This window comes from Methanosarcina sp. DH2 (genome assembly GCF_020804225.1).
Taxonomy (GTDB): domain Archaea; phylum Halobacteriota; class Methanosarcinia; order Methanosarcinales; family Methanosarcinaceae; genus Methanosarcina.
In genome coordinates, this window is sequence record NZ_WJBI01000014.1 from 112,900 (window position 1) to 170,570 (window position 57,671).

General features: G+C 40.2%; 42 protein-coding genes (2 of these 42 only partly in view). 20 read left to right on the top strand and 22 right to left on the bottom strand.

The features are described 5' to 3' along the window. Positions 1 to 488, bottom strand: the start of a protein-coding gene (gene rpl3p / locus FXV91_RS14435; RefSeq protein ID WP_229391384.1) for a 50S ribosomal protein L3. Its footprint begins 526 nt before the window's first position; the window shows 488 of its 1,014 coding nt (coding positions 1-488); it begins with the start codon at positions 486 to 488; its stop codon lies off the left edge, out of view. A gap of 57 nt (positions 489 to 545) precedes the next feature. On the opposite strand from rpl3p, the gene FXV91_RS14440 reads away from it, so the two are divergent. Beyond that, positions 546 to 731 carry a hypothetical protein gene (locus tag FXV91_RS14440; RefSeq protein ID WP_229391385.1) on the top strand — a complete coding sequence of 62 codons (186 nt, stop codon included), beginning with the start codon at positions 546 to 548 and terminating at the stop codon, positions 729 to 731. 698 nt (positions 732 to 1,429) lie between these two features. Here the strand turns inward: FXV91_RS14440 and FXV91_RS14445 are convergent. From FXV91_RS14445 to FXV91_RS14470, 6 genes are all read right to left on the bottom strand, one after another. Next, positions 1,430 to 1,693 (bottom strand): hypothetical protein, encoded by a 264-nt coding sequence (locus tag FXV91_RS14445; protein WP_229391386.1) that lies wholly within the window; start codon positions 1,691 to 1,693, stop codon positions 1,430 to 1,432. A gap of 15 nt (positions 1,694 to 1,708) precedes the next feature. Then, positions 1,709 to 3,547, bottom strand: coding sequence for a PASTA domain-containing protein (locus tag FXV91_RS14450; RefSeq protein ID WP_229391387.1), 1,839 nt, complete (start codon positions 3,545 to 3,547; stop codon positions 1,709 to 1,711). A gap of 37 nt (positions 3,548 to 3,584) precedes the next feature. After that, entirely contained in the window at positions 3,585 to 3,989 is a 405-nt protein-coding gene (locus tag FXV91_RS14455) for a hypothetical protein (protein ID WP_229391388.1), read from the bottom strand. A gap of 264 nt (positions 3,990 to 4,253) precedes the next feature. Next, positions 4,254 to 4,520 carry a hypothetical protein gene (locus tag FXV91_RS14460; protein ID WP_229391389.1) on the bottom strand — a complete coding sequence of 89 codons (267 nt, stop codon included), beginning with the start codon at positions 4,518 to 4,520 and terminating at the stop codon, positions 4,254 to 4,256. Positions 4,521 to 4,562: 42 nt separating this feature from the next. After that, positions 4,563 to 5,732, bottom strand: coding sequence for an RNA-guided endonuclease TnpB family protein (locus FXV91_RS14465; RefSeq protein ID WP_048038466.1), 1,170 nt, complete (start codon positions 5,730 to 5,732; stop codon positions 4,563 to 4,565). A gap of 329 nt (positions 5,733 to 6,061) precedes the next feature. Then, positions 6,062 to 6,217, bottom strand: a complete 156-nt coding sequence (locus tag FXV91_RS14470) for a hypothetical protein (RefSeq protein WP_164477250.1) — start codon at positions 6,215 to 6,217, stop codon at positions 6,062 to 6,064. A 1,292-nt stretch (positions 6,218 to 7,509) separates the two neighbouring features. Here FXV91_RS14470 and FXV91_RS14475 point away from each other — a divergent pair. Beyond that, entirely contained in the window at positions 7,510 to 7,740 is a 231-nt protein-coding gene (locus FXV91_RS14475; protein ID WP_229391390.1) for a hypothetical protein, read from the top strand. A 12-nt stretch (positions 7,741 to 7,752) separates the two neighbouring features. On the opposite strand, the gene FXV91_RS14480 is transcribed toward FXV91_RS14475, so the two are convergent. Both FXV91_RS14480 and FXV91_RS14485 read right to left on the bottom strand, forming a co-directional pair. Further along, positions 7,753 to 8,403 (bottom strand): hypothetical protein, encoded by a 651-nt coding sequence (locus tag FXV91_RS14480; RefSeq protein ID WP_229391391.1) that lies wholly within the window; start codon positions 8,401 to 8,403, stop codon positions 7,753 to 7,755. Then, entirely contained in the window at positions 8,400 to 8,597 is a 198-nt protein-coding gene (locus tag FXV91_RS14485) for a hypothetical protein (protein ID WP_229391392.1), read from the bottom strand. The genes FXV91_RS14480 and FXV91_RS14485 overlap by 4 nt, the downstream gene beginning before the upstream one ends. 99 nt (positions 8,598 to 8,696) lie before the next feature. On the opposite strand from FXV91_RS14485, the gene FXV91_RS14490 reads away from it, so the two are divergent. From FXV91_RS14490 to FXV91_RS14505, 4 genes are all read left to right on the top strand, one after another. Further along, on the top strand, positions 8,697 to 8,957 hold the full coding sequence (locus FXV91_RS14490; RefSeq protein ID WP_229391393.1) for a hypothetical protein: 261 nt from the start codon (positions 8,697 to 8,699) through the stop codon (positions 8,955 to 8,957). 15 nt (positions 8,958 to 8,972) lie between these two features. Then, complete coding sequence (locus FXV91_RS14495; protein ID WP_229391394.1) at positions 8,973 to 9,497, top strand: hypothetical protein; 525 nt, start codon at positions 8,973 to 8,975, stop codon at positions 9,495 to 9,497. Between the two features lie 867 nt (positions 9,498 to 10,364). Beyond that, positions 10,365 to 11,096 (top strand): hypothetical protein, encoded by a 732-nt coding sequence (locus tag FXV91_RS14500; RefSeq protein WP_229391395.1) that lies wholly within the window; start codon positions 10,365 to 10,367, stop codon positions 11,094 to 11,096. A gap of 146 nt (positions 11,097 to 11,242) precedes the next feature. Then, positions 11,243 to 12,048 (top strand): IS5 family transposase gene (locus FXV91_RS14505; protein ID WP_229391396.1). Its coding sequence is split into 2 segments (ribosomal slippage): positions 11,243 to 12,020 and positions 12,020 to 12,048, totalling 807 coding nucleotides; the frame shifts between segments, so codons are not numbered across the junction. A 78-nt stretch (positions 12,049 to 12,126) separates the two neighbouring features. On the opposite strand, the gene FXV91_RS14510 is transcribed toward FXV91_RS14505, so the two are convergent. Continuing rightward, positions 12,127 to 12,612 carry a hypothetical protein gene (locus FXV91_RS14510; protein ID WP_229391397.1) on the bottom strand — a complete coding sequence of 162 codons (486 nt, stop codon included), beginning with the start codon at positions 12,610 to 12,612 and terminating at the stop codon, positions 12,127 to 12,129. 688 nt (positions 12,613 to 13,300) lie between these two features. Between FXV91_RS14510 and FXV91_RS14515 the strand changes: the two genes are divergently transcribed. Then, positions 13,301 to 14,114 (top strand): IS5 family transposase gene (locus tag FXV91_RS14515; RefSeq protein ID WP_229391398.1). Its coding sequence is split into 2 segments (ribosomal slippage): positions 13,301 to 13,530 and positions 13,529 to 14,114, totalling 816 coding nucleotides; the frame shifts between segments, so codons are not numbered across the junction. Between the two features lie 245 nt (positions 14,115 to 14,359). Here FXV91_RS14515 and FXV91_RS14520 read toward each other — a convergent pair. Next, positions 14,360 to 15,109: a restriction endonuclease gene (locus FXV91_RS14520; RefSeq protein WP_229391399.1), complete on the bottom strand. Its 750-nt coding sequence runs from the start codon at positions 15,107 to 15,109 to the stop codon at positions 14,360 to 14,362. Between the two features lie 368 nt (positions 15,110 to 15,477). On the opposite strand from FXV91_RS14520, the gene FXV91_RS14525 reads away from it, so the two are divergent. Further along, on the top strand, positions 15,478 to 15,690 hold the full coding sequence (locus FXV91_RS14525) for a hypothetical protein (protein WP_229391400.1): 213 nt from the start codon (positions 15,478 to 15,480) through the stop codon (positions 15,688 to 15,690). Positions 15,691 to 15,717: 27 nt separating this feature from the next. On the opposite strand, the gene FXV91_RS14530 is transcribed toward FXV91_RS14525, so the two are convergent. Together FXV91_RS14530 and FXV91_RS14535 are read right to left on the bottom strand one after the other, a co-directional pair. After that, entirely contained in the window at positions 15,718 to 16,317 is a 600-nt protein-coding gene (locus FXV91_RS14530; protein ID WP_229391401.1) for an RloB family protein, read from the bottom strand. Between the two features lie 27 nt (positions 16,318 to 16,344). Then, the gene (locus FXV91_RS14535) at positions 16,345 to 17,565 is read right to left on the bottom strand and encodes an ATP-binding protein (protein WP_229391402.1); all 1,221 of its coding nucleotides are present in this window, start codon (positions 17,563 to 17,565) and stop codon (positions 16,345 to 16,347) included. Between the two features lie 544 nt (positions 17,566 to 18,109). On the opposite strand from FXV91_RS14535, the gene FXV91_RS14540 reads away from it, so the two are divergent. From FXV91_RS14540 to FXV91_RS14570, 7 genes are all read left to right on the top strand, one after another. Continuing rightward, the gene (locus FXV91_RS14540; RefSeq protein WP_229391403.1) at positions 18,110 to 18,721 is read left to right on the top strand and encodes a site-specific integrase; all 612 of its coding nucleotides are present in this window, start codon (positions 18,110 to 18,112) and stop codon (positions 18,719 to 18,721) included. Positions 18,722 to 19,370: 649 nt separating this feature from the next. Continuing rightward, positions 19,371 to 22,679 (top strand): ATP-dependent helicase, encoded by a 3,309-nt coding sequence (locus FXV91_RS14545; protein ID WP_229391404.1) that lies wholly within the window; start codon positions 19,371 to 19,373, stop codon positions 22,677 to 22,679. Positions 22,680 to 22,796: 117 nt separating this feature from the next. Further along, on the top strand, positions 22,797 to 26,252 hold the full coding sequence (locus FXV91_RS14550) for a hypothetical protein (RefSeq protein WP_229391405.1): 3,456 nt from the start codon (positions 22,797 to 22,799) through the stop codon (positions 26,250 to 26,252). Further along, positions 26,242 to 28,341: a hypothetical protein gene (locus FXV91_RS14555; RefSeq protein ID WP_229391406.1), complete on the top strand. Its 2,100-nt coding sequence runs from the start codon at positions 26,242 to 26,244 to the stop codon at positions 28,339 to 28,341. The genes FXV91_RS14550 and FXV91_RS14555 overlap by 11 nt, the downstream gene beginning before the upstream one ends. A gap of 20 nt (positions 28,342 to 28,361) precedes the next feature. Continuing rightward, on the top strand, positions 28,362 to 28,778 hold the full coding sequence (locus FXV91_RS14560; RefSeq protein WP_229391407.1) for a hypothetical protein: 417 nt from the start codon (positions 28,362 to 28,364) through the stop codon (positions 28,776 to 28,778). A gap of 123 nt (positions 28,779 to 28,901) precedes the next feature. Next, on the top strand, positions 28,902 to 29,843 hold the full coding sequence (locus tag FXV91_RS14565) for a hypothetical protein (RefSeq protein ID WP_229391408.1): 942 nt from the start codon (positions 28,902 to 28,904) through the stop codon (positions 29,841 to 29,843). After that, positions 29,840 to 30,472, top strand: a complete 633-nt coding sequence (locus FXV91_RS14570; protein ID WP_229391409.1) for a hypothetical protein — start codon at positions 29,840 to 29,842, stop codon at positions 30,470 to 30,472. Before FXV91_RS14565 ends, FXV91_RS14570 begins: the two co-directional genes overlap by 4 nt. A 171-nt stretch (positions 30,473 to 30,643) precedes the next feature. On the opposite strand, the gene FXV91_RS14575 is transcribed toward FXV91_RS14570, so the two are convergent. After that, positions 30,644 to 34,510 (bottom strand): AAA family ATPase, encoded by a 3,867-nt coding sequence (locus FXV91_RS14575; RefSeq protein WP_229391410.1) that lies wholly within the window; start codon positions 34,508 to 34,510, stop codon positions 30,644 to 30,646. Next, positions 34,500 to 35,813 (bottom strand): exonuclease SbcCD subunit D, encoded by a 1,314-nt coding sequence (locus FXV91_RS14580; RefSeq protein ID WP_229391411.1) that lies wholly within the window; start codon positions 35,811 to 35,813, stop codon positions 34,500 to 34,502. The genes FXV91_RS14575 and FXV91_RS14580 overlap by 11 nt, the downstream gene beginning before the upstream one ends. 669 nt (positions 35,814 to 36,482) lie before the next feature. Between FXV91_RS14580 and FXV91_RS14585 the strand changes: the two genes are divergently transcribed. From FXV91_RS14585 to FXV91_RS14600, 4 genes are read left to right on the top strand one after another with little or no spacing between them, the layout of a single operon-like run. Further along, positions 36,483 to 38,654 carry a TerB N-terminal domain-containing protein gene (locus FXV91_RS14585; protein WP_229391412.1) on the top strand — a complete coding sequence of 724 codons (2,172 nt, stop codon included), beginning with the start codon at positions 36,483 to 36,485 and terminating at the stop codon, positions 38,652 to 38,654. A 13-nt stretch (positions 38,655 to 38,667) separates the two neighbouring features. Then, entirely contained in the window at positions 38,668 to 40,005 is a 1,338-nt protein-coding gene (locus tag FXV91_RS14590) for an ATP-binding protein (RefSeq protein WP_229391413.1), read from the top strand. Beyond that, positions 40,002 to 42,170, top strand: coding sequence for a DEAD/DEAH box helicase (locus tag FXV91_RS14595; RefSeq protein ID WP_229391414.1), 2,169 nt, complete (start codon positions 40,002 to 40,004; stop codon positions 42,168 to 42,170). The genes FXV91_RS14590 and FXV91_RS14595 overlap by 4 nt, the downstream gene beginning before the upstream one ends. Before the next feature lie 27 nt (positions 42,171 to 42,197). Beyond that, positions 42,198 to 42,386 carry a CRISPR-associated endonuclease Cas1 gene (locus FXV91_RS14600; RefSeq protein WP_345945528.1) on the top strand — a complete coding sequence of 63 codons (189 nt, stop codon included), beginning with the start codon at positions 42,198 to 42,200 and terminating at the stop codon, positions 42,384 to 42,386. 353 nt (positions 42,387 to 42,739) lie between these two features. On the opposite strand, the gene brxL is transcribed toward FXV91_RS14600, so the two are convergent. Further along, positions 42,740 to 44,788: a protease Lon-related BREX system protein BrxL gene (gene brxL, locus FXV91_RS14605; RefSeq protein ID WP_229391415.1), complete on the bottom strand. Its 2,049-nt coding sequence runs from the start codon at positions 44,786 to 44,788 to the stop codon at positions 42,740 to 42,742. A 63-nt stretch (positions 44,789 to 44,851) separates the two neighbouring features. Continuing rightward, entirely contained in the window at positions 44,852 to 47,596 is a 2,745-nt protein-coding gene (pglZ, locus tag FXV91_RS14610; protein ID WP_229391416.1) for a BREX-1 system phosphatase PglZ type A, read from the bottom strand. Positions 47,597 to 47,752: 156 nt separating this feature from the next. Between pglZ and FXV91_RS14615 the strand changes: the two genes are divergently transcribed. Beyond that, positions 47,753 to 49,198: a tetratricopeptide repeat protein gene (locus tag FXV91_RS14615; protein ID WP_229391417.1), complete on the top strand. Its 1,446-nt coding sequence runs from the start codon at positions 47,753 to 47,755 to the stop codon at positions 49,196 to 49,198. Between the two features lie 158 nt (positions 49,199 to 49,356). Here the strand turns inward: FXV91_RS14615 and FXV91_RS14620 are convergent, their stop codons facing one another. The 5 genes from FXV91_RS14620 to brxC form a co-directional block, all read right to left on the bottom strand. Next, complete coding sequence (locus FXV91_RS14620; RefSeq protein ID WP_229391418.1) at positions 49,357 to 49,584, bottom strand: Fic family protein; 228 nt, start codon at positions 49,582 to 49,584, stop codon at positions 49,357 to 49,359. A 362-nt stretch (positions 49,585 to 49,946) separates the two neighbouring features. Next, entirely contained in the window at positions 49,947 to 51,323 is a 1,377-nt protein-coding gene (locus FXV91_RS14625) for a helix-turn-helix domain-containing protein (protein WP_229391419.1), read from the bottom strand. A 9-nt stretch (positions 51,324 to 51,332) separates the two neighbouring features. Then, the gene (locus tag FXV91_RS14630) at positions 51,333 to 52,178 is read right to left on the bottom strand and encodes a TIR domain-containing protein (RefSeq protein ID WP_229391420.1); all 846 of its coding nucleotides are present in this window, start codon (positions 52,176 to 52,178) and stop codon (positions 51,333 to 51,335) included. Beyond that, positions 52,178 to 55,714: a BREX-1 system adenine-specific DNA-methyltransferase PglX gene (gene pglX / locus FXV91_RS14635; protein WP_229391421.1), complete on the bottom strand. Its 3,537-nt coding sequence runs from the start codon at positions 55,712 to 55,714 to the stop codon at positions 52,178 to 52,180. Before pglX ends, FXV91_RS14630 begins: the two co-directional genes overlap by 1 nt. 16 nt (positions 55,715 to 55,730) lie before the next feature. Then, on the bottom strand, positions 55,731 to 57,671 hold the 3' portion of the coding sequence (gene brxC, locus FXV91_RS14640) for a BREX system P-loop protein BrxC (RefSeq protein ID WP_229391422.1). 1,665 nt of this gene lie beyond the right edge of the window; only the last 1,941 of its 3,606 coding nucleotides appear in the window; its start codon lies beyond the right edge, outside the window; its stop codon occupies positions 55,731 to 55,733.

Below are 57,671 nucleotides of genomic sequence, written 5' to 3' on the forward strand. Positions count from 1 at the left end.
ATGATATCCGGCACCTTTTTGGGGACACCGGTAAGGCTCTTTGGAAGAGTATAGACAACTGCCTTGACATCGCTTATTCTGCCTTCTTCGATCAGCTTTCCGATAGCTTCAAGAGCTTCAGCCTGGTTTTCTGCTGCAGGGATGGGGATCCTGCGTTTGAGTTCAGGATCAAGGTCTGATGCCCATACCTCGGCGATTGCCTTTTCCCCGGTGCTGTCTTCGGTGTAAGCCCGGATAGCTGCGACCCTTATTGCAGGAGTTTCGATTACAGTCACAGGTACGGAGATCTCCATACCCTGGGTAAGGCTGTTCTTTACGTCATCAACCATAATCACGTGGGTCATACCCACCTTATAACCTGCAAAACTTTGCAGCTTTGGCTCGCCCGTAGCTTCCGGCCAGGCCCTGAACCTTGGAATGTGGCTCTTGGCCCTCTTGCGCGGACTGAATGCGAGGGAACCTCGTTTTGGTCGGTGTATGCTTGCCATATTTCTACTCCGTAAACTTCAATTGAAATACCAGCCCCTCCGGTCGGAGCAATATGGGTGACAAAAGAGAAATGCGCTGGATTCCCCGAACGCTACCAGGTGGGGGAGGGATGTCGTTCAGACCTGCCGGCGGAAAGCCTCGAGCAGACCGGAGCTTTATGCTCCTGGTACCCTACATTCCTTCAGGCATCTGCAGATATTCGGTTCCCTTATGTTCCTGCTTCGGCAGGAAACATAGATTAAAGGACCGACCTTACGATCCTGGCAGACCCAAATCCAGGCACTCGGCCCTGATTTGAAACATATAGCAATCTGATTTTGAAACTTCAGTATTCAGTAACCTGATTTCTAACTCAGTTAACCTGATTTGAAACTTCAGTATTCAGCAACTGCAACCGCAATTCATCGAAAACCTGAAACAGTTTCGTGCGATTTTAGACGCCTCGAAGGCGTCAAAAGCGGGCGTTTCAAAGCATTGGCCCTTTGACACTCATGTTAATCCGACTTTTCTCACTGGTTTATATTCAATGCAGGAATTCTACCGCAACGGCAGAAAGCCCTTACTTCCGGAGATTTCCGGGAGTTTAGCATTAAGCATCACATTGATCTGATTAAATGTTTCAAGTACGAAAATACCTGAAACTTCACATCTCTGATGTACTTTGCCTTTAAATAGCACATCTAATATATAAAGCCTTTGCAGATGGAGGGGAAAAATAAGAAAGAGGAATCAATGGCAGGGGAGAAAAAAGATGAGAAATTAAAGAGTTAAAAGCTGCAGGAATTACACAGACATATGGAACATTATATAGAACACTATATAATACATTGAGGCTGACAGATCTTCACTATTTACCAGCACCCTGGATGGACCTTGAAGCAAAATTCCTGAAAAAAAGGTATCCGAAGACTTCCGGATGGGTACAGAGTCCGGCTAAATCTCAGGAACCTGCCTGTTTTTCATCAGAAACATTTTTTACAATTTTAGGGATCTTCCTGCCCCTGAAGTTGATTCCGCCTGCAAGTGCCACACCCTGTGTTTTCCGGACTAATTCGGCAGAGCTGCTGTCAAGGCTGGCAATAATTGTTCTTCCTGCCACCATTTCGATTCTCCCTCCTGACCCGAGGACTACTTTAAGGATTCCCTGGACCTGAAGGGCAGTAGCATTTTCTGCAACCTTTATAAGATATGTTTCAATTGGCATCGAAAAACCTGCAGATCAAAGTTTAAGCCTGGAAAAGGTACTGGAGCGCAATTGAGTTACAGGCGCCGGTATTGAGACTGCAAGGCTGACCGGGACCGACAGGTTAACCGCAGAGCCTGCCCCCGGGTTCTGGCTTATAACCGTACCGGCAGCAACAGTCGAGATGGCTTCCGAAACCGTTCCGACCTTTATCCCCTGAGCTCCGAGTAAAGAAACCGCCTTTTCAAGAGGCATGCCGATGATGTCCGGAACCAATTCAGGCTTCGGTTCAGGAGGTACTGCAGTTTGTACTTTCAGGGAGGCGGCAGTATTTAGGGAGGCAGTATTTGGAATAGCAGTATCCAAGGCAGCAGTATTTTGAGCAGCAGTATTGAGAGTAGTTCCCGCTGGAGTGGTTTCTCCGGAAAGGGCTCCCTTATTGAGAGGTTTTACTGAACTCTCTACCGAATTCTCAACCTGGGCCGGAAATTTAACTGAGGTTTCGGCCCGGGTCTGCACTTGAGTTTCTGAGGAGGTCTTTACCGGAGTTTCTGCTGAGATCTTTATCGGAGCTTCCGCATGCAGATTGACTAAAGGTACACCGGCAGAATTGTCCCCGGATACCTTAGATATGATTTCGGGCTGCGGCTTCGGGAGTGGCTCGGCAGGGACTATATTCGCCGGTTCTTTTACAACGGTTCCGGGAAAAGACTGAACTGGTTTTTCAAGTACTACTTCCTTTTCTCCTGCTGAGACGATAAGGTCAACTTTTGAGTTTGCTTCAACTTCAAGTCCTGGTTTGGGGTTCTGCGCAAGCACAATTCCCGGGTTCCCGCGCGAGAGCTGCTCTCTTACTCCACCCAGCTGGAGCCCGGACTTTTCTATGACCTGCTTTGCGCTTTCAAGCTCAAGCCCGAGCAGGTTTGGAACTTTGAAGACCTTTACAGAAACCGTAAGGACAATTGCAGAATTAACTTCGGTTTCCGAACCCGGAGTGAGGCTCTGGGCAAGGACTGTACCGGGTGTGCTGTTCGAAGGCTTTTCTTTGACCCCTTCAAGTCGGAGCCGCGATTTTTCAATGAGGGTTTTTGCAGCATCAAGCCCGAGCCCTGCAAGGTCCGGGACTTTTACAGACGAAATTTTTGATACTGTAAGGTCTACATATGCCCCAGGTTCTGCAAGGGAGCTTTCCGAAGGGAGCTGGGTTATAACCGTACCCTGAGGCATGCTGCTCTCCTTCTCAAGGATATCTCCTGCCTTAAAGCCTGCTTCAAATAGTTTGTTTTCAGCTTCTTCTTTTGAGAGCCCCACAAGAGCAGGAACCTCTTTATAAGAACCAATACCCGATTTTTCGGGAACCGCCTTTAGAGAAAACTCTATTGTGCTGAGGTTTTCAGGGCTGATGATGTCATCGGCTTTTGGCATCTGGAACCTCAGTTCCTCCCCTTCGAGAGCAATATTGGTTTTCAGGGTCACATTCATGCTGCTGACAAGGTACTTTGGGCCGGACTGCACTTTCTTGAGCCCTCTGTCCATTTCTGCAAGTGAGGAGGCAAAAGAACTGACAAGGTTTGAAGAAGAGATTACAGGCCTGCTTTTCTGCAAAATAGAAATCCGGGACTCAAGTTCTGCTTTCTCATTTGAGAGCCTTGTCACCTGCGCTGCAAGGCTGCTTTTTTCCTGTTCAAGGAAGAGTTTTTCCAGAAGCAGCTTTTCCGAACTTTCTTTATAGGCGAGGGCTTCCTTTTGAATGGATTGAAACTCGACTTCCGTGTTATTCAGTTTAGCCACAAGGCTTGAATAACTGCTCGAATCTATTGTCCCTGCTTTCCTGAATACTTCCAGGCTGCTCCTGAGATCACTTATATTTGTCATTCCGTTCCTCCAGAAAGAAAATTTCCTGACAGGGGCATTATTCCTCCCTCACCCTTGAAGATGCCGGAATGGACACTATTTTCGCTTTGATACAGCTTGAGCCCTGCACATCATAACTGTAAAGGGAGTTGTACGAGGCATTAAGGGGAGAAGCATTGAGGACAGGCCTGTAGCCCCTTATCCGGTTTTTAGAGTCTCTTTCTTCTTCAAGCTTCACAGTAAGCGACATCTTGAGCTCAAGGTCTACCTCGGGAATGTGATACCATGCAGCTTGAATGTCATACCCGCTTAGGGCTTTTTCTTCATCAATTACTATCTGGGTCTTTATGGAATTTCGGTCAAGAGCCTGCTGAGTCTCAGCAACGGAACGCCCGACTTCCCCCAGAAGCCTGGAAAGAGGGGTAATAAGCACTTCTCCGATTTCTTCCCCGTCATTAACCACAATAACAACTCCTTGAAGTAGTCCTGGAAATAAGTTATGGAAATAAGTTATGGAAATAAGTTCTTGAATAAATCTTTGAATAAATCCTTGAATAAATCCTTGAATAAATCCTTGAAATAAGTCCTGAAAAGGATATAAAAAAACACGGCAGTACAGCCAGCCTGTAAAAAGGGTATTTCAGAGCCATACCTGCCGCAACTACAGTCAGGTTCCCCATTATTTCAAAGGAGCCTTTCAGTAGTAAGAAATATTTTATCGGAGGCTTTAGTTAGGGCTGGCTGCCGCAGCAACCTTAACCGTTACCTTGGGAATTGTCCTCTCAGGGGCAGGGACAGGCCTGAGGGTTGTCCTCAGCAGGCTTGTGCCTTCTTCCTTAAAGGAATATTTAGAGCTGTATTTTGCATTAAACGTGGAGGTATAGGCAACGGTAGTTGTATTTTCAAAGCTCCCCTTGCTTTTTCCGAAGAGGAGTTTTGCAAGCCCGCCGGACTCCATACTGCCGCTGATCTTTGATTGGTTATTTAACGTCAACTACTCGTCACTAAAGTGACAAGCATGGATATCCCTGATTTCTCAGATCATATTATCCGTATGGGTGGGTGACTTACACCCCTGTGACTCTAAGATATACCTATAGTCACGTGTTCTGTGTTCGATATTCTGAGCACCATTCAAATCAGCATTAAGATCGAAACCACATGCTTTACATCGAAACGTTAATCCGTTTCTATTATTTTTAGAGATGTGGTTACATCTACAACAAGTCTGAGATGTATATTCTGGATTTACATACTCGGTTATGATTCCAGCATTTTTGGCTTTATATTCAATGAATTGCTGTAACTGATAGAAAGCCCAACTATTATGGAGATATTTTTGTTTCTTTCTCAACTTGTTATTAGTATGATCTCTGATACCTGTCAAGTCCTCTAAACCGATTACAGAAACACTATTTTCAATTGCGAATTTTACAATTGCTTTAGAGATACAATGATTAACATCTGTCATTAGACGTTTCTCTTTGCCTGCTAGCCGTTTCAGTACACGTTTAGCTGACAAAGTTCCCTTAGATTGTAATCTTGCTCTCATTTCTTTGTAGATATTTCTCTTGTTTTTGATTTCTCCTCCTGCAAAAAATTTACATTTCTTATCAGTAGTAGAAGCAACAGCGAGATAATTAATACCTACATCAACTCCCATAAAAGTAGAAGCGTTCTCTATTTTCTGGTCCGGAAGCTCTTGAGATACAGTGAGATGGAAATAGTAATCTCCATCTTTGTGTTTCACAACTTTAGACGCTTCAAATTTCCACGGAGATTTAAAAAATTGTAATGCATATTCATAGTTCTGGATTTGGTATGTGTTTCTTCCGTGACTGAAAGTAGTAATACTTACCGAATTTTCAGTTATCGTATAATCTCTCTTGTATGATAATGTCATAGAAGTAGGAGAATAAACTACTTTCTGCCAATAACTCATACCTATTTTTGCCAGTTTTACTATTGTTTTGTATGTTCCTGCTACTTGTCTTGGTATAGTACAGCTTACCTGAGATTTCAAGCCTATATTTTCTCGAAGATAAGGATATACCATTTTTTGTAATTTCATAGCAGGTATTATTTTTCCATGTTCAAAAACAACATTAGATGTATAATTCATACCTTTACTGTATTTTTGCATGGTTTCCACTAAATTAAAATCTGGATTAAGTATTTTCAATTGTATTGTTTTTGTGGATTCCATAATATCTCTGATTCACACAAATGTATTTAGAGATTTCGTGTGAAAATTATACTTATGCAGGAGTTGTTAAGATGACGCATTCCTCCCGCCACTAAAGTAACGGGAATCCTGCTTATTTATCATAAAACACTTTGTTAAAAAGATAACAAATTTACTTAAAAAATATTTGCAAAGTATTAACCTTTACACCCTCTGAACTTTTACGAAGAAAACACGCTATAGAATCCAAAGGAGAAAACTTTATTAATAAAAAAAGAAGAAAGTTAATTAAAAAATATGAAGAGTTGAAAGAGAATAAATTCTACTGTTTACAATGATACAGTATAAATTTAGAGATACACTAAAGAGGAAGCTTTCTCTTTCTTCATCTTCCCCTGAGATGCTGAAAGGCACTCAAGTTTACAGTAGATTGCCTTTTCCTCAACCTTTTTCAGGACTACAAACTCATTCCCACAAATCGGACAGATTTTTTTTACGTACTCCACTAAATATCACCCACTCGTTTTAACTTCAGTTTTCAATTAGGTTTTTTAACAGGCGGTAACTACGTATTTTATTCCCATATAATGAATTAGAGGCATAGGCGAATATTATTACCTAATTGCATTTATCGAATCTGAATATATGCCACCTTATTTATTCTTTCCCTGAATTATACTCCGACCCACTATTTAATCGTAAGATACGATTGTACATAGCTAGACGTTAGATGAGTAAATAACTTTAGGAAACATAGTTTCTGAAAATTGGTACTTAATAAGTGGCTGCTTTTGGAGAAACTGTAGAGTTTTCAAAAATGAGCTCAAGAAAAAATTACTGAAAAAAATCAAATTGCGTGCGGCCACCCTAAGGAGGCTGTCCGACAATTACTATCAGTAATAAAAGAATTCCTTCTTTTTCGATTTAAAGGTTTTAGACACCTTTATTTACATGATTTGGACTTGAAAATGAATTGTCGGACAGCCTGGGCATTATCAGAGTCTGAGTTTTACTGATTATGAGATGAGGGATATACAAAAAAGACTTGCTGAATGGGGGATCATTAGAGTATGATTGACTGTCCCTCCCATGGCTTGACGACCTGCCGGAGGGGAATACCTTTTTCATGTGGTATGTAAAATAAACGTCGTAGATCGCCTTACAGTCGCTCGGGTATCAGGGCATAAAAAATGCCTCATGGATTCTGGAAAAGCAAAGAATGATGATAATCTCCCTCAAATTATTATTGACCGCTTATATAAATCGTTTAAATATATGGTTTGATAATTTTTAATTTGGACCGGGCGCGCGTTAAAGTCTAGGCTCCAAATCAATCCATATATGAATATATATAGCCTCATTTTTAACCTGTTTTTATTTTTAACTATTGAAATCTATTTTACTGATTTTACTCTATTTATTTGAATCTATTGGACATTATCCTATATACCTAAAGTGTCTATTTGCTGTTATTCGACTTTAATATGTGTTTATTTCAAACTATACCTGGCTATTTGCAAAAATATATATGTATTAGTAACGTATATTCAAGTATATGAGTCAAAGATACGGATCAGCCCCGAAGCAGGCGAACCTTTGTGCTAAACGACCGGTTTTTTGTTTTCATTGCAAGAGAGTTTATTTATCTAGAGCTAAACGACCGGTTTGCTCGAAATGTGGATCATCCAGAGTCATTAATTATTCTGTAGTTTCAGAGAACATCGACGCGCTTCAGAATAAAGGGCATGTAGAAGAAATTACAAAGATCCTTCAAAACCAAGAGGTTCGGCAGCTAAAATTGGAACGTGCATTGGAGCTCCAAAAATCAAGTGTGGAAGAGTTGTCTAATAAATTAAAAAGTTCTTTCACTGTAGCACCTAAAAAGGTTAAGCCTGGGGATTACCCAGGGCCCCTTGTTCTTTCTAGGGATGAATTCGACAAACAGATGAGTGAATCTGGGCAAAAAAGACAAAGCCATTTGAAGGGATTTCAATCGTATAAGGAAAAATACCCCACAAGCAACGGCTGATAACTTATGATTTCATTCCCTCCTTTTTTCTTTTTTTCTCCAAGTGCCTGATAGGTAGTGTAGGGGTTCATCAGCCTCTGATTCTTTAGTAAAATGAAGGCTTAGTTTATTGATCTCCTTTTTTCGAATCTCTTTTGGAGGATTCATAAGGTCCAGAATCTTCTGGGATCTTTCGATTTCTGTAAGTACATCAATCTTGTATTTGGCTTCTATCAAATTCTCGTATTGTTTCTTTGCCTTTTCTTGATCTTTCAGGCTTGCTACTGAAAGGAATTCTTCTAACAGACTTTTAACCTGTTGATATTCGTCTTTAATTTCATCTAAACTCTTCCCTTCAAGATCTATGGGAACTACCCCGTTTTTCTTCAGAATTCCTTTATAGTCCCAGAGATTTTGTTGACTTCCTTTTTGGATTGGTCTCAGGCACAAATGACACATTAGCATCTGAAGTAAGTAATATTTTGAAACCGTTATTTTGATATTTTCATCGTTTGTTGATCCCACAACGCTAAATATAATCTTTCCGGCTTTATTAAACCCGAGATAAGCTTTAGCTTTACACGTCAAAGAACTTTGATACTTTTTTCCTCCTTTCTTCTTGAAAGAAATTGAAGCAGGAGCCGCCAACAAATAACCCCTTTGTGGAAACTCAGACGAATTCATTTATTGACCTCATTTTCATTCTTTTCTTCTTGTTCAATTCTGAACAGCATCTCAATTAGCGCCGTGTTCGCCGCATCACTTATTGAAGAAAACATCGCGTTTTCCTTTCCCTTTCCCACATACTTTGCCAATTTCTTTTTAATATAAGGGCTCACTGTGATAGTGATTCTTTCTTTCCCCGAGTTGTTTACCATATACATATCATAGTAAACAAAAGTATAAATACATTTGAGTAGTATATAATCTTTGCATACTATAGTATGCTTATAATATGCAAAATGGAGTGGCATGTCATGACAAATGTAAATTATGATACAATTCAAATGCGTTTTTTCAGCACCTGTTTAACGTCATTCAAAACAGTTGAAAAAACATCAGTTCAGGTCAGTTTAGTTCCAGACACATCTGTGAATCTAGGGGAAAATTGTATAAAGGTCCCTGGTCCGGTCTTTGAGTTTTTCTGTTCCATTATCGAAAATGGCAAAGTAGCTTCGGTTAATGCTATCTCAGCGACTCTCAAAGACGATTCTGTTATTTTCTCGGGGGATATTTAAGATAGGGGGATGAAAATGCAAACTGAAAACCAAATATATCATGAAGAAGACCACGAAAATCTTGAAAGTCTTAGATTGAAACAAGAAGTCACAAAAAAATTGCTGTATTCGATTTTAATTCAGCCTGAAACGATTGATTCATGGAAAATTCGTCATGGAATCGAAATCAAACAAGAGTTAGTGACAATTCTTCATATTGATTTGGAAGAAAATTTCGAAATAGAAACCGAGCTTGAAGATGATCCTGAATCAGAAGATGGTTTTGAGATCGAAGAGGGCACTGAATTAGGAGAAGGGGTTGAGATAGAAGGTGAGTTCGATCTGGACGATGATTTTGATTTTAATTCAATTGCTATAATCCGCAAGCGAGTCCTATTCGTTGCGAAATTGAACGAGAATGCACCATATCAAATTGATTATACATGTGAGATCATGGATGGGCACATGTCAATCGAGATTGATCCTACTGAATATATAATCGATTATGGGACGCATGATGACGATTCCGTTATTTTTTCTGGAGACGTTTCAGGGGTTTGAACCATGTCTGGCGACAACCTTAATGCAACCATCGAATCAATTTTTTTGGAATCTTACCAAACTCGTAAGGTTCCGCCTCAACTTTTAAAAACATTTAAAAATATCAAATTCGTAACCACAACACATGACTCCCGTCGGGTAGTACGCATCCGCCAGGATCAATACAAAAATTTGATAGATTTTATGGTCAGAAGAAATGCACGGAGAATTGGTTAATCCGTGAGCAAAATACTTAGCAATGTGCGGAAACCAATTATTCTCAAGCCCTAGGAGGCATATTTTCTTTAAGGTAGAATGGAATCACCCAATACGCTTATGAAAATTGATTGTGGGGCGTCTAAATCATTTACATTTTTTTGATTATTTTCAATCTGAAAATTATCTATGATTAAATGTTCAATTAGTGGGTACTAATCAAACAAAAAAATTACAATTAAAGCAATATAAAAACAAGATATAATACAAGACAAAAAACAAGACAAATTCAAAGTCAAAATTTGGTGAAAATAAAGTGAAAATAAGGTGGCAATTCAGCCAGTACTATTCCCAGTAATACCGACTGATCCTCAACCTTAGTTATCTAGGGTGGTATTTTTTTTATAACTTTCTGTATACAGTTCCATTCAAAATTGAAAAACCATTATATTAATATACCATTGTTGGAAGCGCTTTCCAGCGCATAAGGCTGTTTTAGATTTTTGCTATTATATACTTGCTTAAAGAAAAACGAAAAAGAGAAATCACATTAGAGCTAACTGCTTTTAATGAAATTCTGTAAATTTCGACAGAAAGATAATTTTACTAAATTACTATGGTTTTGTATCTGCTAGATATTGGCATCAAATTCCTATTAAGAGGCACACTCTATTGTCAGCTTTAACCATTATATTGTCCACTTTAATCGTTATATCCTCAAGTTTGATTGAGATCACAAAGTGGATTAGTAATCCAGATAATTCCTCATTAAATCTATTATTTTCAGGAATTGTAGCTATATCAACGGTTGTATATGCTGTACTTACATGGAAATTAGTTTCAGAAACTAGTAAAATGAGAGAGGTGCAGACAGAGCCAAATGTATATGCATTTATCGAACCTAGAGATGAACACAATGAAATAACAGATATGTTCATACAAAACATTGGGTTGGGACTTGCTCGTGATATAAAGTTCGCGGTATTGTCAGACTTTATCTATTATAAAAGTGAACGCTTATCAAAGATTTATCAGTTATCAGAGATATACCTCATTAAAACAGGAATCGAGTACATTGCACCTAATCAAAAAATGAGAATTTTTTCAACCTCACTTAATGACGTTCGTGAGCTTAATTCAAAAAACTATCTGAAAATGAAAATTGAATATACAAATAGCGTGGGTAAAGAATACGATTCAGTATATCTGATCGATTTCTCCTCGTTACCAGCAAATGGAATGAGTACAGGAGGCGCATATAAACGCGATGTTCTAAATTCGATTAAGAAGATACAAGGAGATATGCACGAAATTTCGTCAAATATTGAAGAATTAATAAATTTTTCAAAAAAAGAAGTGGTCGATTCGAAAGATCAATCATTTGAACCCGACAAAGTTCATTGATGTCTTTTGTTCTTTCGTTTACTTTGAAATTATACAAGCCTTTATTTCCCTTTGGTTAAATCGAAACTCTTCGCTAAGGATAGTTCCCACACATCTTAGAGCGTGTCTTAAAATTATATAATGCTTGGTAGACAGTTTGTTCGTTAATGATGGAACAACGTCAACGAATTCCTTATCAAAGTGACTTATCAAATGAACAATGGGAAATAATTAAGCCCCATCTCCCTACTACTCAAACTAATAGTGGTAGAAAACGCATTCATCCTTATCGAGAGATATTAAATGCGATCTTCTATTTGCTGTGTTCTGGTTGTGCCTGGCGACTGTTACCCCACGACTTTCCACCCTGGAAAACTGTCTACCATTATTTCCGTGTTTGGAGGAATGACGGAGTTTGGGAATGCATAAATGCTGCATTGAGAACTGATCAGAGAGTTGCATGTGGCAGGAAATCAGAACCTAGTGCCGCTATTTTAGATAGCCAGTCAGTCAAAACAACAGAAACTCCAGGAACGCGTGGCTATGATGCAGCTAAGAAGGTTAAAGGGAGAAAGCGTCACATTCTAGTGGACACGATAGGGCTATTGTTAATTGTTGTAGTTCATGCGGCAAATATTCAGGATAGAGATGGAGCTAAACTTGTTCTGGAGCAAGTTAAGGGTAAATTTTCTCGATTGGAGCTTATATGGGCTGATGCTGGTTATTCAGGGCAACTCATTGATTGGGTCAATTATGTTTGCGGTTGGATATTGCAAATAGTAAAGCGTAGTGATGATATCAAAGGTTTTCAGATACTTCCTAGAAGATGGGTGGTCGAACGTACATTTGGATGGTTAGGGAGATATCGACGTTTAAGTAAAGATTACGAAGGATTGACAGAATCAAGTCAAGCATTCATTTATGCTGCTATGATTCATATTATGTGAAAAGACTGGCTAAGATAAAATCATAAAAAATGAGAAAATGTAATTTCAAGACAGCCTCTTAGATTCAGGCGTTTCAAAACATCAACCTGATAAAACGGGACGACCTATTTTAAGACCCTAATGATAAAATTTTCACCTTCCCTAATAGCTCCTTTGCCTTCCTTGAGTGCTTGAGCCCGAAGTTCTCGTAACCCGGCCCCACCAACGTCATGCAACCAAACAAGAACCTCTGCTGGATTATTTGGGGTATTGCTAATTTGACGGGCATTCACAATCAACATCTCACTGTATACATTGGTGTCATAGTATGCCTTCCGATACTGTCTCTCTTGAGAATTATGATCTTCATCAGATGTCTTTAACGCATCTGTTGAAGCATGTTCGCCTACAATCAAGGTAGATACGACATTGTCTCCTTCACCAAACATGATAAACGTAGCAGTTCCATTGCCTGTCTCAAGACGCCCACTCACCTTGGTCCAAATATGGACCGTAAATATATAATGAGTGTCAGTTTCCTCCATATCTACTCTGCCTCTTGCACGAGTATTGCCAGAACTTTGTTCTTTCAGCTTAAGATACCCTTCCATAAAATCCTCCTTGTTTTAATTCCCCTTTCTTTATATTATTATGCCTATATTTAAGATTTTTCACCACAACCCCTGTAAGTAAGCTAAATTTATTCCTGTCCAGAATGGAGAGTGATTTTAATGAAATAGAGTAAATTTAAAAGAAATCGCTAGGTATTATAAAGGGAAACATTCGGGACTCTACACCACACCCCATCTCGACCTGGAGCATTCCTTTCAAAGTCTCAAATGTGGCTCTATGGTCTGGTGGCGATTGCAGATACTTCTCGATCTTCTCAGCCCTGGATTCCTCAGTCTTTCCAGGTTCCTTCTTAGCTTCTCATAGCTTGTGGATAAGCTGGAACTGGATAAGCTGAGCAAGCTGCGAAGTATTCATCTAAAAATAATTCATCCCATCATCTAGGATGGTGTTCATATCCAAGCCGTGCTCTTATAGCGAATCAAAATACCTGGGAGCGATGGCTTTCGGGCGGCGCTATCCAATATCGACAGCTACCTTAACCAAGCCTTGCCCGAGCTGGGCCACCAGGGCCAACCTTCCCGAATTGAGCACCGAGTCGCGAGCAGGAAGACAATGCTTTCAATTTATACATTGCTTTAGTTGCCTCTTAGAATGATGGTAAATAGGAATCCTCACTTAGAGCGTGTCTTAAAATTATATAATTCTTTGTAGACAGTTTGTTCATTAATGTTGGAACAACGTAAAAGAATTCCTTATCAAAGTGATTTATCTGATGAACAATGGGAAATAATTAAGCCTCATATCCCCACTCCTAGAACAAATAGAGGTAAAAAACGCATTCATTCCTATCGAGAGATCTTGAATGCCATCTTTTATTTACTGCGTTCTGGTTGTGCATGGCGTATGTTACCCCATGATTTTCCTCCATGGAAAACAGTTTACCATTATTTCCGTTTGGAGGAACGATAGAGTTTGGGAACACATAAATGCTGTACTTCATTCTGAACTGAGAATTGCATACGGTAGAAAACCAGATCCAAGTGCAGCAATTTTAGATAGCCAATCAGTTAAAACAACAGAAACACCAGGAGTACGTGGCTATGATGCCTCCAAGAAAGTTAAAGGGAGAAAACGGCACATTCTGGTGGACACAATAGGGCTATTGATGATAGTTGTAGTTCATACAGCAAACATCCAGGATCGAGACGGAGCAAAACTTGTTTTGGAACAAGTTAAGGATTCATTTCCTCGATTGAAGCTTATATGGGCTGATGCTGGTTATTCAGGTCAACTAATTGATTGGGTCAACTCAGTTTGTGGTTGGATACTAGAAATAGTAAAACGCAGTGATGATGTTAAAGGATTTCAGGTACTTCCTAGAAGATGGGTAGTAGAGCGTACATTTGGATGGTTGGGTCGATATCGACGTTTGAGTAAAGATTACGAACGATTGACAGAATCAAGTCAAGCATTCATATATGCGGCGATGATTCATATAATGATAAAAAGAATGGAGAGAATAAAATCTTCTACCAAATAGGAAAAATAATTTTAAGACAGCCTCTTAGACCTTGAGTCATGCCAAGCACATCGATCTTCAATGCATTCTGAAAATTCGGTTATGATCGTTGATGAAACCATTGGTGCAATCGCCGAACCTATTTGTTCTGTTTTGCTACTGTCATATGATCTCATTGGACATAGTTTTGTATTCATTTATTTCAATCCCCTTTTTATTTGATATGTTACTCTACGAAAGTGTATACGTTTTTGATTCAAGAAAACTTACTCCATGTCAAACTCTGTTAATATTTCATCGTAAGAGTGCTCAAATGTGAGTAGTCTGCCGTCAGGCTCTAATCGCAATTTGCTGGCAATTGCTAGCTTGGCATTGAAGAATTTTGACATGTAGCAAATAGCTCTCAAATGTGGTCTGCTAACTCCGAAAACAGCATGACCTTTTGCTCCACTCGCTGTTAATACCCTCTCAGCAGATTTTTTCGATAAGAACAATACTATCATTCTTTCAGCAGTGGGTGAATAATACGAACCCGCATTTTTCCCGTCTTCAGTTAACTGCATGATAGTCCAAAAAGGATCGCCATAAACGTTTTCATTTGGTACAAGGCATTCAGTATGTGCAAGCAATAGTCCATATATGTTTGGTAGCTCGTCGGCGTTTATTAGTTCAATACCATAATGTTTCCCAAGAGTTTTAGCACCTTCTTGATATCCCTTAGCTGATACCATAAAGCCACGAATATTATTACAATCATCAAGTTTTGCTTTAAATTCCTGAAGCATCCCCTTTGTTATCTTTCGATTATGGTTTTTGCACTCTATTCCGACTCTATGATATATTCCCGCTATTTTAATTTCGTAAAAGACATCGAACTCGTGTTTAGCTCCAGATCTTCCGATTTCGATGTGATTCTTTTCAATCTTTGCGTTTTTCAGATGTTCGTTTTTTAATGAAGCTGAATAAACATTTTGAACAAAGTCTTCCAATTCCTGCCCTACATCTTTCCACGACACTATATTTCCTCCTTAATAGGTCTTACAACCTACTTCCGGTACATTCCCCGTTATTAGAAAAGCTTGATACTACCAGAATTTACAAATGAGTTTTTTCCGCATTCTCTGAAAACAGTTTAATGTTTAATCAACTGCTTGCTTATGGATTTTTTGATTTTTTTCTATCTGCCTATTCTGGAATCAGGTAATATTGCATGCAGGTGCATTATGTGGGTGTAAATCTTAACTTTTATAATTAGGTTACAGTCGATTTAAACTTTAGAAACTAGATGATTAAAAGAAAATCTATATAATACAGTGTAAGAGTGTACAGTTTACATTTTGGTTAATAAATACTAAATCTATTTAATTAAAATAGAGGTCAGATTATGGACATACAAATGAAGGTGACAGCACTACCTGAAGCGGGATTTAGAACAGTGAGCAGTAATGAGAATATTCCAATTTTTGTTGGTAAAGGAAATACAAATTACGTTTGTGGAAATTGCGAGAATGCACTTTGTGAAAACGTAGATGTGGGTCAGATATCTGGAATTAAATTAGTTTGCCCTAAGTGTGGATGGCAGAACGAGTTTGAATAAACAAACTGGATTTTGAAAATAACTAAGTTATGTCTTATACTTGTTAATTATCTCTACCAATTGAAAAATCATTGTAGAAGGATTGCTTTCTTCACTAAGGATTTTCACTCTATTATCCAGATGTATTTGACAAACCTTTTTGGAATGTTCCATTGCAGTTCCAATTCTTTCTTTTGTTTTATTATAAATATTTGGATCATTTTTCTCATATGAGTTAAGAAATCTCCGCAATCTCCTTTCGAGTGGTTTAGGCTCTATGGGTTCAAAATAATGTTCAAAGTGTGAAAGAATCCAGTATTCAAAACAAGGATTAGATAAAATTAATTGCTGGTTGGCATCACGTATAATTTCTTCAGCTTGCCTCAGATCTTCGTTTGTATTAGCATCTCTATCAAAAACATAAAAAATTGAGTCACCTTTAAGAAAATCTCTAGCATGGTGTTTTTGATAATCTATTGAATAATTTACTAATCCGACAATATTTTTATCTTCACAAACTATAGGTTTAATCTGCAACCCGCGAATTCTTTCCTTTGCCCTAAATTGAACAAAATAATTATATTCGGTTTTTCCTTCACAAAAGATCCAAGCAGTATTTACAGATATTTTTCCTGAGCGCCTTACCATTTTATCAATTCCAGATTTTTAACTCAATTAACTCAAAAGAGTTTCATCTATGAATGGCACTCCTCCAACTCTTCCGCTAAGGTAAGCCCGTTCAAAATCTGTTACCTGCCGAATATCATAATCAAGAAGTGAGCTTAATTGAGTATACTTATTTGGTTCTTTTGAGCAGAAATAAATCTGATCCATTCTTAAAAGTTCGTTATCAAGGAGTGTGGTATCATGAGTAGTAAATATTAACTGACCATTTTTGTTTTTATCGCTGTGGAAAAGCCTTATGAGTAAACGGGTAATTTCGGGATGAAGGCTACATCCGAGTTCATCTATGAAAGCGACTTTTCCGTTTTCCATGATGTCAAATAATGGACCAAGTATAGCAAGTGCCTTTTGTGTCCCTTCTGATTCTTCTAGTGCATCAAAAAGAATATCTTTACCATTTTCTGCCTTATGTATAAATTTTAGATCGAAAAAATCACCTGTTGTGTCTCTTTCATACCTTTGATTAACGCTGAACTTGACTTCTTTAATAGGTATTATTTCTTTTTTAATTTTGATGTCCTCGATTCCACCAAAATCTGCTTTTTTCATTATTTCAAGTATCTTATCTTTGAACTCAGGATTCTTGTATATTCGGTTTAAAGTATAGTTTGTCCATGTAGGATTAATGTTAATAACCAAACTTTCTGTAAAGAACTTATAGGGGTTTTTTGTTTTTTGATAACCCAATTGAGTTGCTCTTGAAAGGTATAGAGTATTCTCAATAACCTGAGGCTTTATAAGATTTTGTTGTTCGTTATCAACCGGAAAATCAAAATTTTCTTTGTCTTTTCTTTCAAATATTTTGTTTTCTTTTTTACCTGTGAAGTAAAACAAATATTCGCTAACAATTTTTTTGGAGTTGCAAGAGAATCCATATCTATAAGTTATGTTTTCATGGATGAATTTCATTTCAAAATAGCTGGGGTTTCTGGAACACTCAGTGCTTAGCTTGAAAGGAGTTACTGGAATTTGTGTATTTACATTAAAATTATGTGAGTAAGTTATCATCCAGCACATGAAATCAATTGCCTTTAATAAATTAGATTTACCTGATGAATTAGCTCCATAGATTGCGACAGATTTAAGCAACCGCCCATTATTAGGGACTTTAATTATATTTTGAGGAATCTTTTTACTTGAACTTGAATCCATACTTAGGGTAACTCTCTCTTTAAAAGAAAGAAAATTTTCAACTGAAAATTCTATAATCATACTTTTGAATAGGTAATTCTAACTTATATATGTATCCATTTTTGCATTTTTTCTGCAAAAAATCTAATATTTACCATAATTAGCTAAGTTATCCTATTAATTTTGCATTTTTTCTGCAAAATAAGGATCTCACCGCAAGCCCTCAAATCCCATATAAGTACTACTATCCCGCTTGCACTCGTTGGCGATATCCAATAAAATGACAAGGGCGATAAGTTTGTATTTTTTAGAAAACATAAACCTTAACTGTAGATAGTGGACTGAGTAAAAGTAACCATCCTCATAAGCAAAAGGAAGAATCAGAGTAAGGAACTTGAGAGACACAAGACAATCTATGAGGAAATGAACGCCACAACTGTAGTCTTCACTATCTCTCAGATAAGCCACTCATAAACAATAGTAACTCAGTTAGAGGTGCTACAAATGCAGTAGTTTTCATATAAAACTACTGGATTTTGCTCTTTATCCTAATAGATGAACCTTGAAAGGAGCTTTATTCAATCAATAATAAAGTACTTTTAGGAAAACAACTGTATAGTATGTTGTGAAAGAAAAGTACCCAGTTTCAGGATTTACAAGGGATAAAGAAGCCATCTATGTAAATGGAATTCGTGTTTTTGTCCCTGCAGAATATGATAGGTTCAAGGCAACGATCCCGAAGAAAAGGCATAAAGCTCTTTTTGAGTTATCAACAATAACAGGCATGAGATATGCTGAGATTCAAAGATTGTATGGCCATCCTGAGTGGTATTCTGAGAATAGAAATCAAATCCGATTAAATGAAGAAGCACAGAAGAAGGCAAAAAGAAAAGCAAAGGAAAGGACAGTAGACTTGCTACCTTCTACTCTCCCCTATATTCTTGATCAATTTTTCAATGGGCCTGCTCCTCCAGATATTGACACTTGGAACCAGAATCTTAAACGGTGGGCTGTCAAAGCTGATTTTAATCCTTTTGGAATCTCAGCCAAAACCACTAGAAAAAGTATTGAATCTTGGATGTTAAGCTCTGGAGTACCTCCCTTTAAAGTTTATCAAAGGCAAGGCCATGATCCGGAAACGTCCCTTTATCATTATCAAGGACTGAGCTTTACGGATCTGGAAATGGACCAGATCAAAAAAAGATTAATGGAATGGGGAATTCTTAGAACTGATTAAGCTGGTAAGTTTTTGATCTTATTTTACTTAAATTTAAAAAATTAACTTTTTCTTTCATATGTTTATTTCACTCTTTCTATATTTTCTTTACATTAGCAAACTTACAGTCTCCAAAGCTTGTTTATTTTATCAACCGATTCTTTATAAAAAATGATATTATGAAAGTTTTGTTTTTTAAGACAGCTAAAGGTCTACTATGTTTCTCTTAAGGATTCTGAATGCCTCTTTTGCTTTCGAGGGAAAGCCTCTATTATAGTCCTAGTGCCTTTGTAGCTACCATAAAAAAGGTTTATCCCACTGCAAAAGAGTTAGACTGTTCTTCGTTACTCTTTACATTATTTTGGCAATGCCACAAAGCTCGCTTCTAAAGGGCTTCTATTTCTTTTTCTTGTTATCCTAAGAACTTAATTTCATATACACATTAGAAACTAAAATTTGAAGCTCTCATAAGCTTTAATTTATTTAGGGACATATATGAAAAACTAAATAAAATAACTAATAAGCAAAATTCTAATAAATAATGTGATCTGACTGAATTTGACGGTTAAATTTCTGAATAGGCAAGCTTTTTTCTTCAAAAAAGAGCCTATTTTTTATATATGTCTCGCTTTCTGGTACGCAAAATAAAGTAAACAGTTAGGGTATTCCTATGTTAGAAGAACTTCCCACAACCCTTACTTTAAGGCAAAGAGATGCAGTTGAACGCACTTCGGGTCCTCTTTTAATCCTTGCAGGGGCAGGTACAGGTAAGACTACCACAATCACTGCAAAAATTGCCTTCATGATAGAAAAGCAAGGAGTTGAATCCGATAAAATTCTCACCCTTACTTTTTCAAGGGAAGCTGCCAGAAATATGGAAAAGAAAATCTCTGAAATTCTGAGGCAGGGGACCAATTTAAAGGTGAGCACTTTTCACGCTTTCTGTGCCGAATTGATAAGAGATAATTCTGAAAAGTGCGGGGTTTCGGAGCAATTCACTATTTTTGAGGAAATTGATGCAGCTATCCTGATTTATAAGGAACTGGGTACAACTTCAAGAAACGCAGCTTTATACTCTAGCACAATCGCAAAAGCAAAGGACCTGAACATTTCTATTAGTAAGTTCAAAGATTATCTTGAAACAGGAAAGAAATTGTTACTGAATTTTGCTGAAGAAAGTAGATTTGAGCAGTTTTATAACGAGTGCAAGGTCAACCTTAACACATTCCATTTAAAGGACAAAACTCAGCAAAAAGCCCTGAAAGATGAAAAGAAAAATTGGCAAGAATTTATCGGACTTTATGATGAATACCGTAAATATACTGATTTCATCCACACCTGGGAAATATATGAGGAGAGAAAGAAAACTCTAAATTGCCTTGATTACGGGGACCTTAACAGGATTGCCCTTGATTTCCTTAACACCTATGGCACAGTAGAGTTGAATGATACCTACACCCAGATTATTGTTGACGAGTTTCAGGACACAAATTACGTGCAGTTCGAACTTATCAAACACCTGACTGCAAGGGAGAAAAATATCACAGTGGTTGCAGATGCAAACCAGAGCATTTATGCCTTCCGGGGAGCATACTCAAACAATATTGAGGAGTTCAAAAAGCAGTTTGTGATTTCAGAAAAAGATATTGTATCGCTGGATACGAGTTTCAGGTCAACAAATAAGATCTTAAAGGTATCCCACAGGCTGATCTCACATAATTACCCCGAAGACCGAAAAAGTGAATGTCTCCTTCTCAAGAACTGCAATGATAACGAGGGCAAAAATGTAGTCATCCAGGAAACAAAAGATGATGGCGAAGAAGCAAGAAAAATAGTAGAACAGATTGAAAATTATATCGAAAAAGGCATTCCTCTAAAAGAAATTGCAGTCCTTTACCGGACACATAACCAGGGAAGACAGATCAGGCGGGCGCTCCAGAGGCGCGAAATTCCTATGATTGTGAAAGATGATGCAGACTATTTGAAACAGCCCGAAATCAAGACCGTACTTTCCTATCTCTATATATTAAACAATCTCATGGACCCGACCCCCAGAGGAACTGAGGCATGGTGGCGGCTCTTTCACTACAATAACAGCCTCGAGAACAGTGATTCTGTCCAGATAGGGGAATACGTCAAGAAAAACAAAATTTCTTTTCAGGAAGCTATCTACCACCATCTAGATGAGATAAGATTAAGTGAAAACGGATTCAAAACCGTAGAAAAAGTGAAAGAAACAATTAGGGTTCTTAGTGAGAAAAAACTGCTTGATGTCTCCGACCTCCTTCTTGAAATTTACGATCTAAGTGGAATTGTAAGACACCTTAACGGGCTAGATACGCTAAAAACCAGGGAAGCTTTCCTGAACCTCCGGAACCTGCACGAAATAGCAAAGAATTTTGAGCAATTTCATAATAGAGAGCTTTTTGGTTTCATCGATTACCTTGAGATCCTTGATGAGATGGACGGCAACCCTGCTCCTGCAAAGATCAGGGAGGACGATGCAGTAAGCCTGATGAGCATCCATGCAGCAAAAGGGCTTGAATTCAGGGTTGTTTTTGTGACAAGCATGGCAAAAGACAAATTCCCTATACTAAGGGGTGGGCAAGATTTTCTGATTCCACTGGAAATGATGGAACAGTATCGTGACTTTTTCTCAGCGCGGTTAAGTGAAACAGAGCTTGAAAAGGCGGTTAAGGAGCGGAAGAAAGAAATAAGACTTGAGGAAGAACGCAGGCTCTGTTACGTAGCATTTACAAGAGCAAAAGAAGACCTTATACTTTCGCTTTCTCTGGAATACGGAGGCAAGGAACGGGAACCTTCCGAGTTTTTGATGGAAATTGGATATGACCACTGGAGGGACCTGGAAATTCCTATGAATAAGGGAACAAACGCCAAAATAGAAACGGAAGCTTTTTTTGATGCTCTTGACCTGTCCTACCGGAGAGACTTTGAGATAAAAACTGCAGGACTTGTAAGAGACAACGAACTTGAACGAGAGAAAAACAAGTGTATACAACTGCTTATTGAATCCCTTGATAAGGACCTTGAGGAAGCTGTACACTACCTGATGGTATACAGAGCCCTCAAGGATGGAGTATGTGGGAATTATCTTGAAAAATTACAGAAAAAGTGGGGCATGATAGATCCTGCTATGAGAGCAGGAGAGATCCTCGCAAAAATAAAGGCCAGAAGCAATGGGTTGAGGTTCAATCCAGAGACATTTAGTTTCAATTTTTCAGCTTTGAAGGCATATGAAAACTGTCCGAAACAGTATGAATTGCAGGAAATTCTGCGCATGCCAAGCCGGAAGAACGAAGATTCCACAGGAGCTATGATAAGGGGGAGTTTCGTACATAAGGTACTTGAAACTGCAGTTAAAGAAAAGGTTGCAGAAAAGCAGGCACTATATGAGATAGCTGAAACTCTTCATAAAAAGCCAGAATGGATGTATACAGATCTGGAATCGACCCTTCCTCTTTTTGAAGTATTCTGGATCCGAAACAAAGACCGGATCTCAAATAACCTCATGGTCGAACAGTGGTTTTCAGTTCCTATAAACGGCTTCGTTTTCAAGGGTATTATTGACAGGATTGATTTGCTTGATCCCTCCAAAAAAGAGGTCGAGATCATCGATTACAAGACCGGGAAGTATGATGTGAGTCCAGAAGACCGCTCAAGGCAGCTCCTGCTCTACGCAAAAGGCTTTGAACACATGTATCCCGGATACAGGGCGAAGCGACTCACACTTGACATGCTGGCCATAGAAAAACCCAGGAGTTTTGAGCTTCAGGAAGATGGGGAGTACAGGAGTAATGAAGGCAGGGTAAGTCCCCTTGACAAAGGAGCAATCACCTCTATGGTGGAGACTGCACGAAATATTGCTCATGATTACGAGCACGGATTTGGGAAGACGGAAGATCCCGACAACTGCAAAGAATGTGAGTTCAGGCTGTACTGTGAGGGAATCAATATATGAAAGGCGTTTTTTCTCACCCTCTTTAATACTGCTAAAGTAAAAACAAAAAAAATCTAATTATTTGATTAAACTATACAAAAATAACAAAAAATATTTGCGTTCGAAAGGAGTAAATTCATGAAAGAGCTTCTCGAGCAGCATTGTTTAGATGAAGATGCAAAAGGACTACTTCTTCTGAGCATGCCTACCGGTTTTGGAAAAACCTATAATGTACTGAATTTTATTTATAAAAATTACAAAGATTTTGCAGCACAAAAGCGAAAAATATTCTTCATAACCAACCTTAAGAAGAACCTTCCTTATCAGGAACTAAAAGAACGGTTCAAAGTCGATAATGTAGAAGATGACTACCACAAGCATGTACTTTTTATTGATTCAAATGCTGAAAGTGTTATAACTCATCTTTTGTCCGTCGATTCTCAGATTCCTGATAGTTTCAAGACAGGAGATTACACTCGTCTGAGATCTTATATAGAAACGTTAACGAATAACGGGAAATTGCCCAAGACAGTCAAAAGTGTTCTCTCTAAAGAAATAAGTGATTCTCTGGAACCTTCTTTTAGGAAATTCATTAGTCATCAGCTTCGGCAAGAGTTTAAGACTAAAGAAAAGAGGCTGAATGCGATAAAAAATAACCCCAGTTACCAATGGATTGGCTATCTATATCCTTCTGTTTTTACTGATGAGAAAACAATTGTTTTTCTTAGTATGGACAAATTTGTTCGTAAGAACACTACCCTTGTAGAGAGCTCATATTTTTTCCAAAAACGTTTGATTGACAGAGCAGTAATCTTCATAGATGAATTTGATTCTACCAAAGAAAATGTGCTTAAAAGCATCATAGAATCGGGCGTACGCCATCGAATTGATTTACTTGATCTATTCCTCAATATACACAACCATCTTATGGAAAACGAATATCCTGAAGGCTTGCTACGGGAATCTGAACAGAGAAAACATACGGCTGCTGGAAAAAATTGGCCTTCACCTGAGAATATAATTAACAATTTTCAACAACAAGCTGACTATATATTCAGAAAATATAACCTTCAGCATACTTGCAAATCTCATGAAGAGTTTTCTTCCAATAAAAGGAATTTTCTCTTTTATGATTACCAGTTCCATCATGTCCTAGATGCTCGATACAAGAGAATTGAGGTAGTTCAGGACACAAAAAATCGTACTAATTGGATTAAAGCCTTAGAAGCTGAAAAAAAAGGCTCAGGGGTAAACATTCGTTCCTTACTTAGTGAAATTTCTGGGTTCCTTACATATTTCCAAAGAGGTATCGGTTATTTAGCTGAAAACTACTGCCAACTAAAAATGGAAGACAATACCGTTCAGGAAGTTTTTCCTTTAGATTTAGCTGTTAAGACAGTTCTAAACCATTTCCGACTTGATGAGTATAATGTGGAACTCCTTGCGGACAACATTATGGAGCGTAATGTACCCTATAAATTACGTCCTGAGACCAGTGTCCTTCAGCAACAGGGATTCTATGATACTGGTTTCCGTTACCACGATATTGTCGACAGCGATGAGCACGACACTCTCTCAAAAATCTATATGTTCAACTTTTCAAGGACTCCAGAATCTTTTTTGGTTGAAATCTGCTCGCAATCAATGGTTGTAGGAATTTCCGCTACTGCTGGATTATATACGAATATAGGGAATTATGACTTGGAATACCTGCGTTCCCGGCTTGGAGATTCGTTTTCTAGGATTTCAGGTAATTCTTTGGAAAGAATAAAAAAGCAGTTTTCTAAGAATACTCGGGGATACGATCAGGTTTCTATTAAAACAGAGTTTATTGGAAAGGATAATTCAGAAACTTTGGAATTACTTCAATCCTTGCTGGGTGATCGGGAAGCTGCGGTTGCACTGCGTAACAAGGTGAAATACAGCAATCCAGAATCAGGAGAACAGGAAATTGACTATATTTTTTCCCGCTATGTACGTGCCCTAATAGCATGGAAGTACTTTCTAGACAACTCCGAAATTCATGCATTCCTTTGTTTTTTCAGTAAGTTTCCCAAATTATTAGATCCAAAGTTTGATTTGAAGGTTTTTTATGAATATGCAGAAATGATACAAAGTGAGTATGCATCCATAGAAAATGAACCTATTTCTGACACCATCGTTGTTTTGACTGGCGATGAATTTGATGAGAATAAAATCGGAATACTGGCTGCACTAGAATTTGGCAAAAGACGTTTCATTCTCTCCACTTATCAGACAATCGGAGCCGGACAAAATTTGCAATATCCAATCCCTGCATCCATAAATCCTGTGAAGGTCAATGAATTCTCTGCTAGGAGAGAGATGGATTTAGACGCAATTTATTTGGATCGCCCAACAAATCTGATTGTAAATATTTTCTCGGATAATCTCAAAGATAGAGATTTCATAAAATATCTTTTCCAGCTCGAATTCCTTGTCGAAAATGGAGCAATTTCTCCCAAAACGTTTGAAAATAAGCTGGACGAAGCTTTCCACCTATTTGTCGGCAGGTACAGACAAAAGAAGAGAGTTGAAGACCTTATCAATCTCTATCAAACCGAGGCATATACGCGTTTTCTTAATAAGATGATACTTCAGGCTATTGGACGAATTTGCCGAACGAACATGAAAGCTCAGACAATTCATGTTCTTGCAGATTCTTCTGTTAGAAAGCATTTATCGCGTTTTTCTTTACCAGACGATGTGATTCCTGTCAGAGAATATACTGCATTACTTGAATCATCCAGAGACGCAATTGTCAAATCAGCCGACTATTCTGAACTGCAGAATCGAGCGTCAAATCGGAGTAACAGGTCAGCAGCGTTTATTTATCAGTTATTAAAAAATCCATGGACCGAGGACAGTATAAAATTATGGCAGGAACTTAGGGAACAGGTGCTTAAACAACCTTCAATCCCTTTAAAAAAGGATTGTGATCCTAAGTGGAATCCAATTTACGTCGAACTTCCATACCTAGGTCGTTTGTATAAATACACCCAGGAAAAAGATTACAGAGATGTAGAGGTTTTCTTTTCGACTGACAAGGCAATGCAGGAAGTTAGTGAAAGGGCCGCAAGGTTGCAGGAATTGATGGCAATAGAACCTCTGCGCAGGCTCTTTGAAGAAAAAGGTTGGGCCATCAGTTTTCCTGAAAGTGAGCTCATTCTAACTCCAATAATGTTTAATAATATCTACAAAGGAGCTCTGGGAGAGGTATGTGGTCACTACATTCTGCACGAGATTTTAAGAATCAGCCTTAAAGAATTAGATGTTCTCACTTTTGAGTTATTTGACTTCAAAGCGGATGCCAATATTTATGTTGACTTTAAACTTTGGAATAACCAGGTTGCTGTTCCCGCAGATGAAGTAATCCCAACGATTAGAGAGAAAATGGAAAGATGCAATGCAAGCCGTGTCTTTATAATTAACATTTTGGGAAAATCCGGGGAAGAGTTCCGTCCAGTAATATCTTCTGATAATAAAATTATTGAGATTCCCTTTATTTGCCAAGATAAATCTTTCAACGACAAGGCTCTAAAGTTTATTGTGGAGGTATTTTCAAATGAGCATTAAAACAAATCGGCTGGAAATCGACTTTAAAATTGATGCAATTGAACGAGATTTCGCGTTTTTCCGATTTAAAAGGGAGGGTAAAGAAGGATGGCGCGGAGCTCCACAATTAGATCACCTGATTGGCGATGATTACAAAGCAAATGCTGTTCTTTTTCAATATGGTAAATTTGCCTATGCAATGTTTAAACGGCCATTGGATACTTATGAATTGATTTCAAGAATCAAAGCTGATGAAGATTTTTCAGATGATGTGGTCGTAGAAGTTCCCCCCAAAGCTTGTAGGACAGAAGCAGATGATTGTATATGTGAAGCTTGGCTTGCTCAGATTTTGATAAATTCACTTGCATCTTCACGGTCACGTTTTGAACATTTACATTACTGTAATCTGACCGGGGATTTCCTCGTAGTCCTTGATCAGAAAGACAAAAACACAGATTTTATTGATGTCGCCAAAGTCACACTTGATAAGGACTACCTGCTTAACGTGAAAATCGTACGCCACTGTAAGCTAATCTCTATTCTGAAAGAAGTAAAAGCAGGAACATTAGATGCTAAAAAGATTAAGAACAAGCCGAAATATGTTTTACATGAAGGAACAGGCACTCTTCGCAGATTGTTACCGCGTGATGGCAAGTCAGACTCAAAAATAACCTACGTCCCAATGAGTTTTGGGAATAAAAGGGCACATGTTCCTTTTATTGATTTCAGTTCTTGCAACCATTATGATCAAAGTCGGGCAGGCGTATTGCATCGTGTTCTGGATAGTATTGAAGAGAATCTTTCCGAGTACATATCCATCAAACCGTGGATTTTGGAGGTCTCTCATAATATCGAATTGACGGAGACAATTTTGAAGAATCCCAAGCAACTTCGATCAAAGCTTGATGGACAACCGATTCATATAGTGGATAGAATTGGATCAGAAGAATCTTCTGAAATGGTTCAAACATTAAAGAAAGCCCTTTTACTATATCTAACAGATCATAAATTGCTTACTGTAGGGAAAAGCGACAAATCAGGAGCATTGAACTTCAGAATTATACACAATGAAGATTACTATGAAAATAATGGTAAAGAGGATGAACACCTTGATTCGAATTGTGATATTTATAGACAAAATATTACTATAGAGAATGAGGACTCTATTTCAGATGCCGTAATTAAAACAATTGTCAAAGAGCAATTAATTAAAAGGGATATAGGGGAACGTAATCTGAGTATCTTTGACTGGAGTAAATTAGATGCAAAAAAAACATGGACATTTGCTACATATGATAAGAAAGGAAAATATATTGTGTTCATGGATATTTTTCCAGATGGTTGCTTTGACTTCCGCAAAATTGATCCGAATTCTCTTGTCTGGTATGGGGAATATCAAGAGTATGTCGAACTGCTCACGGAAGCAAAAAATAATGAATGGAAAACAAATCTAATCCTTGAGGGGCTTGTCATTTCAGAAGAAGGCGACAAGAATTTCATATATCGTACAGGGGAAATAAGCCTTCCTGATCTTGTTAAGATCAAGGAGGTTATAAGAGAAGTAGATATCAAACTTCCTGAGGGAATTCAAACTGGAAGTGAGCTTGCTTCTATTGTCGAAAAATGCTTTTCTGAGATACCTTATGCAAATGACAACAAAGTGTGTCAGTTAAAAGAAGAACTGAACAGGCTTGGATATCAAGAATTATCAAAAAATGATTTCAAGAAAATCCTAAACTCCTGCCTTGGAACTAATTCAAAGGCAGCAACTCATCTAAGAAACGCCTTGTATGAAGAGCATGGAATTAGGTTACATTTCCCAAAAACCAAAGATAATATGAGTACTCTTTTTGATGCTTCACTTAATATCAAGTATTTCGGGGAAAACGAATCTGAAGCCTACTACTTTGTAGGAGATCGTCGGGAAAATGTTAAATTTTCATTTAAAGACGCTTGCCATCTTCGTAAAATCAAAGCCGTCAATGGCTCAAGATTAATATTCAAAGAGCTTCTCCCCACCATGGACGTCGATTTTGTGCGAACAGGACAGAGCACCGTTTTGCCTTTTCCTTTTAAGTATATACGTGAGTACGTGAAGTTTGAAGAGTAATTATTAATGGGAGAGATCGAATGGCACAAACAGCTTATTCCGGAAGAAGAGGAAATGATTTTGGGCACAAAATGGGCTATGTTGCTGCAAAATATTTGGGGACAGAATTGCTTCAAACCCCTGGAAAAAGTAATGAAGCTTACTTAAATGGTGAGTTAATTGTCATAAAAATCGCTCATAAAACTACTTCCAGCGTAGGGATACCATATAATGTTTTAGATCGGGTCAAAAGTGTTGTAGCTATTCTTGAAGATAAAAATTATTCAAAAAATGGGTATCATAAGTATATAATGTATAAAGTAGATGCAGATTGGTGCAAATTAAAATCGACTCCCTCTCAAAGCAGTCAAAGTGCATCGAAAAAAGTAGGAATGGTGACATGCAAGAACATTAGGGGGCATGGAGAAAAAATAAGTGAATTGATCTGTGATTTCTAAATGAGAAGAGAACCTTATTTGGTCGTGTCCGTGAATTACGGGTTTGGAAAGACGGAATCTCCTGACAGCTGCAAGGACTGCGGGTTCAGACTATACTGTGAGGGAGTTGATCTATGAAATGTATTGGAAGCTGGAGCCGGTAGAATGACTTTTTCTGAAATACATAGCAAGCCGACAACTATAGATTCAGAGGATCTCCTTACATCCGATATTTTCGGGTGTTGCTCTTTTTTAAGTTACCCTGAGCTTCTTGAGCATGTTTTAAGAGAAGCGGTGCATTTTGGTTCCAGGGATAATCTCTGTGTTCCTGAAACCGTGCTTTCAGAAGAATACCTTTTTTGGCCCAAGTTTCGTACAGGAAGATCACAAACAGAACCTGATGTGTTGATAATACTCAGGCACTCGGGAAACCGGTGTACACTTGTTTTAATCGAAGCGAAATTCAATTATGAGAAGTCTTCTGAAGCTGATTACACAGTAGAAGATGTAACTGACCAGCTGGCAAGAGAGTTAATGATTATTGAGAATCGGGAGATTTGTAGCCAAAATCCTGCTTTGGAAGGCTTTGAGATAGCATCAAAATATCTAATTTATGTGACGGCGCACGATGTTATTCCTGAAAAAGCGCTTAAAGACTCCTCAAATGAATTTTTTGAGAAGACGATGAATCATGGAAGTATTTGTTATAGGGATATTGCCGAAGTCCCTCTATACTGGTTGCCCTGGTGGAAAATTGAACAACTCATATCCAGGAATGGTTTTTTTGGTCATGAAGAGGGCGCAAAAAACAGAATCGTAAAACATATACGTGAAGTGTTGAGGGCAAAAAGGCTCTGCAGGTTTTATGGATTGAATCCCTTCGACTTCAATTCAATTGCATATTCCTATTTATCTATAGCTAAAGTTCGGCTTGAATCTGACATGTATGCAAAATCCTACACTTTTGATACAATGTTTTCAAAAATCCCATACGGATATCTCATTTTGGATAAAGAAAAAAGGTACTATTTCGGACTGGTAATTCCGAAAATCGTTTCCCATTATCAACCGGAGGAAAAAATATGAATAACTCGGAATTTTCTGAAAAGCTAGATCAATCTTTTAGAAACATGACTTCTTTTTTTCAGGAGCTTGCCTCTCTTTTGAGGGACTGCGACCGTCTCATGGGAGAAGAAGGATATACGACCTTTAATGGAAATACAGCTGTGTATGAACAGAGTAGATCAGTGCTTTATCCAGAAGCATGGTTCCCGGCATATCTTAGCAGAGCATATGTGTCTGAAGAGGAAGCTGAGGACAGATCCTTTAACCGTGTTCTATTCATAAGCCTGTTTTTAAGATATGGGGGAGGAGGCTGCCATGACGTTAGAATGATAGGTAATGTTCCACTTCTCGTAGCTGGAATTATCGTTCCAGCTAATCCGAAGTCATTTAGATTTGAAGGCTGGCTAACAAAAAGGTGGTTCTGGGTTGATGAATCTGAAAAAATGAATGTTTTAAATGAGAATATTCCGAAAATCAGAGTTTTCGATGTCAAAAAAGGAGAGTACAACAACTCAAAGTCAATCAAAACATTTGCATATCCATTTGAAAAGGTTACGGGAACAGCTGATTTAAGAAGTAAAATAATTGAAAAGCTGCTCGAAATTGCAGAAAACATTTCGGATGCAACAGATCCGGAAATTCTTACGTAATGCATAAATCGTGAAATAAGGAGGGAGCCTTTGTCCCTTCTTTAAAAAATATAAAAACTGGGAACCGGGATTGGAATCCGGCTCCCGATTGAAAGTGCTTCACAACAATTTATGCAAAACGTTTTCGTTTCAATTCTTCTGATTCAACTCTTTTAAGCTTTAACTCTCTAATTATACTGCATCAAGGTCTACAGTCCGGGCTTCGGGGAACCTTTCTACAAGCATCTTTACGGTTTCGGGATGGCAGGTGAAGTAAAAGACCTGGTTTCCTGACATAAGGTCCTTTATAGCTTCACAGGTGCTTTTGCAGCGTTCAGGGTCAAAGTTCACCAGCACGTCATCAAAAACGATAGGAAGAGATTCCGAATGCCTCCCGAATTCCCTTATAAAACCGAAACGCAGGGAGAGATAAAGCTGTTCAGCCGTTCCCCGGCTGAGTTCCTGGATGCCTTTATGACGCCCTTCCCGGTCTTCAACATAGATTTCGGAAGAGTTGAGCGGGGAATAAATCCTCGTGTACCTGCCCCCGGTAATCTTTGAGAAAAAGGCCTGGGATTCCACGATAACTGCAGGCTGCCTTTCCTTTTCATAGACTTGGATTGCTTTAGTAAGGATCTTTTGGGCTAAGACCAGAGAAGCCCACTCCCTTGACTTTTCGTGTAGTCCTTCCAGCAGGCTCTTCTGCATTACCCTTGCCAGAGAACCTTCACTTCCGTGTTCGAGCTGTTCAATCTGGTTTCCTATCGCTCCGCGCCTGTCCATATTCTCGGAGGTCTTATGTTCAAGAGTTTCCAGGCATTCCTCCAGCCGGCGGTTTTCTTCTTTCAGGCCCAGGGGATCGGAGGCTTGCAGTTCTTCTACGAAAATATCATACTTTTCCCCGTCCCCGGAAATCCTCCGGATCTGCTGTTCAGCTTCCCTAACCCTGTTTTCAAGTTCGGTTCGCTGGGCCCAAAGCCGTGCATTTTCACAGAACTCTTCTTCCGTCCCTGCAGAACCGGATTCAAGAAGAACTGCAAGTTCTTCTGCAGCTTTTTCATACTTATCCAGGGCTACCTGAAGTTCAATATCGAGTTCTATTGATTTTGTTTTCAGCTGCTTCAGGCTTCTTACCTCATCGGATGCCTTTTCAAGGTCCGAACGGAGTTTTTCAACCTGGGTGTCAAAAGAAAGTCCGGAAAGCGGACGTCCACATCCTTGCAGGACCACGGCCACCTTTGCTTCATAGGCTTCTATCGACATTCTGCTGGAAGTTATCTCTTCTTCAAGTTTCCGGATTGCCCGCTGCCTGTCAAAACACCTTCCGATTACCGAAAAGATTTCAAGCACACTTTCTACTGAAAGCGAGGGGTCAAGCCCGTAAACCCCAAGCCAGCGAGTCCACTTTTCGGACAGAGCATCACGTGCCTTTTTCTCCTCAAGGAGCTGGGCTTCCAGTTCTTCTTTTTTACGGTTAAGATCTTCGGACTCAACTTCAAGTTTTCTCACTCTTTCGGCTTGGTTAAATGCAAAACTTACGTCCTCCCGGAGCTTTGCTATTTCACTTTCGAGTATGATTCCCGAAACAGACCTTTCACAGGCTTCCAGAACACAAAGGGCTTCTTTTTCGTACTTTTTAATAGCAGCTTCCCTGAGCTGTACCTGTTTATCCAGTTCTTTAACACTTTTTTGCTTTTCCAGGCAGGCTTTGATCGCAGATAGGAGGTCAAGCACATGCTCGGTAGAAATTTCCGGGTCGAGTCCTGAAGAAAGAAGCCACTCTTTCCATTCCTGAAGAACCTCTCCTTGCCCTTCCTCTCCTGCCTTCAGCTTACCCTCAAGCTCTTGATAACCTACACTTAACCTCCCCAGCTTCTTCTGGAGCTTATCCTTTCCCTGGCGCAGTTCTCCGGCAGTTTTCAAATCTACCAGGATCCTTTGCAGCTCATCGGCTTTCTGTTCCCGTACCGAAGGGTCAGGAATGTCTTCAAAGCCGCACTTTTTTGCCCGGGTTTTCATTTGTTCTTTCAGGGCGCTAATCTCTCTGGATAGCTTTTCTTTTGAGTTCTGCACTTTCTGTTTTCTGTATTCGGTTTCCTCAAGGTGTTCCTCCCCGGCAGGAGGGTTTGAGAACTTTTTCCTGGCTTTCAGGAAGTATGCGGCAGAAGTAGCGAAAAGGAGGAAAAATATAACAAGTCCGGAAAGTAGGGTGCCGTTCATGTACTCGTATGCTAGGACTATGCCGCCTGCAAGCAGGAGCATTCCTGCAGGCCAGAGAGGAAGCCCTCCCTCATTCCCGATTTCCCTGGGTCTGAAAGTTGCAAAAAGCATCTCTTCTTTTTCCAGGTCTTTATCCAGGATTTTGAGTTCGCTTTCCTTTTCCCTGAGGAGAGGGTGGTTCACCCTAAGGTAGCTTACAGCTTCAAGCCCCTGTTTCACTTCTTCAGGGTTGAGAAGCTTTGAGTATGCCTCGAGCTTCTCTTCCAGGGCTTCGATTTCGCCGCGGACTTCTTCGATTTCCCCAAGGGCAAGTTCGAGCCTGTCGCGGTATCTCTCGATTGTTTTTTCTGCCTCCTCCATTTCCCTTCGCTTTCCGAGCACGGTTTCCTTTGAAGGGGTTGAACGCTCGAAACGGGCAAGGGTATTTTCGTCCCAGCCTTCCCCAAGCCCTGAAAGGGTTTCCTCTAGTTCGGCTTTTCTGGTTTGGACTTCCCGGGTTTCGAAAAGGAGGAAGTCCTTATCAGCCCGATATTTCTCGATTCCGTTTCCAAGTTCGATTACCTGGTCTCTGTGCACTAGGAGGCTTTCTTCAAAGACATCTTTTTCCTGAAGGACCCGCTCGATGCTGGTGAGGACCTGCTTGAGCTCGTTTTTGGTCTCCTTTATTCTAGTCTCAATTTCCTCTACTGCCTTCCGCATCTTGATGATGGTTTCCTTTGCAGGGATGGAACGGTCAAAGCGGTCCAGAGCCTCTTCATCCCAGTCCGGTCCAAGTTCCAGGAGGAGCTCGGAAAGCACGGCTTCTTCCTGCCTGAGGTTTGATTCCAGGGTAGGGAGCGTTTTTACTTCGGACCTGTACTTTTCAAGCCCGCTTTCCAGTTCTAGCACCGCATCTTTCTGTCCGAGCAGGCTTTCGTCTGGAGAAAGGCTTCGTTCATTAACGGCATTTTTTTCCAGTTCCTGCTCCAGCCTTGAAATGTTCTCCCTTATTTCCTCAATTTTTTCCAAGAGCCTTTCAAGCTTTTCTTCCCCTTTTTCTGGAAAACTTTCAAGCCCGGGCAAAGCTCCAAGGGCACCTTTTGACTCTTGCAGGGCTCTCCAGTCTTCCCAGACGGAAAGCAGGTTTTGAATGTGGTTTAATTTTTTCCGTATATTCTGAGACTTTTCTTTTAACTGATCAATTTCCAGGTTTCTCTGTTCCAGTTCGAAATGAAGCGAATCGTATTTTTTCTGGGCTCCTTCAAGCTCGGCAATTTTTTCTTCGGTTTTCCTTATTTCCCTGAACAGCTCGTTTATGAAGGGCTTGCTTCCCTTGGGTTTATACAGCTTGCTTTCCATGCTGCTGATGGATTCCATCAGCCCGGAAATGGAAACTCCGACCCCGGTGCCTGCACTGTAAAGTTTACTGTTGATTCTCTGGTCGTTCAGGGTCTCAAAACTCTGCAACTCTTCAAGGCCAAAAGCATAGATGTTTTCAAAGACGTTCCTGTCCGCATGGCCCAGGAGTTTGAGAAGTTCGGTTTTGCCCCCTGTATTTCCATCTGGAAGCACGACTTTTACGTCGTCTTTTCTGCCTGTGTTTCTTTCTATTACCCAGCGCTCCCCTAAGGAATCAGTTACAGCAAGCCTTCCCCCATGCTGCCCCCCTTCAAGCGGGGGATAAAGGTTGCAGAGCCTTGTGTTGGGGATGCCAAAAAACATCCTCCGGATAAAAGTGAATAATGTTGACTTTCCTGCTTCATTTGCCCCTGTGAATATGACCAGGCCTGAGGGTAGGTCTTCCACCGACTTCCCGCAAAACTTACCGAAACCGTCGATATAGATGGCATCAATTTTCATGATCTTCCTCCGTGAGTAGGGCATCAAGCAGGATATTTTCAGCGCACTGAAGCAGTGATTTCATCTCTCCGTCATCAATTTTGCAAATGAGTTTTCTTCCGTTCCCGGAGTTAAAGAGAGGGGCAAGAACTTCATGAAACCCGTCCAGCGCCTTTTCATCATTCTTTAAACCCTCCATGATTTTAACCAGGTCTCCCACAAAGTCTTCCCTTTTCAGAAGCTGCTCCCTTTCTATGGGAAAGAGCGTTTCATCTTCAATGCGCTCTACCCAGACGAACTGCCTACCCCGGATCTCGTCCTCCCTGAGCAAATGGAGGAGATCTTCAAGAAATCCCTCTTCCCTGAGAGTGCGGTGCAGCGGTCCCCTTCCGTTGAGGACAAGCCTGCAAAGCGCTGACCTCCCTCCGGAATTTTCCCTGATGTCCTCAAGCTGGCTTTGAAGACTTTCGATCAGTTCCCCTTCTTTTTCCAGCCCTGCTATGGAAATTTCCCTTATATGCCAGCGGACAGAGTCGGTCTCAATGAACCTGGTAGAAATGGCTCCTCCAGAAGAAACCTCCACATAAAAGCACCCCCTTGCCCCGGTTTCGCCGGGATGCCTGCCTTGTGGGTTTCCGGGATATATCACAAGGGGGGCTTCTTTGCAAACTATAGAGGGAGTATGGATGTGCCCAAGAGCCCAGTAATCATAGCTTAACTCCCTGAGGTCCTGCAGGGTACAGGGGGCATAAGGGTCATGCTCCGGGTTGCTTCCCACGCTGCAATGCAGCAGCCCTATCGTAAATGGCCAGCTCTCTTCTTTTTTTGGGAATTCTTTCACAAGGTTTTTCATGATGTGCCGTGTTGGGTAGCTCATCCCAGCAACAAGGGCGACAGTTCCTCCTTCCTTTTTGAATTCCACAACTTCGGCCCCGTCTCCCCTCATGATATGTACGTTTTCGGGCCACTTCAGGCTTGCCGACCAGCCGTCAAGGGGATCATGGTTCCCGTGGCAGATAAAAACCTGAATTCCGGCTGCTTCAAGCTTCCTAAGCCCCTCTATAAACCTGACCTGTGCATAAAGACTCTTGTCGGCACTGTCATAAATATCCCCCGCGATAAGCAGGAAGTCAACTTCTTCATCCATACAGAATTCGACAACAGCCTCATAAGCCTGAAAGGTAGCTTTCGAAAGCCTTTCCCCCAGTTCCGGGTCAATCCCGGAAATTCCTGTAAATGGACTGTCAAGGTGCAAATCAGCAGCATGGACAAAACTCAAAATTCCGTCCCTACCAGCATCTGCTGACATTTTTCTTTTTTTCATTGGAGGTACCCCTAACATATATATAAAATTTATACCTCCAACTGTATATTTTTAACCCAATTAAATATTTTGGTTTGAAGGTTTCAAAAACAAATATTTAAAATCAATTATTAATTTCGTGATTGTTTCTTAAATGTTTAATCCTTAGACTAAAGGAGCTTAAAATGACGCCATATTTCTCAAGATTTTATAAGACATTGAATAAATGCCGGCTCTGTAGAAAACCTATCCAAATCAGTTGCAACAAGCTGAATATTAATCAACAAATAAAAGATCAACCCTAAAGTTCAAATTAATGGAGACTTTTCACCTCCAAGAATTTTTATAGAGCCTTTATGCCATCGACTAACACGCATTTATTTGATCCTCATAAAACGATTTCGTTTGCTAGCAAAATTTCTACGTGGACCGTTACTTCATCAAAATATAGATTTATTTCGTACTGCTTGTTGAACTTTAAAGAGATACTTTTAATAATAATCTTTAAAGATTTTTACTATTCCTTCGAATATAGTACCCCGGGAAAATAGAGAAATACTACACGATGATAAGTAAAGTGTGAGGAAATTACTTCAAAAGAACAAGACTTAAGAAGATTAGTGCTATCTTTAGTAGAAAACCCTTCATGAATAAAAATCAGATTTAATTAATGTTTTCAGGCATGTGATTATGAGTAAACTTGAAAAACTTCAACCGGATGCGACTGTGAAATATATTCCCGCAGATAGTACACGAAGAAAACTACCTGGAAAAGGTTTTAGAATCCTCTCTTTTATACCAGCCTTTAACTGGATCTCGTTACTATATCTAGGCCTGATTAACTCCAGTATTTTAAATATCGTTTGTGCTGTCGCTTATGGATTAATAACATTTACCGTTCCCTCTTTATCTCCTCTTATTTGGATAGTGGGTATAGTTCACTATGAGGTCTCATATCGAATTGTAAAAAAGCAGATAATCAGTGACACAGGGAAGTCCACTACGCAAACAAAAATAACCCCTATTCATAATAGCACCTCCGTATCCAATGGATTCTCCGATATTGCTGTTCTCAAAGAACAGGAGTCTAAACAATCAATTTCTGCAATGCCTTCATATGCTCCGGAGGATGTTAGAGTTTCCGTTTCTCCTAACAGTACTTCCATCGCCAGCAGATTTTCTGATATTGCTGTTCCTGGGGAACTGGAGTCTAAACAATCAATTCCTGTAAAGTCTTCGTATGCTTCGGAAGAAGTTAGGTTTTCCGTTTCTATGCAAAATCCACATACGAAGTTTTTCACAGATATGGAGAGGAATGCTTCAAGAGAGGGGAAAACTGCAACCTTTGTCCCCTTTATGTCCTACTGGCCAACGTATACCAGCATGAATAAGGCTCAACAAGCATGGTATTTTTATTGGCGCTCCCAAATTCACCAAGGAAATTACATTGATACCGATTTGTCCTACATTTTTGTGTTAATTTATGAACTTCTCAGCGGCATCGGGTGGCAAGATCCACAGGATGGGTACCAAAAGCTCATGCAATTATGGGCAGCATATCGGAAAAAATTCCCTTCCTTAGATCATTATCTAATGGGATGGACATTTGATTTTACACAGCAGTACAATTTGGAATATAGGCTTTCTGATGTAAATGAGTATCCTCGATTAACTCCCTCTGTCATGACAGATATTTTAATAGCACGACATGCAGAAGATGTGCCACTTAAGCTTCATTTCTCGTTGATTGATGCTTTAAGTGATTATTCTCTTGTTAACAGCAAATTTTACAAAGACGGGAATCAAGATCTTATGCATGAGGCAATCCCAAGGGTGATTGCACTAGCAGATGCCGCTTTACGTAAAAATAAACAAAAAGGAATTTTAGATACTTATGGACCGTCTAGTGTAAAGAAGCAGGAATATTATGCTTTTACAAGCGCAGTCTGCCCGCAAGCCAACAAAAAAATATACGTTACCGTAAAGGATTACTCCACATACCCTAACTTAAGAGCTTATATCAAAGAGCTTGTCAGGTATGGCGAAAACACTCTGCGTGAATTGCGAGGATACCAAGGACGATTACGCGGCGTGACGATTGATGAGGAAACTGCAAAACTGATTCAAAATTTCTTGAAAAAGGAATATGGGCAACAGGCGACACAAGTAAATGGATTTTCGAAAAAGCCAAAAGTCCCATTAGATTTTGAAAAAATTATCGCAATCAAAATTGAGTCCAAAGAAGTAACTCAGACGCTTGGTCCGATCAGTCTTGATCCAACCATTCCTGAGAAAAAAGAGCTGTTAACAGATATTCAAGAAGTCACTGCAATCTATACCGCTATTTCACCCAGCGCACGCAGTCTTTTAGATCGCTTGGAAAAATCATCATGGGAGTGCAGTGTAGCACAAGGAGATGAACCTTTAATAGCGGAGATTAACCGTTTGGCTGAACGCTATCTCGGTTGCTCACTTTTAGTAGCAGAGGCTTCTAAAATAATCGCCGAAGATGATTATCGGGATGAACTCGAGCATATTTATCAGAACCATCCTGTAACATCATCCGAGGGAAACGGTTCTAAACTATTTGATTCATCAGTGTTAACCCCTGAGATGAAAGATTTTGTTGATGCTCTTTTACCGGTACAGCAAAAAGCGCTCTATGTACTGATAACAAGTGAGAATCCACAGAATGATTTAGAAACAATTGCCGAGGAAGCAAATACAATGCCGCAGCTCCTCCTAGATGACATTAATTTGCTAGCAGTACAGCAAATTGGAGAAATTATTGTTGATGCTGCAGATCAGAAACCTCAAATTTTGGATGAATACATAGATTTACTCAAACAATCTGTCGCATAGGAGAGAAAACAAAATGCCGTCTGTAAAGATCAGCCGCCGTGAGTCAGGCGCTCTTATGAACTCATTAACCGCAGGAGTGGTACCCAGAATTGGTCTGCGACACATAGCTGTTGGCAGAAAAAATGAAGTAAATGCCTTTTTACATGACATTACGACCATTGAAGACGGGGGAGCATCTTTCCGCTTGGTTTCTGGGCAATACGGCAGTGGAAAAAGCTTTTTGCTGCAAATGATTCGTAACAATGCAATGGAACGGAATTTTGTAGTAGCTGATGCAGATTTGTCCCCCGAGCGCCGTCTTACCGGAACAAAGGGCCAAGGGCTTGCCACCTATCGTGAGCTTATGCAGCATCTCTCAACGCTCACAAGACCAGAAGGCGGTGCGCTTGAATCTATTCTGCAAAAGTGGATCAGTTCTTTACAGTCCAGCATAACAAAAACAAGAGGGTTTCGTCCGGGTGACCCTGAAATTGTTGATGCTGTCAGCGGTGAAATAAGCGAAGTCTTGACCGATCTGTCTGAAATGGTATACGGTTTTGCGTTTTCTTCTGTTATTGAGGCTTACTGGCGAGGAATGAAAACTGGGGATGAAAATTTAAAGCAGGCTTCGTTGCGATGGCTTCGCGGAGAATTTGCTACAAAAACCGAAGCCCGTCAGCATCTTTCGGTGGACTGCATTATAGATGACCAGAGTTGGTATGAATTTTTAAAGTTATTTGCGGTTTTTGTAGCCAAAACTGGATATAAAGGTCTGTTGTTATTTTTGGATGAAGGCGTGAATCTTTATAAAATTACACACAAACAAGCCAGAGATAGTAACTATGAGAAAATATTAACTATTTTTAATGATACTATGCAGGGGAAAGCGCAATATATTGGTGTTTTTCTTAGCGGTACACCTCAGTTTATTTACGACGAACGCAGGGGCCTTTTTAACTATGAAGCACTGCGCTCACGTCTTGCTGATAATCGTTTTGGTGCACAGGGTTTTGCGGATTATACGAGTCCTGTAATTAAGCTCAATCAACTCTCTGTCGAAGAGATTTACGTATTGTTACAACGGCTTTGTGAACTTCATGGTGCCCACTATTCTTACTCGTGCTCTTTTGGAGAAAACGAGCTCACTACTTTTATTAACATTGTAGTTGCACGTTTGGGTGCGGATCAATTGTTGACCCCACGTGAGATTACTAGAGATTTTTTGGGCCTTTTGAATATTCTGCATCAAAATCCCGATCTGACTTTTGATATGCTGATAGCAGAAAAAGGATTCTCAGTAAAGAGTGCTGAACTAAACCCTGAAGAGGTATCCGAAAAAGGGAATGATCTCTTCGCCGAGTTTGATATATGAGCAAGACTGCTTTTGAGCGCTATGCGCCATTTATACAGGAATATATTTATCGAAAACAGTGGACAGATCTGCGTGAGGTTCAGGTAGAAGCTTGTGAAGCAATTCTGGACACAGATGATCATGTTATCATCGCTTCGGCAACCGCTTCTGGCAAAACAGAAGCGGCCTTTTTTCCCATATTGACCTCCCTTTATCAAAATCATCCGGATACAATTGGCGTGATGTATATTGGACCGTTGAAAGCGCTGATTAACGACCAATTTGAAAGGCTTAGCGGACTGCTTGAGGAAAGCTACATCCCTGTCTGGCCTTGGCATGGGGATGTATCGCAATCGGTGAAAAAACGTGCGCTAAAAGAAGCGCAGGGAGTACTCCAAATTACACCTGAATCACTTGAAGCATTGCTGATGCTGCATCCCGGTGATGCAACGCGATTGTTCTCTGATTTGCGGTTTATAATCATCGATGAAATTCATGCGCTTATGGGAACAGATCGTGGTCTGCAAGTGCTTTGTCTCTTATCACGGTTAGAAAAAGTTGCAAGCTGTAAACCTAGACGTGTTGGACTTTCCGCAACGCTGTATGACTATGAACCGGCCATGCAATTTTTAGCAGCAGGAAGCAACCGAAAAGTACGGGCAGTGGGTATCAAGCACCACCAACGGACGATTTCATTGTGCGCCGAAAGTTTTGTCCTACCTGATGACCCTGAAGAAGCTGAAAAAGTTATGCAGGAATATAATGATTTTCTCTATGAAAACTGCCATAGTAAGAAGTGCCTGATTTTTACCAATAGTAGAAGTGACGCAGAAAAAACTATTGCCGATATGAAAGAAATAGCACTGAAGAAGAATGAGAGAGATGTATTTTATGTCCATCACGGCAGTGTTTCAGCCGCACTGCGGCATGAAGCGGAATCTGCTTTGAGGGACAGTAATGGACCTACCGTTGCAGCTGCCACACTGACATTGGAACTGGGCATCGATATTGGCGACCTGGATTCCACTATACAAATTGGCGCACCCTATTCCTGCGCAAGCTTTGTGCAGCGTCTTGGACGCTCCGGAAGACGCAGCGGAAAATCGCAAATGATGTTTCTTGACGTATATGAGCCATCAGACAGAAACCCTTTTGAGCAAATGCCATGGGAATTATTGCGTGCCATTGCAATCATTCAGCTTTATCTTGAGGAGCGCTGGGTAGAACCATTTGAGCTTAAGGCAAAACCTTTCAGTCTGTTGGTGCATCAAACGCTCAGCACTTTAATGACATTTGGTGAACTCAGTCCCTCTGCACTGGCGAGAAACGTCTTGATGCTTCCCGCATTCCATAGTACAGTCAGCCAAGAGGAATATCGCGAACTACTGCGGCACATGCTGGCAAATGACTATTTGCAGCGTATTGAGGGCGGAAACATCATCGTTGGCTTAAAAGGCGAAAGGGTTGCAAATCACTATTCTTTCTATGCGGTATTTCAAGATGAGCAGGCCTATCGTGTGCACAGTCAAGACGGCGAAATCGGTACATTGGACAGCTGTCCAATTGTAGGTGAAGTCTTCATTTTGGCTGGTCGAACATGGAAGGTACGCGATGTTGATGAGGAGCGTAAAATCATATATGTTAACCCTGTAAAAAACAACCGCATACCAAGTTGGAAAGGTTCTGGAGGACATATCCATACGAAAATTATCCGGAGAATTGGGCAAATTTTGAGGGAGGATATTCAATATAGTTATTTGCAACCAAAAGCATCGCAGGTCATTGATGATGCTCGCTTTATTGCCAGAGAAGCAGGGATACTGCAAAAAAGTATTATTCCCTATGCTGAGCGATCATTTTACTTGTGTCCATGGGTAGGAAGTAAAACGTTACAGACAATTAAGAATCTGCTGGCGTGCAGTCTAAAAGATTCGCTTCAAATTTATTCTGTTTTTGGAGGACATCATTATTTGCAGATAACGAGTGACCTGTCTATAGCCGAGTTTACCGATAAGCTGTCCAAGCTTCAAATTAACTTCAATGACCCCGATATGGTACTACCCGAAAATCAAGTACCAAGGGTTGATAAATATGATAAGATGGTTCCTGATGAATTATTGCGAATGGCGTTTCTTTGTAATGAATTGGACGTGAAAGCGGCCGTTGAGGTACTGAAAGGACTATAATAATAGATATTGATAGTATTGTCATTTATGGCAGGAAAGGGGAACCTTACTCTGGATGCTGTCCGATGGTTGATTAAGCATAATGTTCAGATTTCTATTCTTAATTGGGATGGCAAGCTCTTGACAACAACGCTTCCTCCTGAAAGTGCAAATGTAAAAACAAAGTTTGCTCAGTATCACTCACATTTCGACCCCCTCCCAAAAAACACAACTTAATTTTTTTATTCACACAGTTTATAATTAATTTTACTCTCGTTTACACATCAATAGCTCAAGCTTATCTAAATATAGATACCAATTCATAAATTTTTATTTGTTTTTCTAAATTTGACCTGGCTTTTTTTGAACATTGTGGTATTCAAGCCAAAATCATTGATTTTGTTGAGCATGTGTCCACAGTTGATCCAATAAGTTTATTCAGTTGTTGCAAAAATCACCTTATTTTTGAGAGGGGGTCGAAATGTGAGTATGAACATAACACTGATATAATTATTCATTTCAGCCGATAATTTGCTGCTTTCAGCAAGATATGCTGACGTAATTTGATCGTATCCTTCTTTGGTGAGACATTAAATCAACGCCATCGACTTATAAACCGCATCAATCGGATCTTCATAAAACGAAATCTGGAACTTACTGAAAAGGTCTGGAGGTACTGTTGCAATCTTTCCCGCAGAGGCAATAGGAATCAGAACCCTTTTTGCTCCGGCATCAAGACATACCTGTAAAAGGCCTGCAAGATTTTCAAGTACAGCTACAGACCCTCCAATTGTCATACTTCCGAGAATGGCAGTCTGCTCCTGAAGCGGCCTTTCCAATGCTCCTGAACAGAGGCTTATGAAAGCTGCAAGGGCGAGTTCCTCAGACATGCCCACCCCATACAGGTCCTGGACGTGCAAAAAGTAGTCTTTTTCTTTTACGGAGATGCTCTGGCTTATGGATTTTGCGTTGGCCCTGAAGTAATTAAAAGCTGTTTTTATTGACTCTTTGGCCTGAGAATTTGAACCCGTGCCTGATTTTTCGTATTTTCCCGAGCCGGATACTACCTGGACTTCAAACTTGTAGGCCCCAATCTTGCCAGATTCCGTAGCAGCAACTGCATAGGCTTCTCCGGGCTTTGTGATGCCTGCGGGGATGATCTTGTTTCCGCCGCTTTCGGGCACGGACACGAAGGCTTCTGTCAGGTTTTCATTGTCAATGTAGGAGAAATTCACATCGAAAAACTCGATTCCTCCTATTTTTTTGAGCTGCTCTTTTACACGCCTTCGACCTACGAGAGCGTATTCAAGGATCTCCTGCGCCTGCTCTCTGGTGATATTCTCATCCGGGTAGATGAGTTTCATAAGGCCTGAGAAGGTCTTTTTAACCGCAATTACATCACGCTGGTTCAGGTTGTTTCCGAGTTTAAAGAACCTGTTTATATTGTCGGCATAGGACCGCTTCCTCATTTCCCGGAAGAATTCTGCAATATAGTCAACTATGAATCCATACCTGTCTGTAAAGTGTTCAGGCCTGAACTTCGGGATTTCCCAGCCAGGGATGTAGTAGTGCATCCTGTCAAAAAAGGCGGTATCGCTGTTCATGGCGTCAGGGAAGGGAGAAAAGAGGTTTGAAGTCTTTATTAAGGACTCTATACTCTGGTTGACATTTCCAACAAAGACGATTGACGCATTTGCATTCTTTTGCTCTTTTCCTCTTGCAAAAGAGCCTGAGGCCATGTAGTCTTTGAGGATCTGGATTCCGTCTTTGTCTTTGAAACGGATTCCTGCAACTTCATCAAATGCCACAACGTCCCAGAACCCCACAAGCCCTACCTGTCGGGTGGACATGTTGTAGAAGAGGTTTGCAACTGTGGTCTGCCCCCCGGAGATCAGGATGGTGTTTGGGGATATTTCCTTGTAAACGTGAGATTTTCCTGTGCTTTTCGGGCCGAGTTCGCAGAGGTTGTAGTTATTTTCGACAAGAGGAACAAGCCTTTCGAGCATATGCCATTTGAGGGGAGTTTCAAGCTGGGTGGGCTCCATCCCAATGCTTCTCATCAGGACGTCGATCCACTCATCTTTAGTGAAGTTTTTCCTTTCCACCAGGATCTCCTGAAGGTTCATATTAGGGATCTGGATAGGTTTCAGGCTGGAGATGACGAATGGCGAAGAAGCTGATTCTGTAGAGTACTCCATCTTGATCATGCACCAGATTCCGCCGCCTAGAAGCTTATCGTATTTTATTACATAATCAGAGTCAATCTCAATGTTTTTAAGCCCAAGGTTGGAGAACTCAGCTTCGTAGACGTCTCTCCTTTCATTGAGTGTGACCGTGATCTTATCAATAATGGTATAGTATCCTGTCTCCCTGATCCTTGATTTGATCTTTTCGGCTTCATCAGACCTCACATAGTTCTGGGACAGGATATTTTTGACCTTCTGGACGCCTTCCTTAATTACATCCTCGTCATCATCTGCGCAGTAGGAGCCTAGAAGGTATTCCAGTACATAGACAGGGACGTTGTGCCCGACCTTCAACAGCTTTGTGAGGTCTTTTCTCACAACCCTGCCTGAGAAGTACTGATTTAATTTTCGGTCTGTTTCAAGGCTTACTGTTTCGAGATCTGCTTCAACCATTTTATCCTGTCCCTAAAAACTTTTTTTATTCCTGAATCTTTATGCCTGATTCACTTTTTCAATTTAAAAGTCATCAAAATCGCCGATTAAAAGGTCAAGTTCGAATGGAATCCGGGCAATATCTTTGATTTCATTTGTGTCTTCATCAATCAATCTAAGGTAATATGTTTTATTTTCGAGACCGTTGCCAAGAGTAAGTATAACAGTGTACTGCCTTTCTTCAGGCTCATCGGATTCACTGTTGGCAATAACGATTTTTTCGTCACTGACCATTTTCTCCTGCTCAGCATCAATATCCCAGAGTGAAGCTCTGAAGGTACGGGGTTTCAGCTTATCAGTCACTTTTTCGGTCTGGAAAATCCTTACTTTAAACTTGCTGCTTGTGATCTTTTTCCGGTCATTTATTACCGAGACATTGACTTTGCCGTATTTGATGCCTTTCTTTTCCAGGGTTTTTTCATTCCTCCGATGGTTATATGTCAGAACTGGAATGACAATTTCCTGAGGAGAGGCTCCTCCATGCACGAAATTGAGCCCGCCTCCCTGGAGCTTGAACCTGAGGTCAGTCTTTGGGACATAGGCAAAGAGGGAGGAATGTTCCTGCCCGAGCATATGGCGCATGTCAAAGCTGTGTATGTTATCCAGTGAATTATCCGGTGCAAGCTCCTGGTCACTCAGGATAAACCTCTTTGTGGTATCAATTATGCGGGTTTTGTCAAACGATGAGGTTTCTACCTTATCCACATTTTCCATATTATCTCTTCTGTACAGGAAACCATGATCCGCTGTGACAATGATGTTGGTCGTGTTTAGGGTTTCACTCAGATGCTTGACCATTTTCTTGATTTCAAAAACTGTTTCTTCCACGGCATTGAAAACGCTGTTTTCCGAGGACTGCTTATCCCCGGTTGAGTCTATCTTATTGTGATATATGTAAAGGACTCTTTTTCCTTTGATCAGTTCTCTTGCCTCTTCCCGGCTGAATTTAATAAAGTCTTCATAGTTCAGTGCAAGTGAGCCTTCACATTTACTCTGCAGTATTTTGTTCCTTTTTTCAAGTCCTTCGGAACTTATGCCGTCCACAAAGATTTCTTTCCCTCTGTATTCCAGCGCATTATGCGGGAGTAAACTTGCCATTCCAAACTTCGTATATGAGGGTAAGACTCCTGCCATGTAGCTGAGTTCGGGAATTCCCCAGGTATCTTTGTTGAGGGTTTCAAAAAGCTCGGCAGCTGCCTCGTAGCGCAGTGCATCGGAAATGATAACTGCAACTTTACTCCTGTCATCTTTTTGCAGAATCTTGTTTACATGCTGTTTGTAGAAGTCTTTCTGGCTTTCTGCAAGCTCAATCTTCCATTGCCCTTTAAGATCAGATTCAATAAGGCTACTCCATTTCAATAACAGTCTTCCGAGCAGCTTGTTTGTGTAGAGGTCTTCGACCTGGGGCCTCAGGTTTTTCTTCAGGATGTCCTTTTCCTGCTCTTTATCATAGTAATAGTAGAATTTCCTGTAGAAGTAATCGATCTGGTAGTAGGTCTTAGCATACGCTTTGAATAACTCATACAAACTGGGGGTGTTTTCAAGCGCATCAGCTTCTTTTGGATTATCATAGTATTCCCTGGAAAACCGGAAGAGCTTAACCGCATATTCAAGCGCATTGTAGATGTTTTCGTATTCGGAAAACCAGTGTTTTGTCCGGCGGGTGTCGATCCAGGAAAGATAGTTTTTGAAATCCTCTTCAGTCGAATCTACCGGACTGTTTAGGGACTTGAGTATCTGAAGGATTACAACTCTGTCAAAGGTTTCCACGGCTTCAGCTTCAAGGTAGGTCTGGACATCATGTTTATCAAGTTCTGTCTGCAGGTTTTTTTCCAGATCCTGACCATTTTCTGCAAGCATTTCCCTGGTATATTTCTCAAACGTTTTGGAATCCCGTGAGCTGTCCATCCAGTGCTTGAGGAAGATCTGGCACTCATTTTCCTTCCGGTCAACATACTGGTCATAGCCTGAGAGGAAAATTCCGGAATACCGCTTCATATGCGTGATCAGGAAACTCAGGAAAAGCTTCTTCAGGGTAGGATTTTTTGTCGAAAACCCAAAGTCCTCCTCAGCCAGTTCCCAGAAGTTTTCATCCAGCCCGAATTTTGAGATATTCTCCCAGACCGGGTTTTCGGCTTCTTCCAGGGATTTGAGCATGATGTCCCTTACAATCTGTTTGAAATCAAGGGCCTGTGTCTTTGAAAAAACAGCCAGCATGCCCAGAATGAACTCTTTTTCCCTCCAGTCCCGCTGGTGGAGCTTCTTTAAGGGCTGGACTCTTTCTTTCTGGTTGCCAAAGAATTTCTCGTATTTTGTGAAGAAGTCGTCCAACTCATGCCCGTCAATTTCAAATTCGCTCTTGATGTCCGAAATTCGGTTGTTTTCAAATCTGGATGAATAGAGCTGGATATCAAAAAGCCAGTTGTCTTCGTGTGCCCTTTCTTTTTCCGGGCAGTAGATAAGGTAATTTGACCCCTGGTCTTCGACTTCAAGGAGTTTTTTAGTTTCAAAATAGTTATTGTCAAGGATATGGAATTTGATTGCCTGTTCTTCCAGGACCTGTATTATTTCTTCAAGCTCTTCTCCGGGAGCCTGCTTCTCCTGGTCCCAGGCGGTTTTGTCTCTGTCATACCAGAAAACTATTTTTCTCTTTTCATAGTCTTTCAGTTCCGAAGGGGAGAATTTCTTGAGTATACTCTGGCTTGTTTTTTCTACGTTGACCATGAAAATCCATATCCTGTGTTCCTTCTCAAGGTTTTTAGTAAGCATTGAAGGTTTAGATACTTTATGATTGTATGATTCGGTTCAATTGTAAGCACATAAATGCATAAAGCTTTCTTTATATACTTTAGTTTCATAATTTGTATATAATTGTCTTTTATTAAATAACGAAATATAGAATATTCTAATAATCCTAGTGGTATTATGGCTAAAAATATGACTAAAAAAGGATTAGAAAGAAGACTTCGAAAATGCAATAATCTATTGGAAATTAATCCATTTAACTCAGATATTTTGTATAATAAAGGGAATATTTTGGATGAACTTAAGCTTTATAAAGATGCAATTGAAGCTTATGATTTATCTTTGGAGATAAATCCCAAAAATGAAAAAATCCTGAGTGCAAAAGGGCTTACTCTTTCTAAAATGAAATCGTATAAAAAAGCACTTGATGCTTATGACCAAGCTCTAAGAATTAAACCTGAAGATACTAAGATTCAATGTAAAAGGAGAAATGTTTTAGATTGTTTGGAAGTTCAAAAATTGAATCAAGAACTAAATATTTATGAAAAAAAATCAAAAATAGATCCAGGAGATCCACACAACTTCTATAAAAAAGGAAATTTTTTGCTACAGTTAAAAAGGTATGAAGAAGCGTTAAAAGCTTATGACCAATATCTAGAAATGGATCCGGGAGATGAAGAAGTATTATGCATAAAAGGAAATATACTTTCGAATCTTGGAAAATATGAAGAAGCTATTGAAGCTTTTTCCAACTTCTTAAATATTAAGCCAGCTTCTCTTAAAGTTCAAAAAAATAGAACTTACGCTTTAGTTAAATTGGGAACTGATTATTTAAATAGCAGTGAGTATGAAAGCGCATTCAAAATTTATGGTGAATTATTAAATTCTAAAGACCTATCATCACAACAGGATATGTTTTTAATATTGTCTGAATCAATTATTGATCTAATAAATTCCGAGAAGTATGCTGACGTAAAAACAATCTATGAGGGTATTTTAAGAATCCGGTTGGGAGAATCAGAAAAGGATATTTTGATCAATGAAACCCTGTCAAATTTGCCTAAGTTTCTTACGACATGCGAAACTTCTAAAAAATATAATGAAATCATAATGATGTATGACACTTTAATGAAAATAAACCCGGATAATATAGACATTTTGAAAAGAATAGGTGATTCATTACTTCATTCAAAGTTTTACCATAAAGCCCTTGAAGTATATGAGAAAGTAACTACCCTTGACTCACACGATATAGACATTTGGTGTACTCAGGGAGATATATTATCTGAACTTAAAATGTATGATGAAGCCCTAAAAGTATGTGAAAAAGCACTGAAATTTAACTCTGGGAATTTTAGGTTATTATGTATGAAAGGGGACAGCTTGCTTGAATTGAACAAATATTTTGAAGCATTGAAAGCATATGAAAAAGCACTAGAAATGAATCCTGATTGGCCAGCGATATGGCGTAAAAAAGGAAATGTCTTTTCTAAACTTGGTTTTTATGATGAAGCAAGAGAAGCTTACTCAAAATTAGAAGAATTAAATAACAGGAAAGAGTCTGGAAAAAGCAAGGAATGGTATGATGAAGACAATCCAATTAATAGATATCATCTATATAAATAAAAAAAATGTCTTACTTTCTAAAATAAAGATTAATGAAAAAATTGAATAGTTCATTATATTTTAAAACAGATGTTGAGTGATTATGGCGTGTTTTCCCCTTTATGTCCCCTTTAGATGATATCTCCTTTTTCACCTATGACTCCTGATATTCTGATCTTTCATTCCTCTTCTCCCGTGGTCTTTTTATCTAAAAGTGACTTCCCTTTAGCCGTCAGGCGGTATTTCTGCTTGTTGCTTGTGGGTTTTTCCGGAATCGTCATTTCAATTAATTCTGCATTGAGGGCAGGGTGGAGATAGTTATCTCTGAAGGTAGGTCGATGCTTAATATTCAAAATGCTGCGGAGGTCAGAGGGGGATTTTTCTCCGTCTTTAAGTGCCAGTAACAATCTTTGAACCTGGTCATATGACTGGGTCGGTAGCTAGGTCGGTGACTGGGTCGGTAACTGGGTCGGTGGTTTCAACCGCAAGGGATTTTGCAAGATAAACAATGAACTGCACCCGCCATCCCGATCTCGATGATTTCCGGTTTGGGCAAACCAGGGGTTTCGGATTCGCCGGAGTTGAGGAGTTTCTGGAACTTCATTGCACCCGATTCTTTATTTTTCTGTTATTTAGTGCGGCTTATGCGGCATTGGCGTGTTTGTGTCGCCTTTATAGAATTTTGATGGCGGCTTTGTTTCTGGTACCGTTGGCTTGATTATGGCGTGTTTGTCCCCTTTATGTCCCCTTTATGTCCCCTTTGTCCCCTTTAGGAAGTATCTTCTTTTTCACCTGTGGTTCTTGATAGAACATATTCTGTTCCTTTCCCTGTAGTGCCGATTTGTTCAAATATCTTTAAAGAAACTAATTCTGCCAAGTCCCGGGAAACCGTTCTTTTAATTGTATTGGATATTTCCTGATATTCTTTATTGGTAATCTTTCCTTTTTCTTTTACGTAGAATACAGCCTTGATCTGTCTCTCATTTAGCCCGAGTCCTCTAAGATATTCTTCATTGAAAATCCCTTTCCTGAAAACTACTCTGAAGCCCTGGTACTCTTCAAAAACAGGCTCTTGAACCCCTGCTTCCCTGCAGTAACTTATCATCTTTTCAATGCCGCTGCCCCACTGCTCGATTATTCTGGTATCAAAGAAGACTTCTGCTATCCCTTTGTTCCTCAATTTCGAGGCATGAGGTTTTAAAAGGTCTTCCATTGTAAGGCCCAGAGGAAGCCCTCCAGGACTCCATACAATCAGTTCGTTCTCGTAGATCCGGATCTCAATATGAGCCAGAGCTGTATAGTCCCTGTGGCAAACCGCATTTACAACAGCCTCCCTGATCGCTTCTAACGGATAGTCCCAGACCTCTTCCCTCTCAGGTTTTCCAGTCATAACGAATTTTACGCTGGTATTCTTCCTGACAAAATCCATGGCTTCTTCGACCTGTTCAAAGAGCGTACCTTCAATGAGACGGTCGTCAATTACAAGCGTCTGGTTCTTGAACCGTCCACAATGGATTACAGCCTGGGAAAGAAAACGCCTTCCCTCCTTGCAGAACAAGAGCCCTGCAGCCCAGGTAGGCTTTCCATTCTTCACAAGCTCCATCTTTTCGAGCACCTGAACAGGGTCTTCCTCTTCTCCAAACCCTTTCCTTCCGGAAACTTTTGCCTTTCGGATATATCTCCTGACCTTTTCAAGATCAAGGTCTTCAAGTGCCTTTCCAGCCGCTGGAAACCTATCCCAGCTCATCCCGGTAGACTGCAGGTGCATTTCCGCAATTTCCTGCGAATTCATACTCCGGTTGCTGTTATTTACTCGCTTGAAACACCTGCCCCGGACGGATACAGGTTTTATAGGATACTCCGGGACATTTACCGCTACAACCTGTTTCCCCTCAAATTCAAACACCTCAATTTCAGGGATAAGCTGTGGCTCGGTTTTGTCTGAGATCTGGTTTGCCCATTTTGCCAGAGTCTCTTTTCCAATATCTACCCCGGTGACGGCCCCTTTATCAGAAACCCCTATAAGGATCATGCCGCCTTTTGCGTTGGCAAAAGCTACAGCTGATTCTACGGTTCTGTCATCGAATTTCTCCTTGAATTCAAGGATTTCGGATTCTCCAGATTTTAGAAGATTTTTAAGATCCATGTTATCAGTTTATAATTTCCCAAAATCTATATCGTAGCCTGCTGCTTCCAGTTCTCTGGCAAGTTTATTTTTCCAATATCCACTTGAATCATACGGAGTATAAAGTCTTCCAAAGATGTCAGATGGGAACTCAAAATTTTCTTCTTGCCTGAGTAGAGCAAACACATTTTCTCTACCAAGTCTTCCAATGAAATATCCAAGTTCCAAAATTACATTCTGACGTGCTCTATAACTTGCGGAATGCGGATCCTGATCTTTTTTATATCCTTTGTCATCAGGTGAAAGAAGGACTACAGCAAAGGAGACGTTTTTAGAATGCTTTTCAAATTTTTCAAAAATTGTTGCTCCCCTGTCTGCTTGTTCATGTAAAATGATAGGTTCTAAACCTAACCTTTCTAATATCCGAGCTGCTGCTTCTTTCATCTCATTGTCATGACCATGAACAACAAAAATCTGATTACTCTTAGGTTTTACCTCTTCCATTTTTTCACCTAATTTCTTTTTCTTATATCCAGGCTCTCCTTTAATGAGATCATCAGTAACATCTTCCCCTTCCTTAGTCACGAGCCACTCAGTTGAAATTTGTGGTGCTACGGCTTTTTTTGGTCTTTTTGTTCGAATAATAGGCATCAATTCTGCAGAGTTCATTTCTGTTTTATTAACCTTTATCCTCTCGATATCCTCAGGAGGAATACTTTTTCCATTAACAAAGATATTCTCACCATTTTCATAGGGAACTATAAATTGACTAAGAAGTTTTTCTTCGCTCAAATCAAGCTTTAATTCATCAGTCACTTTACTGGATTTCTGCCGAATTTTAACGTGGTAGTACATTTTGCCATCCAAAATATCCATTAGATTTTTCCCACCAAGCCCTCAAACTTCTTATAATTCTCCACAACCCCATCATCCAGATCAATCTCAATCATCTGATCCGCTTTATGCTGAAGCAATTCATCGTATTTTATGAGCTCATCGATTTTCTTTCTCAGCTTCACCAACTCAGCCTCGGCTTTTCCCCTATTATCCTTACTTCCGGAGATCTCTTTTTCCAGAAGCGGCCTCTGAGCATCCAGCTTCGACTCAAAGTCCAGCAGATAATCGATCCTCATCTTCGCCAGGGTAGTCTTATCGTACCTGTGCATGTAAACGAGCGCATTGAACACTTTTCCTTTTTCAGAAGAAGTAAAGAGCCAGTAAATTGGTCTCTTCTTGTACATTTTCAAGTGATCGCTGTAGAAATCCTTCAGGAAATAGTTTCGGATAACCTTTTCAGGAGCTTCTCCTTTCTTCGAAAGCGCCCCTGCAATAAAGTCTAGGTTTTCGGAAAGTGTCTCAGCTCCAAACGTAAGTTTCAAGAATTCTTTGAACCGGTTTACGATATCATCCGTGTAATATTCGTCATCGAGAATCGGGATGATATTATCCTCATCCGGCAGGAAAGAAGCTCCAGGTACTTTTTCCTTAAAATCAGCCAGCTTTTCACCCTGATTTGCAAGAATCAGCCCTTCTTTTTCAGGTGAATATCTTCCGAACATGCAGCCAACAGCATAAGAAATTAATTCTTTTACAGTATTGGTCAGCAGCAGAGCTTCCAGTTCTTCTTCTGTTTTGTTGTTGCCATAGCGGTAATAGGGATTGCAGGTTAGCGTGATCTCAGAAAGAGGAACATCTGGAGTCAATTCATCCTGCAGTCCGTAGGCTTCAATGAAAATCCGATTGTTTTCTTCCTCCAGCCGCCGCATTTCAAGAGTCATTTCTTTCCAGTGGACACAGATTTTGAAGTAGGTTTCGTGAAGTGTTGGTTGGCGGAGCTCGGATTCTAATAGTGGGAAGGTGGTGAAATCCCAAGAGGTTTCGTAGGAATTCCAATCTGCACGGGAAATATTAACTATCGATTCAGTTATCCTTCTTGGATACAATTTCAAACAAGTCTCAGACGTTGGAATATTGCCTATATCTCCACTGGTAAAGCTCATTGAAGGATTAAGGATCTGTAAAAAATAAGTGGATAGGTTACTACACATTAGTGACAAAATTGGTTCTAAAAATTCGGGATTTTTTGGAAACGCAGAGCGTCCAGTGTCATCAAAAACAAATCCATTATCACGAAGTCTAGAAGCAAAAGATGACGAACTTAGTTTTGTCCAAGTAATACCCCTTTTAAAGAAAAATTGAGTATTCTGAGGTCTCGATTTTAACTTTCCTCTAGAATCTCTAAAACTTCGTATCTCTTCTCCATCAGATTGCCAATTTACAATTACTTCGTTGTTACCATACCATTTCCGAAATTCTCCTCCACTATTACAGGGATACCATTTTAACAAACTAGCTTTACTTTCTTGGTTCGAAGTACATTTAAAGTAAACACTTTTTAAAGAGACTTCATACCACATTCTTTGGAAACGTGTATTGTCACCTGTAGCAAGCCCGGCTTTTGGAGTTGCAATATTCCCCAAAGACTCCATACTTGCAAATGTTTCTCTAACTTTTTCACTCACCCAATACGCAATTGGGTTCCCAGTAATTTTCGTAAAGTCGATGGTGGAGGCAGAACTTAGTCGTTCATTTCGTACAGGGAATTCTAATGGAACACCATTCTCATCAGTTTCATAATATCGAATACAACAAAATTTTCCTTTGATATGTGGATTCAATCTATGCTGGAAAACTGTTGCTGTTGTGCCAAAGTTAATCCCCATACTCGTTCCACCTTTACCGAGGTAAGGCATATGAACCATTGAATTGATAGTTGCTGATTTAAGAAATTTATTGCGAAGTTCTTCATATGAAGAAAGGAACATCCATGCTTCCATCGTGACCATTGCATTGTATCCGCATTCAACAATTAAATTGAAACCACGTTCTATAAACATGGCAAAAAGGTCGAATTTACTGTCCGGATAATTTTCCTGAGAAAAAGACCTCAACTCATTGTTCATGCCTTTACCACCCATATACGGCGGGTTGGTAATAACTATGTGATATTTTGGGCTGAGATAATCTGCCTGCTTCAGAGCCTGCGTGACTTTTAGATGAGTTGCAAGGCATGAGAGGTTGCCGGAAAGATTTTTGGATTCAAGCAAGCTTAAGAGACCCGACACATTCTTTGCAGCCGGGCAGATAAGTGAGCCGAAGTTATCAGCCTCGGAAAACTGAAGAAGAATGGCTCTATGGGTATTGGTGAAAAGACCACTTCCAACTGCATCTATATAACCGCTGATTTCGCCTTCCTCAAAAGCGACGTTCTCCAGCATGCAAATATTGGGCTGAACTGTCTTTCTAAAGAAGTGGCGGTCTTTACCCCTTGCCTTCATGGTCAATGCAAAGCCAGCAAGTTCCCCTGCACGTTTATCAATTTCGATCCCGAAAAGGTTATGCTTCAGGATAAGTTCCGGTATTTCGGAAGGGGTGTAGCCTTCTTCTTCATAAATCGAATATAGTAGGTCAAAAGCATAAACCAGCATGTGCCCTGAACCGCAGGCAGGATCGCAGATCTTGAGTTTTTCAGGAGAATTAATCTTCAGAAAATCGGTTTCATGCTGTTCCGGCTTTATGTAATATTCCATCCGGTCAACAAGGCTGGATTCCGGGCGGTTGAGCATCCACAAGCGACCCAAGGAGTTTTCCACAAGGTAGCGGACAATCCAGTGAGGGGTGAATAGCTGAGTTGCTGCCGGGATATTTTCTTTACTAATTTTAATTCCCTTTCTGAGGTCGGCAAAGACCTTTTCTTTCTTTGGAGCTATATAGTCCTGATAAATCCAGCCTATGATTTCAACTTCATGCCAGTCCTCGTCCGGAATAATTGAATTAAGGTCATGCAGGATGGAGCCTGTATGGAGGAGTTTGTCGGGGAAAAGGAGTTCGGTATAGTTTTCAATTTCCTCAAAAAGGAAGGGCATGGTGTTGTGCAGGTAATTGCAGAGCTTGAGAATCAGGTATTTGTAAAGTTCGTCGTCTTTGTTTTCGGCTTTGAGATCAAGAACGAGATCTTTTTCAAGGTTCAAGAAGTCAAGTTTCAGGGCGTTAGTAAGAAGGTCGGGCTCAGGTTTATCCGGGTCAGTTGAAGTGAAAACTTTGATCTGGTCTGGAAGGCAGCCGTTCATCTCCATGAACTTAAGGGCTACAAGGCGGTTGAACCAGGTATAGGTCGCTTCTTCCATGACCTGTTCGTAGCCTTTCTCCCTGATCTGTTTCACAAGCTGAGAACGCTGGTTTTTGATTCTTGAGTTAAAGACGCTGCCGTTGATCACAACTGAATCGGCATGCTCTTCTACGGCATGGATTTCTTTGGAGGAGATTCCGTAGCGAGCTGCCTGGCTTCTTACTTCTGCATTTAACTTGTCCCGAACCTTGTTTGAGAATTCGATAATTTTTGATTTGTCCATTTTTCATCCGACCCTTTTAGATTCTAATGTTTTCCTCTTTGACAAGTTTCATTAGTTTCCCTTTGAGCTGGGTAATGTATTCCTCGATATCTTCTTCGCTTTCCAGCATTTTTTCTGACTTGAAAAAGGAGAGCTTGTCTATTACTTTGGTGGTCCTTTGTGGAACCTGTGGAACTTTGGGTGGAATACATCCTCCTTCTGGCTTTCCTGGATTGTCAGTGCCTCCACCGTAGGGTACTTCCGGCGTTTTCTCCCTGAGTCTCAGGATTTCAGCATCTCTCAGCCCGTAAGCCTCTACCCGAAGAGAGTTTATCATCGGGAGCTGGCTCTGGACAAGAGCGCAGTCCTCAGCGTCTTCTATGGTCCTTTTGACTACATTGAAGAGTCCAAGCACTGTTTCCCTGAAATCGTCTGAATACTTCTCGTCTGAAAGGTCCTTCCCAAGTTCTTTTGTAACCGTATCAAGGCTTTCTCTTATCTCTTTTTTCTGGGCAGAAAGGGCCTCCTGAATCGAAGCTTCTATCTTCTTCTCCAGCATGGGAAGCTGGCGGACCTGGGGGTAAGGCTTTTCCAGGCTCAGGATTGCATCGACTTCCTCAATGGCTGCTTTTGTTTCTTCCCCGAGGAACTGGGTGTTTCTGCAGTAAGCTTTGTACTTGCGGGCAAGCCTCCGGAAGATGTCAACCTGGGAACCTTTAAAGAAGTTTTTCACCGGCTCTGCATCAGCATGAAGTTCTTCAAACTCGGTTTTTCGGGAGGCAATGGCTCTGAAAAAGGCTGAGGGGTCAGAGTTCTCTGTCAGTTCCTTCAGGAATTTCCTGTAGGCTTCTATCTGGGTTCTGCCCGGGAAGCTCTTTTCTTCCTCATACCTGCCTTCGATTATTTGCAGGCCTGAAAGCTCTTTCTGGAATATTTTCTTTGCCTCTTCGTAGAGCTTCTCTTCTTTTTCTGGCAGGTCCAGTTTCTCAAAAAGGTCTTTGAGGATCTGCTTAACGGCTTTGAGTTCTTCTTCTCCGGTCTTCTCCCTGATTTCTATGACCAGTTTGTCAGCATCGTCTCTTCTTGTCAGGTGCTTTGCTGTAGCATCCACGTTATTGAACAGGCACTCGGACTGGTAGCGGAGTTTAATCTCTTCCCTGAGGAAAAGGGTTGCTACAAGCCCTGAAATCGTCATTTCTTTCCAGCCGTAGGGCTTTTTCATGAAACGTTCCTTTAAGTCACTTAAAAGAACCCTCCCGCTCCTCACCTGCTTAAGCTGGATATATTCAAGCACCTCTTTTAAAGCCAGCCTGTTTATGTCGCTGCATTCACCTCCAAATCTCTCAAGGTCGTCCGAACGCAGGACTCTGAGCACATCACTCTCGGTTTCGTACTCCTTTGTGGCATATCCGGCTTTGTTGTAGACGTTCTCTATAAGGAGGTCAAGCCCTTCTTTTATGCGCTCTTTCGGGCTGGATTTCCCAGGTGTTACTTCCTTGTTATCAACAAACACTCTCGAATCCGAGACTCCTTTCTGAATTAGCTCTGCTGCGTTTGCTCTTGCGCTTATGGCATTCTGCTGTTTTGTGGACAGGATGTTCTGGATTTCCACATTGTTCCGGTTTGAAGAGTTCTGCTTGAGGTATTTCTCTATTCTCAGGTAGGACCTGATTTGATCGATTAAATCGTCTTCCGGAAGTATGAAAAGCAGGGTGTCCGCTGAATCGATATTGCTTAAACTGTCGCCGCTCAGGGACTGCTGGTTGCCTTTTTTACTATTATACTGGTCTGAGAGGGGGGTCAGGAATTTGATCGTAAGGTCTGCACCTGGAACAGCTTTTACCCTGTCGTCAATCGCTTTGTTAAATTTGTAATCCTTATGGGAAGCCGAGCAAATTCCCTGTTTTTGCTCGTAGAGCATCCCATGGACTTCTTCAAGAATCTGGTGCTCTTCGATATCTATCCCTTTGATCTCTCT

Bases quoted from the DNA above. Each gene is read 5' to 3' on its own strand.
- FXV91_RS14445 (WP_229391386.1), bottom strand. From the start codon at position 1,693: ATGCCAATTGAAACATATCTTATAAAGGTTGCAGAAAATGCTACTGCC.
- FXV91_RS14450 (WP_229391387.1), bottom strand. From the start codon at position 3,547: ATGACAAATATAAGTGATCTCAGGAGCAGCCTGGAAGTATTCAGGAAA.
- FXV91_RS14465 (WP_048038466.1), bottom strand. From the start codon at position 5,732: ATGGAATCCACAAAAACAATACAATTGAAAATACTTAATCCAGATTTT.
- FXV91_RS14480 (WP_229391391.1), bottom strand. From the start codon at position 8,403: ATGAATTCGTCTGAGTTTCCACAAAGGGGTTATTTGTTGGCGGCTCCT.
- FXV91_RS14485 (WP_229391392.1), bottom strand. From the start codon at position 8,597: ATGGTAAACAACTCGGGGAAAGAAAGAATCACTATCACAGTGAGCCCT.
- FXV91_RS14490 (WP_229391393.1), top strand. From the start codon at position 8,697: ATGACAAATGTAAATTATGATACAATTCAAATGCGTTTTTTCAGCACC.
- FXV91_RS14495 (WP_229391394.1), top strand. From the start codon at position 8,973: ATGCAAACTGAAAACCAAATATATCATGAAGAAGACCACGAAAATCTT.
- FXV91_RS14510 (WP_229391397.1), bottom strand. From the start codon at position 12,612: ATGGAAGGGTATCTTAAGCTGAAAGAACAAAGTTCTGGCAATACTCGT.
- FXV91_RS14525 (WP_229391400.1), top strand. From the start codon at position 15,478: ATGGACATACAAATGAAGGTGACAGCACTACCTGAAGCGGGATTTAGA.
- FXV91_RS14530 (WP_229391401.1), bottom strand. From the start codon at position 16,317: ATGGTAAGGCGCTCAGGAAAAATATCTGTAAATACTGCTTGGATCTTT.
- FXV91_RS14535 (WP_229391402.1), bottom strand. From the start codon at position 17,565: ATGATTATAGAATTTTCAGTTGAAAATTTTCTTTCTTTTAAAGAGAGA.
- FXV91_RS14545 (WP_229391404.1), top strand. From the start codon at position 19,371: ATGTTAGAAGAACTTCCCACAACCCTTACTTTAAGGCAAAGAGATGCA.
- FXV91_RS14550 (WP_229391405.1), top strand. From the start codon at position 22,797: ATGAAAGAGCTTCTCGAGCAGCATTGTTTAGATGAAGATGCAAAAGGA.
- FXV91_RS14555 (WP_229391406.1), top strand. From the start codon at position 26,242: ATGAGCATTAAAACAAATCGGCTGGAAATCGACTTTAAAATTGATGCA.
- FXV91_RS14560 (WP_229391407.1), top strand. From the start codon at position 28,362: ATGGCACAAACAGCTTATTCCGGAAGAAGAGGAAATGATTTTGGGCAC.
- FXV91_RS14570 (WP_229391409.1), top strand. From the start codon at position 29,840: ATGAATAACTCGGAATTTTCTGAAAAGCTAGATCAATCTTTTAGAAAC.
- FXV91_RS14575 (WP_229391410.1), bottom strand. From the start codon at position 34,510: ATGAAAATTGATGCCATCTATATCGACGGTTTCGGTAAGTTTTGCGGG.
- FXV91_RS14580 (WP_229391411.1), bottom strand. From the start codon at position 35,813: ATGAAAAAAAGAAAAATGTCAGCAGATGCTGGTAGGGACGGAATTTTG.
- FXV91_RS14585 (WP_229391412.1), top strand. From the start codon at position 36,483: ATGAGTAAACTTGAAAAACTTCAACCGGATGCGACTGTGAAATATATT.
- FXV91_RS14590 (WP_229391413.1), top strand. From the start codon at position 38,668: ATGCCGTCTGTAAAGATCAGCCGCCGTGAGTCAGGCGCTCTTATGAAC.
- FXV91_RS14595 (WP_229391414.1), top strand. From the start codon at position 40,002: ATGAGCAAGACTGCTTTTGAGCGCTATGCGCCATTTATACAGGAATAT.
- FXV91_RS14600 (WP_345945528.1), top strand. From the start codon at position 42,198: ATGGCAGGAAAGGGGAACCTTACTCTGGATGCTGTCCGATGGTTGATT.
- brxL (WP_229391415.1), bottom strand. From the start codon at position 44,788: ATGGTTGAAGCAGATCTCGAAACAGTAAGCCTTGAAACAGACCGAAAA.
- pglZ (WP_229391416.1), bottom strand. From the start codon at position 47,596: ATGCTTACTAAAAACCTTGAGAAGGAACACAGGATATGGATTTTCATG.
- FXV91_RS14615 (WP_229391417.1), top strand. From the start codon at position 47,753: ATGGCTAAAAATATGACTAAAAAAGGATTAGAAAGAAGACTTCGAAAA.
- FXV91_RS14625 (WP_229391419.1), bottom strand. From the start codon at position 51,323: ATGGATCTTAAAAATCTTCTAAAATCTGGAGAATCCGAAATCCTTGAA.
- FXV91_RS14630 (WP_229391420.1), bottom strand. From the start codon at position 52,178: ATGGATATTTTGGATGGCAAAATGTACTACCACGTTAAAATTCGGCAG.
- pglX (WP_229391421.1), bottom strand. From the start codon at position 55,714: ATGGACAAATCAAAAATTATCGAATTCTCAAACAAGGTTCGGGACAAG.